The following is a 57,671-nucleotide window of genomic DNA, read 5'->3' as shown; positions in this document are numbered from 1 at the left end:
CAGCGCCACGATCTCACCTGACCGGAGACCCGTAAAGCTGGCGAACCGGACCAGAAGCCCACGCTCCGGATAGCTCGGCCGGCGGTGCTCTCCGCCACCTCGTCTGATCGGCGGGTCGGTGAGTTCATCGGCGAGGGTCATGATCTCGTCAGCGTTCAAGAACACCATTTGTGCGAGTGGCTTCTTGGGTGCCTTAGCTCCCTCGACCGGATTGACCTTGATCGCACCCGACCGACGCGCCAGCTCCAGCACGAGCCGGAGCACATCTCGTATGTTGCGCACCGTGCCTGCGCCCGCCCCATTCGACGTCAGTTCGGCTATCAGCGCGACGACGGTCGGATGGTCGATGCGGTTGACGGGAAAGTCCTCGAAGCGGGGGAGGAGATGGCGACGGAGAATCGATTCGTAGGTCTCGCGTGTCTTTGGCGTCAGGCCAGCGATGGTCGGAACCCACCGACTCGCCCAGTCACCGAACGTCTCCCTTCCGAGCTGAGGGTCCAGCCAATCGCCGCGGGTGATGTCCGCTTCCACCACGTTGGCGAACTTCTGTGCGTCGGCCTTCCGATGGAAGGTACGGGTTCGATCTCTCGTATCCGGATCGCGGTAGCGGACATCCCAGCGGGTCTCGCCACTTGCCGTCTGCCGTCTCCTGATGTTCGCCATGTTCGCTCCTGAGCCAATAGCGGATCCGGTCGTCGGCCGGAGCCACCCAATTGCGACTCTACCGACGATCACCGACATGCGCTCGGGTGCGAGTGCGATCCGAGTTCCTTCGTACCTCGGCGACACGAACCCGGTCTCGGATCCATTGTTCGACATCAGTCCACCGGTAGCGGACGTGCTTGCCCACCCGAAAGCCGACGGGTCCCTCTCCCCGGTACCGCCACGCGTACAGCGTCTTGATCGGGACGTCGAGGAAGGCGGCGAGATCCTCGGCGGTGAGTAGGCGGTCGTTGTCGTTCATGGACAGATCATCGGCGTGAACCCTTTCACCAGGATGTCAGACCGTTGCCATATCGACCATATCCAGGGCCGCCTCGTCGCCCGCCGGTGGTCGTCGGATCGCCGACCTGGAAAGTGCAATTCTCGCGAGTTGGAGGGTTCTTGATGTGCGTAAAAGGGTTACTGGCACTCTGGTGAGAGGGTTGCTGACACTTTGGTGAGAGGGTGCGATGGAATGGTTCGGACATGGCGGCGTCGGTCTCATCGATTCAGAGGGTCTCCGGATCCGGTTGGAGGGCTGTTGACACTCTGGTGAAAGGGTTGTCGCGTTCCCCGGCTGCTGGTGCCCCTTAGGTGGATGAAAAGATGTTCTCTCTAGTTCGCTCCGCCAGTTGCGTTGTCAGACGCGTAGGGTGGGAATGGCTACTGGGAGTGAGGGGTAGCCATTTGAGCCCACGACGCTGGTCAATCGGGTTCGGTGGCCTGACCAGGCCGCCGCTTCTTTTGGGCGTCGCCATCGCGGCGTTGCTGGTTATGAGTGCCTGCACGTCGTCGGGCTCCAGTGAGTCAACGACAACCTCGTCAATCCCACCCGTGACGTCCACACATACGGGCCCACCGTCCACTTCTACGAGTACGTCGACATTGATCGCCGTGACATCGACGCTTCCACTTGCTGAAGATGTGGTTGACGCGTGGAGCGCCTATTGGGATGCGTGGGTGGAGGTGCGGGCCTCGGATGATCTCGATCGGGCGCCTCTTGAGGTGGTCGCTGCCACGGACGTGGTCGATGGTGCTCTTGTCCTTTTCGAGCGTCAGCGCTCTTCGGGGCTTGGTCCAGTTGATACCGAAGTCGTGCTCCACCCAACGGTTACCGACTTCGAACCCGATCGGGCCTCAGTCGAGGATTGTGTGTTGCTTTCGCCGTCGTTGACCGACACGGTTGGTGTCTGGTACCAGGCGGATCTGACTCTGACCGAGCAAGGCTGGGTGGTTGACGCTGTTCGGATTCCGAGTGGTGGTGGCTGTGTACCTGAGGAGATGGCTGACGCTGCGATCGCCGGATACGAAGCCTTCTATGCCGGGTGGAACGAATTCTGGGATCCAGCCAACCCGGACTCCCCACTGGTCGGAGAGGTTCTCATCGAACCACAGAAGGCCCTCATCCTCGAGCTCCTTGTCGATCATCAGGCTCGGAGTGCGGCTCTCAGGGGTCGCCCGGTCTTGCATCCGGAAGTGATTGAGGTTCGGAGTCCGACAGAATTAGTCATCTTGAGCTGCCTAGAGCCCGACTCCGACTACGGCCTCTACGACGTCAATTCGGGAGAACGGCTCGACGACGTGCCGGCAGTTCAGGCCGGTCAGCGCAACCTCGAGTCGGCCGTAATGGTCCTTGAGGGCGGCCTCTGGAAAGTTTCAGACCTACAGGGACAAGTGGATTTCGCATGCGAGTTCGCACCAACAAACCGTGGACTGCCGTCCGTTTGATCGTCGCCATCGCCCTGTTCGGCTCGGCGACGTTGCTGACAGTCGCGCCGGCATCCGCCCACCACTGCTCCGGCGAGGGTGATATCTATCAAGGAGGGGGAGACGTCGTCGCTGAGTGTCACGGGGTAACACCGGGACAACCGGGTGGAGGGACTGTCCATGAGGCCTGGGACATCTACTGCGCGGCTGCCGTCGGTGAGTACCAGGAGGGTGACGAGGTCGAGTTTGACGCGATGGATCAGCTCAGTCCGGGGGATGTGGAGAACCTGGGATTTGATCCGACAGGGGAGTATTGGTGGTGGAACGTCACTTGTTGGCGGGAGGGGGAGCCGGCGCATGCCTTCGAGTTCGCGGTCGAGGTGACCCCGCCTGTCCCGCCCGAAGTCATCCGGGACATCGCTGCTGCTCGTCTGGAGCCGCCGACTCCAGTCCCGGAGACGAGCCCACCTCTTGCACGACAGACGTTTGTTCGTGTCCCGACGTGGCTTTGGCTGGACCAGGCCGCATGGTCGCCTATCGAGGTCTCCACAACGCGGGGGTTGACGACGGTGACGGTTCGGGCGACCCCGATGCATGCCCGGTGGCTGATGGGTGATGGCGGCGCGGTCACTTGTCTGGGTCCGGGTGTGGTGTGGGTGTCGGGTGCGTCCGAGGCTGACACGGACTGTGCGTACACCTACCTGCACAGCTCCTATGGCGAGCCGGAGGGCCGCTTCGAAGCTTCGGTGATGGTGAGGTGGGAGTTCGAGTGGTGGATCAACGACGTCTACCAGGGAGTGTTCGGGTCGGTTGACCTGTCGGCTTCATTCGGGGTTGAGGTTGCCGAGATCCAGGCCGTGGAGACGGGAGGGTGACATGAACAGGAGCACTACGAAAGCATCGACGGGGCGTGTCGACCCGTCGGGTAATGGCCAGCAATCGGAGAGTCCCTTTCGGCTGGAGGCACCCCGCCGAAAGGTGGAGATCCCACAACTGTTGATTGCCGTGTTCATGGTGGCAGTGAGTGCACTGGTGGCGGTGGTTCTGTTCTCCCAGGCCGCGGCTCGAGAACCAGCGCTTGCTCTTGCCCAATCGGTGGAGCGCGGCGAGGCCGTCACGTCTGGCGATCTGATGGTCGTGTACGTGGCGACCGACGATCCGGTCAGCAGCCTTCCGCCGGACGCAGCCGCCGGCCTGGTCGGTTTGACCGCGGTTGCGGACCTCGAACCCGGCACCCTTCTCACTTCGGCGCACTTGGTGTCTCGCAGCCTCCTCGACGCGGGTGAGGGTGTTGTCGGCATGGCGTTGGCACCGGGCGAGTATCCGACGCTGCTGTTGACGCCCGGTGACCGAGTCGATGTCGTGCTCACAAGTCGGACGCCGTCTGAAGAGGGAGTCACCGACATCGAAGCTGTCGCGACATCTGCCGAGGTATTCGACGTTGCGGAGCTGGGGACCCAGGGCGATCGGTTCATCTCACTGCTGTTGCCTGCTGACGATGCAGCCAAGGTTGCCGGCGCGGCTGCCGCCGGCAGGGTTCGGCTCGTGTTGGTTTCGGGAGTCGACCAATGAGCGTGGTGTGCCTGACATCTGCGCATGGATCACCGGGCGTGACCACCACCGCGCTGGCGCTGGCGGCCACCTGGCCATCGCACCGCCGCTGTCTCTTGGTCGAGGCGGACCTGTTCGGAGGGGTGATCGCGGCCCGATACGGTTTGGGCGACACGCCCGGCCTCTCGTCGCTCGCTGCGGATTCGCGACGGGGGTTGGATGACGACGTTGTCTGGCGGCACGCCCAATACCTCCCCGGAGGAGTACCGGTCCTGGTCGGTCCCGCCTCACCCGATGAGGCGCATGTCGTGCTGCGCGACATCGCTGATGCCCTCACCGCTTGGTCAACGGAACAGATTGAGATTGACGTGATCATCGACTGCGGGAGGATTCCACCGGGCCTATCGACGATCGACACCATCGGCGAGGCAGGTGTCGTGATGGTGCTCACTCGCCCAACGCTCGACCAGCTTCGACCGGCGGCGCATCGACTCGGGGCCCTCAACGCATTGGGCATTGATGTCGGTCTGTTGCTGGTGGGCGATAAGCCGTACGGTCCGGCCGAAGTGACCGCCGCGCTCCAGATGCCTGTGGTCGGGATCGTCGCTTGGGATCCCCGAACAGCAGCCGTTCTCACCGGCGCCCGTGGCTCGGTACGCGATCTCCGCCGCTCCCCGCTGGTTCGATCGGTTGCGACTCTGGCCGAACGACTCGCTCCGACGCGCCCGTCCCGACCTGAACCGGGACACAACACCCAGCTGGCATCCCTCGTTCAACCGAAGGAGCAGGTTCAGGAGGCAACGTCGTGAACAGCGACATGGACCTGCGCGGACAGCTCCACGGAGCCGTGGCGGAGAAGCTGTCGGAGCAGCTTCGCTCCCTCGACGGCGACCATCCTCTGAGCCTGGACGACGAGAAGGCGCTAACGCGCTCCCTGATCGCTGCCGAGCTTCGGCGTCTCGCCGAGGACGCCTACCGCAACGGAGAAGCGCCGCTGGACGCCGCGACAGAATCCGAGCTTGCGGATGCTGTCTTTGATCGGGTTCACGGGTTGGGGAGGCTCCAGCCCTACATCGACGACCCGGAGCTGGCGAACATCCACGTCAACGGTCACGACAACGTGTGGCTCGTCTATCGGGACGGCACGAAGATCCACGGTGAACCAGCGGCGGACTCCGATCGCGAGTTGATCGAGATCATCGCAACGGCAGCTCGGAGGATGGGCAGGTCGGAGAAGCGATGGGACCAGGTGTCGTGGGAACTGCACCTCCAACTCCCGGGTGGGGAGCGTCTCCATGCCGTGATGGGCTTGACGGGTCGGCCAGCAATCACGATCCGCCGCCACGACTTCAGCATCTATCGGCTGAAGCACCTCATCGACTTGGGCGTCATCGACGAGGGGTTGGCAGCGTTCCTCGCCGCGGCGGTGCAGGCGAAGCTGAACTTGATCGTTGCGGGCGGCACCAACACGGGCAAGACCACGATGTTGCGGTGCCTGTTGAACGAGATCCCGCCCGATGAACGCGTCGTGACCGTCGAAGACAACCTCGAAATCGGGTTGGATCGGTTCGCAGATCTCCACCCGGACCAGGTCATGTGGGAGCGACGGGGCGCCAACATCGAGGGCCGGGGCGAAGCGACGTTGGCCGACTGTGTGCGGGCGACGCTACGTCAGAACCCCGACCGGGTGATCGTCGGGGAGATCCGCGGTGTCGAGGTCGTTGACATGCTCCGCGCCATGTCCCAGGGCAACGACGGGTCCATGTCGTCTATTCATGCCGACTCATCGAAGGGCGCCATCGTGCGGCTCGGCATGTACACGGCCGAGGCCGGTCTCGATGAGCAGACCTCGAACAAGTGGATCGCCAACGCCGTCGATCTGATCGTCCATCTCGGCTGGGTCGATGGCATGCGTCGGGTCACCAGCATCCGCGAAGTGCTCGATGCCGAGGAACGTCAGATCGCAACCAACGAGGTATACCGACCATCAACCGACGGGAGGGCGACTCCGGCACCCGGGCCGACCATCCGCAACGACACGTTGGACCGTCTCGTCCGTGTCGGCTTCGACCCCTCATATCTGGCCAATGTGGCAGGGTGGTGGTAAGTATGCAGGTCCTGCTAATTGCCGGCGCCGGGGCCGTTGCAGGTTTCGGGCTGTGGCTGGGGATCACCGCAGCTAGGGGAGTCCGCGTCGTACCCGAGGCGCGGCGACTCGTCCCCAACGAAGTGCCGGCGAATCGTGCCGTCGCATGGCTCGCCGTCTCGCTGCTGGTGGGCATCGTCGTGGGGCTAGGGACCGGTTGGCCGGTTGCCGGGATCGGGGCCGCGCTCGGACTACTGGCAGGACCTGCAGCCGTGGGGGGCACAGCCAGGCGTGCAGAGGAAGCAGCGACGGCCGATGCCATTGCCACCTGGGCGGACATGATCCGCGACACCATGGCCGGGGCGTCGGGTCTGGAGGAGTCGCTCATCCAGACCGCAACGGTCGCCCCTATCGCCATCAAACCGCAGCTCCAATCTTTCGCGCTGCGGCTGCGGCATCAGCCACTCGACGCTGCCCTCGATGATCTTGCTCGTGACTTGGACCACTCGTCCGCTGACCTTGTCGTGGCCTCTCTCGCTGCGGCTGCACGGTTGGAGGCCAGGGACCTCGGCCCCCTGCTTGCCCGCCTGGCGGAGGCAATCCGCGGCGATGTTCGCATGCGTAGCCGTATCGAGATTGGCCGGGCACGGATCCGCACGTCTGCCCGGATCGCGGTCGCCACCACTGTCGCCACCGTCGTCTTTCTGTACGTGTTCGCCGGGCACCTCCTTGAGCCGTATGACACCGCGGCCGGGCAGGGTTGGCTCCTCGTGGTGTTGGCCGTGTTCTTCGGTGCAGGGGTGATGCTGCATCACTACAGCCGGCTCGAGACGCCCGAACGATTCAGACTCCGCCACGCACCCGAACTCAAAGGAGCGGAGCGATGACACTGCTGGCAGTCATGGTCGCCGGTGCAGGCGTCGGGCTTGGTGTCGTCCTCGGGTTCCGGGCGCTGTTCCCTCGGCCGATACCTCTCAGCAGAGCCCTCGCGGACCTCGAACGGCCGCGTCGCTCCTTGGCCGAGCTTGCCCCGGCGTCGTCGACTTCCGGCGTGGCCGACCGGATCGGCCAGTGGGTGATCCGGGTCGTCGAGTCCACAGGACTCGCGGATCTCGGCGAGCTCCGGCGTCGCCTCCGGGCGCTCGGCAAACCGATCGAAGCCCATGCCTTCGAAAAGCTGCTCGGTGGGATGGCCGGACTCCTAATCCCGGTCATCTTCGGCCTAGCGGTCGCAGCGGCCGGAGTGTCGGTTTCCCCCGGCGTCATCGTGGCCCTGGCAGTGGGACTGTCGCTGGCCGGATTCATGTACCCGGATCTCGGGCTGTCCGAGCGGATCGAACGCCGCCGCCGCGACTTCCGCCACTCCCTGTCCGCCTACCTGGATCTCGTCACCATCATCCTGGCCGGTGGCGGAGGGCTCGAAACGGCTCTACAGACCTCAGCCGACCTTGGAGATGGGTGGGCCTTCGCCGAGATCCGCGCCGCGCTCCACAGGGCCCGCCTCACCAGTCGAACACCGTGGGAGGTCTTCGACCAACTCGGACAGGAGTTGGGTGTCGACGAACTGCGCGAACTGGCAGCAGCGGCTCACCTGGCAGGCGATCAGGGTGCCCGCATCCGGGCGTCTCTCGCCGCCAAGGCGGACTCCATGCGTGCCAGCCAGACCGCCGCCATCGAGGCCCAAGCCGAAGCTGCCACCGAGAAGATGTTGCTGCCGGTCGTCACGCTGGTCGTCGGCATGATTCTCTTCATCGGATTCGGCGTCGTGCAGGCCATCTCCACCCCCGGGGCAATCCCATGAAACCACTGAAAGGAAACCACCAACCACAACCCGGACAACTCACGAGCGAAGGGAGCACCCATGTCCACGTACATCGACTATGCCCGTCTCCTAATCGAGGTGGGCCTCACCCGGATCGGGGTCCAGGTCCGTGACGAACGAGGCGCCATGTCCACCGAAGCAGCCGTCCTAACGGGTGTGCTGGTCGCCATTGCGGTCGCCGCCGGCCTGATCCTCATCGCCAAGATGACATCCAACGCCGAGGCGATCCCCGACAACGTCGCGCCTCCCGGCAACTAAGGGTTCGCCGATGGCAGCGATGGACTCGGCACGATTCGCACACGAGAAGGGGCTCACGTCCACCGAACTTGCAGTGCTCATGCCCGTCCTAATCGCGCTCGTCCTCATCCCGTTCCAGGTCACGTTGTGGTGGCACGCCGATCAGATCGCCGATGCAGCGGCACGAGAGGCAGTCGACGCCGCCCAGGTCGCCACCGCGACCGAGGAAGACGGGACGCGAGCCGCCGAGTGGTTCCTCGACGCTGCCGGCAACATCACCGACCCGGAGGTAACGGTTACCCGGACCGCCGACACGGTCAGCGTCGAGGTGACGGGGCGAGCACCCCGGCTCGTCCCGGGATTCGATTGGCAGGTCACCGCCCGCGCAGCCGGTCCGATCGAACGATTCATCCGGGAAGACGAGCGGTTCGGGATTACTGAAGGGTTGGTCGGGTTGGACTCAGGGACTGGTGGTCCGTGATGCGGTTATGCGGACCCTTGGGTTGGAGAACTGGGGGCGGGTGGAATGCGCAGGAGCCGAATGATGCGCTCCAAGGTTTGAGGGTCGCCTTTCCAATGGGTCTGGAGTCGCTGATGCCCGGTGGCTTTGATCAGATGTCGGATCACCCAGGCGACGATCAGGGCATCGTCGAGGTAGCCGAGGACAGGAATGAAGTCCGGTACGAGATCGAACGGTATCGCGAGATAGGCGACGACGAGGGCGGGGGCGATCTTGGCCCGGCGCGGCACAAGCGGGTCCCTCATGATGTCGCGGAGCAAGGCGAGGCAAAGGGGAATGAGGCGCGCCAGTTCGATCAGCGCCGTGCGACTCCGTCGAGCCGTCAACGCGGCTGCGGTGACGGCGACGATGAGGACGCCGGCGGTGAGACCGATCCATCCCCACCAGCTCATGAGCCGATCCTAAACATGGGCCCTGAGTCCGGGAGGGTCGAGAACGCGGGCGTATCGCTCCGCGGTCTTGACGGTGACACCGAACAGGTCACTGATCCGTCGGACGTCGCCGCTGGTGGCCAAAGCTTCGTCGAGGATCCGGTCTTGGCGGAGGGCGTCGGGGGAGAAGCCGAGGGCGAGGCCAACCCACCGGCTGCCGACCGGTCCAGTGCCGGTGGCCGTTCTGTGGTGGATGAACAGGTGCGGGTTAGCAGTATGGGGCCACCGGTCGTTGCGATAGTCGAGCCAGACGGCGAGTCGTGTCTTGACCGGCTCGGCGAGCGGAATCGTGCGGTCGGGGAGATGGAGTCGACCGTCACGAAGGTCGGTGAGCGCCAAGTCACGGATCTCTTTGGATCGGATGCCGTGGAAGGCGATGAGGCCGGCAAGCACCGCCCGACCGGGATCGGTAGAAGTGAAGGCTTCCCGTATCTGGTCGGGGTCCAGGGGGAGGGGCTGGTGCCGGTCGATGGTCCCTACATCGATGCGGCTGGTCGGGTTGGTGAAGATCGTCTTGTGGGCTTTGAGGGTGCCGAAGATGGATCGGAGGGCGTACCCGAGGGTGGCTCGAGGGTTTCCGCCGGCCGGGAGAGCCACTTCGACGTCTTGGCGGCTGATCTCTCGGAGGGACTGATGACCCTGGTAGGCCCATGCTTTGAGGGTGGGCAGCGCCCAGGCCAGACGGGTCTTGATGGTGATCGGCGACCGTGGCCGGCTACGGGGCGGTTGGGTGCTCCCGTTGGAGAGGACATCGAACCAGAGTTGGAGCTCGCTGACCATGGCTTCGGGAAGGTCGGCAACCTGTCGAGCGAACCAGGCTTCGATGGCGGGGGTGCGGTCGTCGTGGAGCATCTCCGCCGCGGCGAACAGATCGAGGCATTGGCTGACGGGCAGGCCGCGGGCGGTGAGGGCGGCCACGTCGGTGGCTCTGATCGTGTCAGCGGCAGGGTGGAGTCTGCACAGGGTTCTGATGCCGGCGAGGACTCGTTTGAGGGTGACCTTGCTCCATCCAAAACGAACGGCGCGGTCTCGGGAGATGCTCTCGAGGATTTCCAGCCTCGGATCGGGCTGGTCGAACAGGTCGAGCTGCTGACGGAGGTGATGGGGGGTGGTGGTCGAAGACGAGGAGGTTGGTGGGCTGGCTGGTGCTGCTGGGGCGCGGTTGCGGGCTTGGCGGTGCATGTCGGCGAAGAAGAGCTGCTGTCCGCACCGGTTGGCGGCGACCGGGTCGAGTGGCTGTTGGGGTCGCCGTTGGTTGGCGGCCTGCCGCCAGCAGAGACGGCACAGACGGCGGGAGTCGACAGGACGCCAGCGGCTGCAGATCGTGCATGGACCCGGGATGGGATGCGACTTCCGCCAGTTTCGACAGCCGTAGCACACGCCCTGTTGCTGTCGGGCAACCCCCCAGGCGTGACAGTCCTCACACGATCCGGGCTGTTGCGGTGCGTACTGGTGGCAGCGGGCGCACAACCCGGCCGAGTAATAGTCGTCGACCGATCCGCACCGGCGGCAGGGAGGCTCTGGGAACGACCCTCCGGGCTGACAGGTGAAACAGAACTGGTGGCGTTTGGTGGCGACCGGCTTCACACCACATCCGGTGCATGCTCTAGGTCGGGTCAAGCCGGTGGCTTGGTCCGGTTCCGGCCGGGTCGGATCGGCGTTGTCCCCTGTTCGGCGGTGGCTGCCGTGGTGGGTTTGGTGGCTTCGACCTTGTCCGGTTCGGGGATCAGCAGATCATCCGGACCGCAGTCGAGCACATGGCAGAACACGTCGAGGTCGTCAAGGCGGATGGTGGTGGGTGTTCCCGTCCACAGCGCCGACATCTTCCCTGCGCTGATCTCCAGACCGGCATCTGCTAGTCGGCGTCGCATCTCGGTGGACTTCCAGATGCCCTCCTCGGCGGCCTTCATTCGCAGATTCCAACGCATGATCTCACCTCGTTTCCTCGCCAAACCGGGCAGCTACCCGCTGGTTGGCAGCAGCCCAGGCTTGTTCGATGTGGTTGTCGTGAACATGGATGTATCGGGTGGTGGTGGACAGCCACTCGTGACCCAACAGCTCTTGGATGGCCTTGAGGTCCATGCCTCGCTCATAGAGAGACGAGGCGCAGAAATGACGGAGCCCGTGGGGTGTCAGCCGTCCACTCCAAGCGGGCAACCAACGTCCCACCGCATGAGCCAGTCCGGCTCGCAGCGCCTCGGGTCCTATCCGTCCGCATCGTGTCGTCAGCCGGTCCCGACGTTCGCTCGGGAGGAGAGGAGCGTCGGGGTCGTCCCAGTCGTCACCGAACTGGTGGCGCACATCGGTGAGCCACCACACCAGCAACTCATCAACCGAGTTGATAGCTGGGACCAGCCGGGTCTTCGGGCCCCGACCGTTGCTGCCCTTCCCGAATCGGACATGCAGTTTGCCGTGCTCGCCGAGGTCGGGACGCCAATCGCGGAGGTCGAGCATCACCGTTTCGCCGATCCGAAGCCCGCAGCGACGCCACAACGATGCAGCCAGATAGTCACGGGCGGCGGGCAGGAACTTCCTGGCGTCGGGCAGAACCTCCCGCCAGGCGACGAAAAGCCCCTCCACCTCGTCGCTCGAGGGCGGGACTCGCGGCGAACCCCCGTAGTCGGCTTTGGCCGGCCGGTTGAACTCGTCGATCGGCTGGACCACCACTGTGCCGGTGAGGGCGTGGATGTCGCCCTGGTAGCGGCCGACAACAAAGTCGAAGAAGCGGCCCAGCGTCCAGGCCTTTGCCTGCACCGTCGACTTGGCCTGACCACGGTCTCGCCGCAGCCACACCAGATACCGGTCGGCGTCCGCAGGCGTGGCCGTCCACACCGGTCGGTCGATGAAGCGGATGAACTCGAAGACGATCGTGCGATCCACCGAAACGTGCCGGTCGGTCACACCCGCACCTGCCGCCGCCAGCGAGAACTGGTCGACAAGCTCCTGCTCGAAATCCTCGAACTCCTGAGGCGAGCGCAAGCTACGAGCCGTGCCCAACGACCGAACCACCGCCAACGACATCGCCACCTCACTTCACCCAGACCGACACACCGTCATGAATCCCGAAAAATAGCCGGGAATCCCGAGAGACCGTCGGAGTATCCCTTCCGACTTTTCGCGGGCTCTACACCCGGTAAACACCTCACGCTGGGGGGAGACACGAGATGAGAACTCAAAGCACTTCCTACAGAGCCGGAACGATGACCCGCCTCGACGGACAGCGAGGGGCGGTCTCCACCGAACTGGCGGTACTCGCTCCGCTCCTGATCGGGTTCATGCTCTTCGTGGTGTTCGCCGGGCGTGTCGCCCAGGCCGAAGGCGACGTTGCCAACGCGGCTCACGAGGCCGCTCGTGCGGCTTCCCTCGTTGGCGCACCTCGAGCAGCCGTAGAAGCGGCCACCGAGACCGCCGAAGCCAACATTGCCGAAGGGGCCGTGGCATGTCGGCGTATGGAGGTCATTGTTGACACCTCCGATTTCGACGCCGGGGGACAGGTGACAGTGACGGTCAGCTGCGAGGCCGCATTCGGCGACATCGCCATGCTCGCCGTACCCGGCAGCCGCACCTTCGCCGCAACTGCAGTCGAGATACTCGACACGTTCCGAGCCGACGGTGGGAGCCCACCATGAGCCGGATCCTTGCCGACGAACGGGGAGCGGTGTCCACCTTCCTGGCAGTCATTGCGCTCGCTCTCCTCATGGCGGGCGGCCTCGCCATCGACGGCGGACGGAAGGTCAACGCATTGCGCGAAGCAAGCCACATCGCCGACAACGCCGCCCGCGCCGGCGCCCAAGCCGTTGACCTCGACACGCTCCGCACCACCGGCGACCTACAACTGCTTCCCAGCGAGGCGGCCAACCGTGTCGAGGCATACCTGGCCATCCTCGGATACAGCGCGACGAACGTAATCGTGAACGGTGCGACCGTTACCGTCACTGTCGACATCACCGTCGACCCCGTCCTTCTCCCGACCGGGCCGATGACCGTCAGCGCCACCGAGACCGCCGCAGCCATCACCCAGGAGCCATGATGCGACACGCAACGACCATCCTTCGCGGCATCGGCGCCCTCATCGCCAGCCTGGTGTTCGTCATCGCAGTCCCCGCCGGACTGGTCTCATACGTGGGATGGCCACTACCCACCACCCTCCCCTCCATCGACCGGATCCAAATCGCGCTGCGAGGCGGCATCGACCCTCAAATCCTCATCAACACGCTGGCGGTCATTGTTTGGATCGTCTGGATCCAGATCGTCATCGTCCTTCTCGCGGAAGCCGTAGCGGCCGTTCGAGGCGGGACCGCCCGTCGCCTACCGGTCCTACCGGGACTGCAACCGGCAACCGCCCAACTCGTGGCCGCCATCACCTTGGCAGTCGCCACCCTCGGCCCACTCCGGGTCGCCCCCGCCGCCGCGAGCCCGCTGCCCGACCCAGTCTCTGTGACCCAGACCCACCAGACGTCTTCCTCCCCAGGTCTTGGACCGACAGCCGTCGCCGCGGGGGTGCCGGCACCGCATCGAGGCACCAACTCCGATCTACCGACATACCGAGTTCGGCGACACGACACACTCTGGAGCATCGCCGAGACGACCCTCGACGACGGTCGACGATGGAAAGAAATCCGTGACCTCAACAACGGGCGAACCATGGTTGACGGCCACGACTTCACGAAGGAGACGGACCGGCTCTCACAGGGCTGGCTCATCCTCCTCCCGAACGATGCCTCCACCCCCGACACCGGTCAGGTATCACGAGTGGGGAGCGAAGTGACGGTCGAGGCGGGCGACAACTTCTGGACGATCGCCGAAACCACGCTCGAGACCGCATGGGGACGGGCCCCCACGGGCGACGAAGTATCGAAGTACTGGCGGAGCCTCGTCGAGTCCAACCGAGACCGACTGCGCCCACCGCACGACCCCAACCTCATCTTTCCCGGCCAACAGCTCGAACTGCCCCCAACCCCCACCGACGCGAACATCGAGTCGGCAGCACCTCAGGTCTCGGAACGCACCGAGTCTGCGAACCATGACGAGGTCACGGTCGCGCCAGGTGACACCTTCTGGAGCATCGCCGAAGACACCCTCACCGACGCTTGGGATCGCACGCCCACCACCAGCGAGACAACGAACTACACGAAGCAGCTGATCGAAGCCAACCAGGATCGGCTGGAGCCACCGCACGACCCGAACCTCATCCACCCCGGCCAGGTCTTCCGCCTACCCACGATCCCCGACGACCCCCAAGCACCCGCCCAACCCGAGGACGCGGTTGAGCCTCTCCTCGGGTCGGTGCCCTCACCGGTCCTTCCCGACGAGCCTCCCACCACGGAAACGCCTGGGACCGATCTCCTACCGGCCGTGACGCAGCCGACCCCGACCTCTGAGGTGTCGACATCCTCAACGACGCTCAGCCAACCCGAATCGCCGGAACCGACCGACCGATCCGAACCCGCCGACACCACCGCCGCATCTGACGCCCGTGCCGGGAGTGATCTGCTGCCCATCGCCAGCACCCTCGCCGGCCTCGGCATCCTCGCCGCCGGCCTCGTCGCCCTCCTCCGCCGTCTCCGAGGCGTACAGCTACGTCATCGCCGCCCCGGCACGATCCCCACGCCACCACCCGCCGACACCGTCGAAACCGAGACCGCGATCCGCACTGCGGCCGCACCGGACTCGACCGAGTTCATCGACCTCGCCCTGCGCGCCATGGCCCAAGACGTCATCGACTCACACGCACCAGCCCCCGAGGTAGTCGGTGTCCACCTCACCACCGAGAAGTTGCGGCTGCTGCTGTGGACCCCACATCAGGACCCGCCACCCGAATGGAGCGTCGACGACGACGGACGCAGCTGGACGATCTCCACTAACACGGACATCGCTCGACTACGACACAAGGCCAACGGCGTCGCCGGCCCATACCCGGCTCTCGTCAGCGTCGGTCACCAAGACCAGGCCCAGCTGCTCCTCGACCTCGAATACCTCGGCGCCACCCAGATCACCGGCGACCCCGACGACGTTGCATCCACCTGCTACACCATGGCCACCGAACTCGCCGCCAGCCCAGCAGCCGACGGCATCCAGATCATCTGCGTCGGATTCGGAGCAGACCTTGCCCACATGGAACGCGTGCAAGTCGTCGACCACCTCGGCGACATCCTCCCCACCCTCGACGCCAAAGCCACCGCCATTACCCGGATGGCATCTCCGTCACCACTGCATGGTCGGATCTCCTCACCAGGCGGCGACACCTGGGATCCGATCGTCGTCTTCGACCCGGCAGCCGACCCGACCGACGAGGCAGACCGGCTTCTCACCATCGCCCACGCCGGCCGAGCTGTCGCTGCAGTCGTCGGCTACCCGACGGGGAACCGGTGGCAACTCCACATCGACAACGACACCGTTCGGATCGAGCCCCTCGGCTCCACCTTCGCCCGACGCAACCTCACCCCCACAGAACAGACCGCGGTCGCCAACCTCGTCGCTGCCGCCAAGGACCTCGAAGGGCTCCCTCCCAAACTCACCACTGATCCGCTCCTGCTGAACGAACCGGTCGATATACCGGTGCCACTCGACGAGCCGACCGAAACCGCCGATTCGAAGGTGACCGAGCAGGTCACCACCCGTGCGGTTCCTGAGGTGAAGATGCTGGGCACCCTCCGGGTCGACGGTCTCGATGCCGATCTCCCGCTCCGAAGAGGCACCGAGCTCGTCGCCTACCTCACCTTCCACCGCCACGGTGTCGAAGCCGATGCCCTGATGGAAGCGCTCTGGCCAGAAGAGGCACCCGACTACCGGCGTCTCAACCGCCACACCTCACGCACGCGGACCACCCTCGGCCTAGGCCCCGATGGCGAACACCTGCTGTCCTATGTCAGGGATGGCCGCTACCGGATCAGCCCCCACCTACGCAGCGACATCGAACAATTCACCGACCACATCCGCCAAGCCGACCGAGCAACGGGGGCAGACGAAGCCGACCACCTGCGGTCCGCTCTCCAACTGGTGGAAGGAACCCCGTTCACCGGAGCCGGCAACAGCTACGGGTGGGCTCACACCGACGGGATCATCACCCACACCATCGTCGCCATCGACAACGCCGCCCACCGCCTCGCCGAATACGCCCTGACGCACGGCGATCCCGAGCAGGCAACCTGGGCGGCCCGGAAGGGACTCGTCGCCACAGGAGCCTGCGAGGAGTGCTACCGCAACCTCATGCGTGCCGCCATCGCCGAAGGCAACCAAGTCGCACTCGAAGCCGTCTACACCGAGCTACTCGCCGTGATCGACGCAGACGAAGGCCCCGATGCCGCCACATTCCTCGACCCCAAGACCGTGGAGCTCTACGAGGGGGAGTCCCGAGGCCGACGACGTCAGGCGGGTTGAGATGACGGGCTACACCACTCGCACCGAGAGCGCGATAGGAATGAGACCAGGCTTTGCCGGTTCGGCTCGGGTCACATCCGTCGGTCGTGAGGTGACCATTGCGCGGTTTGTTGTGTGTCAGTCGAGAGGCCTGAGCTATCTGGCGAGCCAGGCTGCCACGTTGGTTTCGTCGACGTCGCTGGCGGCAGTCGGAGCATGAGGTCGACTGCGTCGTCCGCACGAACTCGAGCGTGAAACCGTTGAGGACGCAGAACGTGGTGAGCGGCTGCCATGCCAGCCTATTGCTCCCGTCGGGCGGAGGAAGCTTGCTGTGGGGCGCAGTGAGTCGGTGCGTGGTCCCCGCTCCGATCCTCGCGGCTCGACTGAGTAGGGTAGTATATATATACTAGGATAAATATCGTGGGACGACGCAAAGTAAGCGAGGCGGATTGGTCAAGGGCGGAAAGGCTCGGTCGCGCGCTGCAGGCACTTCGTAAGGGGCACAGCACAACACAGGCACACCTTGCGTCGGAGAGCGGTGTGTCAGTCGACACGATCCGGAAGCTCGAGCGGGGTGGTATCGCCTACCCGGCGCTGTTCATCGTCTCGGCTGTTGTTGACGAGCTTGAGGGGAGTCTCGACGAGCTAGTGGACGCTGTTGAGGAGGCGCCGTGATTGATCGAGTGGCTGCGGCACTGGGGTTTGAAGGAACCGTTCTCCCCGACGTGTGGATCGCGGGCGAGAGGGTGACATTGGTTATCCAGCTCGACGAGGAGGAGATTGCCCGCAGAGGTCGAGAAGGTCTCCGACAACCGCTTACGGACCGGACGGCGCTTCGGGTCATCGGCGAACTTCCGCTTGGTCTGGCGGTGCCATGGGCATCGATAGATCCGGTGTTGGCAGCGCTGCTCGATGGGCTTCCCCCTGGGGTCGTAGAGAGTGATTCCGAGTTTGTGGTGCGGTGGTTTCGACCAGCTGTACAACTTGTGGGCGCAGTGGTCAGTGGCCGCGAGCCTGAGTCCAGTTTGCGAAGCGTCAGTTGGCTGGCTCCCGACGCCCCTCGCGGCATCGGCGTGGCTCGATCATTGTGTGGGAGGAGACTGGTGGATCGAGCTCGGACATTGGGCATCGGAGTAGTGACGACTGAGGGTCGCCATCTTCAAAGCGTGGTGGAACCGAGCCGGAGGTTTCTGGTTCCTTCGGGTCCACGAAGGTGGCGCAATGCCGAGTTGGCCTACGAGTCCTGGCTCATGTTGACGAGATCGCAGCCCATTCCTCGATCGCCAGCGGCACCGGGAGGGCGACGCCCGTGACCTGCTCGACCCATGCATGAGTGTCCACGGCGCGGTTGCACCAATTGCCCCACGTCGCTGTCCGGTCCGACGCGGCCACCAGGGTATTGGTGAGGTCGGCCACCACCGCTGCGTTGTGGAACTCGCCTTCGTCGTAGTAGGCGGGATCGGCGAAGCGCCGGATGTCGGCCCCTTTGCACACGTGACAGCGACAGGTGAGAACGGGGTCCACTCGTTCGAGCTGTTCCAGCTTTGAAGCTTTCCGGAAGCTCAGAAGTTCTGACACCACGATGCTCGGTGTGCGATCGGTGACATTCGGTGAGAACCCCGGCGTGCCCGGTTTTGTCGCATGACGATGGGTGGGCATCGTTCCGATTGACACCCATCGCGCACCGACCGAAAGCGCACCGAGTCCGCCGGCAAGATCCGTCCGGAGCACGGCGCACCCAGGTAGCCCGCGGACCACCTCGGTCAAACCCGCGACTGCACCTTTTCGATCTAGGGGGTCCCCGGGGTTGGTCAAGAGGAGCCCAATCGTGAAGGGGGTGTCGCCAGCCACATCGCGTAGTTCCCGACACCGGCTGACTACCCAAGATCGATAGATGTTGACTGGGACTACCACCTCGGCGTCGATTCCGTGGGCAGATACCTCCGCCGCAAACGTTTTACCCGCCGCGAGTACTTCCGCGACTCGGGTGAACTCGCGTGGGCCGATTCCGTGCGATGGTGCAATGAAGGTTGTGACTCCCTGGGCCTGTTGCTGGCGGATCCACGGGTCGTAGTCGCCGAACAACGATCCCTGGTCCGGGGTAGATGTAGCTTGCTCGTAGCGGGCCGGGTCGAGCACGAGAGTCCCCGCGTACCCGCGTGAGCGAAGAACGGCGGCGGCAGAGGCCCCGCGGTCACCCTTCAGCATGAGCCCGCCGCCGAGTTCCGCAATGCGTGCCAGCAGTGGGGTATCGAGGGTGGCCGAGGGATACGGCAGCGTCCCCTCGGTGATCTTGATGGCGGTTGGGTTAACCATCCTGGACTGTCCAATAGCTTTGTGATCGAGCTGCCATAGAGTACCATACACCTACAAGGTAAATCATATCTTGTTTACCGAACAGGTATACGATATCATGGAGCGGTGAGGTTTGGAGGTCTGGTTTTCGAACTCGAGGCTCGCCAAGCGATGCTCGAATGAGAAGGCACTTGTGACGACTTGGGGCAAGAGGCAAGGTGACCTGATCGCGCTTCGGCTCACGCAGCTCGCGGCCGCGCCAACCCTGGTGGACATGCGGGGTCCTGGCCTTGGCCGCTGCCACGAGTTGACCGGGGATCGGCAAGGCCAGCTGAGCCTTGATCTCGTGCATCCGCAGCGATTGATCATTGAGCCGATCGAGCCGACACCCCGAACACAGGATGGGGGACTCGACTGGGCTGCGGTAATCGGCGTAGTTGTCGTCGAGATCGCAGACACGCATTAGGGAGACATGATGGGCGAACAGCAAGCACGCACTCGGTTTACGCCGGACTACGCGCGCTCGCCTGGGACGACCCTGGCTGCAGCGCTCGATGAACTCGGCTACACGCAGGCAGCGGTCGCTAATCGTGCCGGCATCTCAAGGAAACACCTCAACCAGATCATCAAGGGATCGGCTGCTCTGTCTCCAGATACGGCGCTGCGGCTCGAGAAGGTCACGGGCATATCGGCGGCGATGTGGAACGGGCTTGAAGCTCACTACCGGGAGCACCTCTCCCGCATGCAGGAGGAGTCGGAGTTTGCTGGTGACGTGACGTGGCTCGACGAGCTTCCGGTAGCTGAGCTCATTCGCCGTGGCTGGATCGAGAAGTGCCGAGACAAGGTCGACCAGTTGCGAGAGGTGCTGCGCTTCTTTGGCGTGGCGGACCGCTCCGCTTGGGAAACGGTCTGGCAGAAACCGACCGCGTATCGTCGATCACCAGCGTTCACGAGTCATCCGGGAGCGGTCGCAGCGTGGTTGAGGTATGGAGAGATCCAAGCGCAGGAGATCGAGTGCGCCCCTTTCGACCGATCGCGATTCCGTCAGGCGCTCAGCGAGTTGCGGGCCGCCACTCGCTTGACGCAGCCGCAATGGACCTCTGCCCTCGTGTCTGTCTGCGCAGAAGCCGGCGTCGCAGTCGTCATCGAGCCCGAGGTCCAGGGCGCCAGCATCAACGGTGCCGTTCGGTGGCTCACCCCCGAGAAAGCTCTGATCCAGCTCAGCGGCAGGTACCACCGTGCCGACTTCCTGTGGTTCACCTTCTTCCACGAGGCTGGTCACCTTCTTCTACACGGCAAACGCGAGACGTTCATCGACATGGACGATGGCGACACGGACGACATCGAACGTGCGGCTGAAGCTTTCGCTGCCCGCACCCTGATTCCCGACGAGTACGAGGCCGAGCTGGATGAGCTGAATACCGCAGCGGACATAGTGGCGTTCGCCGATGAGATCGGTATCCATCCAGGGATCGTTGCCGGGCGACTCCAGCGAGAGAGAGACCAGTACAACAAATGGCCGAGTCTCATACAGCGACTGGTGTTTTAGGTGGCTTCGACGCGTTCGGCCCGGCGCTCTTCTGTGTGCTGGTCGAATCAGGCGATGCCTAGCGTTCGTGCTCGGCCCCTCTTGTGTGGCTGCCGCTGAAGGCTCTGCTCGAGGTAGGTGTGAATGAGCTGCTCGTCTCGACCGATGCGAGTCGCGAGGTGTGCAGTGGCCGCATGGCGTATGTCCGCATAGCCAACGGACCGGATCACCTCGGTCGCCGCGTGGATCGCCCGAGCCATGGCCTCGGGTTCCTCGAGGTTGTGGTTGGCGATGATCTGATCGATCAAGTGGTGTTCGATCGGGACAGCGGTGGTGAGTACCTGCATGAGAGCTTGTGTGTCACGTGCGAGAAGCTCCGCTGGATCGAGCCCCGGAGGAAGGTGTGCGACCGAAACCCGTATGGAGTTCTTGGCCTGGTCGAGGACACCTGCACGCTCGACTGCTAATACGCCGGCCTGATCTCCGTCGAAGAGGAGAGTCACGTTGGCGGTTATCCGGCTGAGCGTCTCCAGGTGCTCCGGAGTGAGGGCTGTGCCGGCCGTTGCCACGACGTTGGTGATCCCCGCTTGGTGGGCGGCGATGGCATCGGTGTAGCCCTCAACGACGACTGCGTTGCCGGTCTCGACGATGGGCTGGCGGGCGAGGTGGAAGCCGTAGAGCAAGGACCGCTTCTGGTACAGGTCGGTCTCGGGAGTGTTGAGATACTTAGGCCCGTCTCCGGTGAGGAGCCGTCCGGCGAAGCCTCTTGGTTCACCGTGCTCATCATGGATGGGAAAGATCACTCGATTGCGCATCCGGTCGTAGACGCGCGCGTACCGAGATCGGCCGGCAACGCCGGCCCCGAGGAGTAGGTCATCGCTGAAGCCTTGCTTGCGGAGCGCCGTGGTCAACGCCTGCCATGAGTCGGGTGCATAGCCCAGCTGCCACAGATCGATCGCCTCCGTGTCGATGCCACGGCCGCCGAGACACTCGACTGCCGCCGCCCCGGCTGGCTCGTGGAGTTGGCGTTGGTAAAACGCCGTGGCGGCGTTGACGGCCGCCTCGAGGTCCGATCGGGCGGTAGGCGCTGGTGTCCGCTGTGGAGACTCCCGATCCCGTACTTCCATCCGGGAACCGGACGAAACCGCCTCACGGCCGAGTTGGCGTTCCTGCTCGATCTGGGCGAGCACCTGGCGAGCACAACCGATCACCCGGTTGGCGGTGGCGGCCACCTTGGTGAGGTCGCCTCCGCTCCACGACGCCACATATCCGAGGCTATAGCCAGCACTGTCGATCCCCAAACCGGCACAGACCATGTACGCGACGGACTCGGCCTCAACCTCGACGATGCCCCGACACGAAGGCCGACCGTCGGAGTTCGGCTCGTGCAGCCGGATGTGGGCGAGTTCGTGAACTGCTGTCTTGAACCGCTGGGCGCCGGGCAGGCTGGCACGCACAACCACGTCTCGTCGCTTCCAGTCGGTGATGCCGTTGGCTTCACCGAGCCGCTCGATGTCGGCGACCTGGAGGTCGAAACCGGATTCGGTGATGAGCCCACGAACTTGCTCCCAGTGAGAGGGGAGATCGCCTTCGACGAGCGTGATCGGCACCTCGGGGAGGGGGTCGCCGTCGGTCTGGGCGATGTCGAAGACGTGGACGACTCGGAACCCGACGACCCGGCGCTCTTCCTCCTCTCCGTTGTCGGGTGTGACCTTGCGGATGACCGGGGCAAGGATCTGGAGTCCCCGCTCACCCTTGCGGACGTGGCGGCCGAGTTTCTGCCAAGCCCGATAGCCGGCAACCCGGCTCAGCGTAGACCCGCGAGCGATCGACTGGGCCCAGATCAAGCGGGTGTTGGCGAACGAGTAGTCGTGGAAGCGGGCCGCGACCGACAGCGCCCGCTGCCAATCCTCCGAGGTGACGAGTTCCTGCAGCGAGTCCTGGAGCTGCTGGTGGAGTCGATCCACCGCATCGTCTCCGCTGGTCTTTCGTTCTGCTGTTTCCACGCTTCGATAGTGCAGCCCAACCCTTTCACCAGAGTGTCAGCAACCCTCTCACCAGAGTGTTCGTAGCCCTTTCAAGAACCCTCCAATCGGGTCCGTGCGCCGCCGGCCGACGTTGCTGGCTCGGAATCCGAAGGAACCAGGGCGTTTCTGGATGTGCCGGCGGAGCAGCGCTCAGTTGCCGTTTCTTGGCCGCGGCGGCCCCCAACGCCAGATCCCCGTCATCGACGGAGTGAGATTCGGCAAGATTGTCCTCGTCGGACAGGGCAAATGGCATTCTGCTGAAAGGGTCCTCCTCCACGATTAGCCCTATGAGCCAGATCGAGAAGACGAACCCGATGCCAACCACCGAGTACTCCCAGACCGCCGCCGCCGACACCTCACTGCACCCTGTCAGCCGTCGCCGACTGAACCCCCCTCAGCACCACACGCACCTGCAACAAGTTGCCCGGGCTCTCACGGCGAGCCGTTTTGGAGGGTCCGAATGCTGAGTCTCGCCAAGGCCCGCAAGGACTACTACCTTCGCAAGACGAGCGAGATCTCGCCCCGCGAGGACTACTACCTGCGAGGCGGAAATGCCACCGGTCGCTGGCACGGCACCGGCGCCGCCGAACAAGGCCTGACGGGAACCGTGTCGGCCGAGGGCCTGGTCCGACTGTTCGACGGTCAGCACCCCGCGACGGGGGAGCAGCTCGGGCGGCAGCTTCGCAAGGACGGGGTCGCGGCGTGGGATCTGACGTTCTCGGCGGACAAGTCGGTGTCGCTGCTGTGGGCGTTCGGGGACGATGAGGTCCGCAGGCACGTCGTCGAGGCGTTCGAGGAAGCCACCGCCGAGGCGGTCGCCTACCTGGAGTCGGTCGCTTCCTCGACCCGGGGAGCATCCCGGGTGCCCGTCACCGATCGCGGAGGCAAGCCGATCCTCGATCACGATGGGACGACCCGCTTTCGAGTGGAAACCTGGCCGATTCGGACCACCGGGTACCTGGCCGCGTGGTTCACCGAGTTCACCAGCCGCAGCGACGACCCCCAGCTCCACACCCACGTCGTCGTAGGCAACCGGGTCGAGGGTGTCGACGGCGTCTGGCGGGCCATCGATGGACGACTCTTGTACCGTCACCAACTCGACGCCGGATACCTCCACGAAGCGGAACTGCGCAGTCGGCTCAGCGAACGACTCGGTGTTCGCTGGCAGCCCGTCCGCAACGGGATGGCCGACATCGAAGGCTTCACCCGCGACCAGATCACGGCCTTCTCCCAGCGACGCCAGGAAATCGAGGAGTGGCGGGACTCGCACGGCTTCGCCGACACCCCAGCTGCCAACGAAACCGCCACCCTGGCAACTCGCACACCCAAGCAAGAACACCCGGTCGATGCTCTAATGCCCTCGTGGCTCGATCGCGGCGCCGACGTCGGGCTGACCCCAGCCTCGGTGGCCGCGTTCCTTGAGCAAGGGCGCGAGGTCGAAATGCCTGAGCCCGAACCGGTATTCGATCGTATGGCATCGGCCGAGGGGCTCACCGCCCAGGCATCCACCTTTGGGCGAGCGGACGTGATCGCCGCCGCCGCAGAGGCTTTGCCTGAAGGAGGACGACGAGCCCAGATCGAGGGCCTCGCCGACACCTTCCTGCACCGTGCTGAAGTGATCCCGATCCTCCCGAGTCATTTAGCGACGGACCCACTGGGTGACCTGTCGATCAACCTTGAGCCCGCCGAACTCGACCGACTCCTCGAACTCGTCAACTCGGCGAACGCTCCCATCATGCGACGCGCGAACGGCGACACCTTTCCCGGACTGGTCAACGAACGCCGCTACACCACCGCCGAACTCCTAACCATCGAACAGCGAATCATCGACCGCGCCCAGAACGGAATCGCAGCCCAACGGTGGATTGTCCCTGAGGCGCGTGTCGATGCCGTTCTCGCGACTCAACAGAACCTCACCGATGGGCAGCGGGCGATGGTCCGTCAGTTCGCCAATTCCGGAAACGCTATCGACATCGGCGTTGGAGCGGCCGGGACCGGCAAGACGACCGTCATGGCCACCATCGAGGAACTCGCCACCGAAACTGGAACCCCCGTCATTGGAACGGCGCTGGCCGCCCGAGCCGCCGCCGGATTCGAAACCGCCACCGGCATCCCCTCAGCCACCATCACCCGCTTCCTATGGGAAACCAAAGCATCCGGTGGCCTCCCAACCGGTGCCATCGTTGTCGTCGACGAGGCAGGCATGGTCGGCAGCCGCCACCTCGCCGAGGTCTCCGACCTGGTCGAATCAGCATCCGGGAAACTCATCCTGATCGGCGACCACCGCCAACTCGCCGAGATCGACGCCGGCGGCCTGTTCGCCGCGCTCACGGCTCGCCTCCCCGCCATCGAGCTGACCGAGAACGTCCGACAGGACCAGGAATGGGAGCGAACCGCACTGGCGGAACTCCGCCATGGTTCGATCTCCCGGGCGGTAGCCATGTACGACCGGCGCGGACTGATCAACGTTGCCGCCACCCCCGATGACCCCATCACCCAAGCCGTCGCCGCCTGGCACCGCGACGTCCAAGACACCGGTGGCCCCGCCCAAGTGCTACTCATTGGGCACCGCAACACCACCGTCGACCAGCTCAACCAGCAGGCTCGCGCCCGCATCGCTGAATCCGGATTGCTCCACGGACCGACGGTGAACGCTGGCGACCGCCAGTTCCAGACTGGAGACAGAGCCGTGTGCCTCAAGAACCGCCCCAAGCTGGGTGTGCTCAACGGCGACCTCGCCACCGTCACCGGAATCGACACCGAACGGCGCACGATCACGCTCAGACTCGACCGCAACGACAAGATTGTGACCGTCCCACATTGGTACATCGACGAAGGCAACCTCGACTGGGGCTACGCCCTCACGGGCCACAAGGCCCAAGGCGCAACCGCCCGGCGTGCCCACACGGTCGCTGGGGACGGCGTCGACCGAGAATGGATCTACGTCACCATGAGCCGAGGCCGCGAAGCCAACACGCTCTACCTCACCGATCCAGACCTCAACGAGAGCGAATGCACGCACCTGACCCACCAACACCCCGAGCGGCTGCCCACCCTCATCACGGCCCTAGGCCGGACGGCCACGGAGCCGGCGGCTTCTGACACCGGACGGGGACCCCGGACCCTCACCGACCGACAACTGAACGAGCGCGTGGCGGCCCTGGAAGTACAACTTGATTCCAGACGAGTCACCGAGTCCGTCGAAGGTCGGGACGAACTTCTTGCTGAATACATCGCCCTCCACCAGGAGACACGGGCCCGACATCGAGACCGGCTCGACGCCATCGCGTACGAGCCACCTGGATGGATCGTCGATGTCATCGGCGAGCGGCCCGCCGACCCCGATCGACGCGCAGCGTGGGAGCGGATCGTCGATCGAGTGGTTTACATCCGAACCCATCTTGATGTCCCCGACGATGCCCGCAATCTCTTGGGTCCTCAGCCTCCCAGTTGGGACGTTGTCAGACGAGCATCATGGATGGTCGCCCGCCGGAGCATTGAAGAAGATGTCCGAGAACTGAACGGTTCAAACAGTCGAGGCCTTGACGCAATCGCTCGCTGATCTGATTCGAAGGCGCTCAGTCGCTCGAGGTGATCCGCCTGCGGAAACCCGTCAATTGCTGCCGGGGGGATGTGCTCGGCCTGCCCTCGAGGTTCAAGGGGCGGCGAGGATGTCGAGTACCGCTGCCTCGATGCGCCCCAGCGGATCGCGGTCGTCATAACCGACGATCGTTACCTGGAGGTTCTCCGGTGGTCTCCGAGGGGACGATCGCTTGCCAGCAGACCAGGTGGATGTCATCGGCGATGATCACCGGGAGCGGCTCCACTGGTGGGGCCGGTTCGAGACCCTGCTCCTCTACCGCTTGTGCGATGGCTACCGCTGCTTGGCGGGGATCCTCGGATGAGCGCATCGCCGCCCGGATCACCCGCTGGATGCGATTCCCGTACGGCGCCTCCAGGGTATCAACCAGCCGGTCAACCTCGTCTTGGGTGAGTCCAGCCGGCGGGTAGTCGCGAATCAGCTGGGCGGCGTCCCGCATTGTTTTCGGGACGGACGGTTGCAGGTTGGCCGGGTCGGTCGCAAGCGTCCATTCGTCGAGGATGTGCTGTCGGGCGGCCGCCCAAGCATCGTAGGCGGTCCGGTGGGTGTCGTCGCTGAGCACTCTGTCGCTGTCGACGCCGGCGTGGGCATGGGCGAGACAGGTGAGCGTGTCGGCGACAATGTCCGTTTCGCCGGTGTCTGTCATTTCGACGTACCGGTAGAGAGGTTCGGGGTGGTCGCCGACCCGGGCACAGAACACGAACCCTGGGCTGGCGCCGGCCCGGACCATGCCGCTGCCGGACCCCCACGGGAGAGCCTTGATCAGCCGGGCAGTGTCGGGGTCAGCTAGTCCCTGGCGGAGTTCCTGACGGTACTCCTCGCCCGAGTAGGCGTGTCCACCCTCACCTCCAGTTTCGAACAGGGTGGTTTCCTCCCGGCGAAGCCGTTCGATCTCCTCGCGGGTCTCGGCAAAGACCCGGTCGCTTGTCTCCGAACCGGGCAGCACCTCGCCCTCGACCCCAATGGTGCGTGCCGCTTGGGTGATCTTGTTGTGCAGTCGCTCCTCCAAACCCAGGAGCCCGTCCAACTGCTGGTCGGGGAAGAAACAGCGGACGTACACCCGGTCATGGAGGGAGCCGATCCGGTCGATCCGCCCGTGGCGCTGCACCATCCGCATCGGGTTCCAGGGCAGGTCGAAGTTGATGATGTGGCGGGCTTGCTGCAGGTTGACGCCCTCGGCGAGCACATCGGTGGAGACTAGGACGTCGAAACGGTCCTGGTTCAAGCCCTCCGGTGCTTCGCTGGACACTGGGGCGAACCCAAACAGCACCTCGCTCCTATCGCCCGCGGAACCGGTGATCTGCGCCAGTCGATCCCTGTAAGGTGTCAGGTCGGGTTCGGTGGCGAAGACGTCCTCGAGGTAGTCGGTGATCCACCTGGCGGTATCAGCGAAATAGGAGAACACCAGCACCTTTCGCCGGTTGCGTGCATCCTCCTCGCCGATCTTTTCATCCTCTGCCTGGGTGAGGATCTCCCGCATCTCCTCGACCAAAGCGGTGAGTTTCGGGTCCCGGTCCCAGGTGACCGTCTCCGCCTGGCCGGCGAAGTCGAGCAGTAACTTCCGGTCAGCCTTGACGGCAGCGCGGAGAGTATCGGTGTCGTAGAGATCAGCGTCGTCGAGGTCGCCATGTTCCTCTAGGTATGCGTCCAGTTCGTCGGTGTCGGCCTTCAGCCATTCGGCTAACGCTTCCCCGGTCGCTACCTTCCCGACGCCGAGAAGATCCAAGAAACCATCGTGGCTTCCGGCCATCCGGCGGCAAGTCTTGGCGAAAGCGTGAGCGGACGACTCGAACCGTTTCAACAGCCCTGACCGCAGCAGACCACCAAGTGGGATTTCAGAGGACCGCCTGCGCCGCACCTCGACACCTTGCTCGGTATCGGCATCAAGGAGATCATCGAGGTTCCGCAAGAAACGGGTCGGGCTGTACCGGGCGAGATGCAGGACCGGTTCACCCTGCACCGAGGCGTGATCGTCGCGGCCACAATCGGGTTCATCACAGTCGAGAGCATGAGCGAACCTTTCGAAGAACCCCGGCAGCACGTCATCGAGGTTATAGGTCACCTTGTGCACGACCGGTTTCGGGAACGTGATCTGCACCTGGATGCCGTCGAGGGTGATGGAGTCGTTCGGGTAGTAGCGCTTCACGAAGTGGCGGGTCCGGCGCACTGCCACCGCGTCCAGGACATCGAACAGCCGGTCGGGGGTCAGGTCGTCGGGGTCTTCCGCCATCGCCTGAGCGAAATGGTCTCGAAGGCTCCGGATCCCCGTGTCGGCGAACGCTGCGTCGTTCTTCACGAAGTAGTTGAGCAGGTAGTAAAGGTCCCACAGGCTGTTGTTCACCGGGGTGGCTGTCAACAGGACCAGCTCCTTGGGTGGGGTTCCCCCCAACAGTTTCCGCAGCACCTCGGCACGGAGCGTTTCCGGGTTGCGGTAGGCGTGCGATTCGTCGATCACGACCATCGCATAGTCGTTTAAGCCGAAAGCCAAGCCTGACCCGGCACCTTGGGGATTGAGTCTTGGGTCCTCGGAGAGTTCTTCATAGGACTTGATCTCCACTCCGAGCTGGTGGGTGAGCAGGAACTTCCTCCACATCCCGTCCCGTAGCGCCGCCGGCGCCACCAACAGCACCCGCTGCCTGCGATCGATCACCGCTTCTCGGATCAGCTCCCCGGCGATGAACGATTTGCCCAACCCGACTCCGTCGGCGACCAGCACCCCGGTGTACCGGTCGAGGATCCGCCGGGCACGCCACACACCGTCCCGCTGGAACTCTGTCAGATGGATACCCGTGCCGGCGTCGCGGGCCTCGTCCTCGATCTCCCGACCGTACCGCTCGTACAGCATCCGCAAATAGATCAGGTAAGGGTTGTGGGGTTCGAACCGGGCGTCATAGATTTCGGCGAGGTCGAACGGGACTGCATCCTTCCACAGCTCCTCGTACCACTCCCGCACCTGCTTGACCACGTGCGGCTGATAGTGGCCCAAGTTCAACTCGAGGTTCTTGGCCAACCCGGCGTAAGTGAAGTTCGATGATCCGGCCACAACACCCTCATCATCGGTGGTGACCAGGAACGCCTTCCCGTGCAGGAAGCCCTCCTCGAAACGGCGCACCTCGACCCGGCCCGAACGCAACCACTCGATCAGCCTTTTTGCGCCAGCATCCGCTTCGATCTCAAACCCGAGCAGATCCCGGTCCTGTTCGATCTCCCGCTCATGACCAACCAGAGCGTTGCGGAGACGAGCCCGCTCCGCTCGTTGCGGGGGGGTCTTCGGGTCCAGGTTGCGGATACGCCACTCACGCGCATCCGGCTCCGCCCCCAACAACAACCGCACTTCACCGACCCTCTCCAACTCGTTGGCAATCAGACCGAATCCACCCGAGTTGAAGTAGGCAGTTGCGACCGCCACCTCGAACGGTTTCGCCCACGTCTCCAGCAAGTAGCCGAGATGACTACGCAGCGCATCGGCCACCATCTCATCCGAACGGTTGGTCGCGAACTCGGGCTTTGCTTTGCTCATCGCCATCTCTTGATAAACGACTCGACGAGATCCCTAGGGGGGTGAGCAACGTCACCCTCTTCCGTCCAGACCAGAGCCTTGTGTCCCTCTTCGAGTCCGTATTCGAGGAAGGCAATTGCATCGAGTTCTGCGTAGGCGCTGGTGACGTCGGTGCCTGGATCATGCGCAATGCTTGTCCATTCACCCCAGTCGTGAGCTTCGGTGATGGCGAGACCCGCAGCAATGCCGATGAACCTATCAACACGCTCGCTTCTCCTCAGAAGCGGTACAGGAACCGAATTGAGGATGAAATAGTTGAGGTTGAGCACGATGCGGAGGTGCCCGAACCAGTCACAGACGGACGAATTGAGCATTCCCAGGACATACGCCTGCTCAGTCACCCCACCACGGGGGAAAAGGAGGTAAGGGGCTGCGTTGGTGAGGAGGTGCCGCGGAGGCACGAGCGCCGCCCACATCTTCCTTGGGTTGGAAGCGTGGATGATCGCCCGATATGCAATCCTCGGATTCCGTGCTGGCAGCGACTTGGGATTGGCCGCCCACTCCGGCGCCATTTCCGAGAAAGGTGATCTTTGGTGTCGGGCTAATCGCATCCGTTGCCGCTGGAGATCCTCGGCGATAGCGTTGAAATCGCCGTGGGCAAAAGCGCCAGTCTCCCGCGCGAACCTATGTCTCTCGATGTTTAGGTGGTTGTAGATCTCATCCCCAGCATCGGAGAACCAACGCTCATCGTTGGTTACGTGCAACTCCGTGTGTGGTCGCGCTCGGAAGTCGGGTCTGTCGGGCTGACCGAACGCCGGGTGTTCGAGCAAGGCGCCGAGTAGCTCCACCTCGGCTCTTGACTCCACGGCCGGAACACATATCAAGGGGTCGATAAGCGCCAGACGATCGACCCGGAGGACCCCACCGGGAAGCCGTCTCGCCTCGAGCAATTCATCGACTGATGCGTGAGTGCCTCTTATCGTCAGGTCGCCATCAGCGAACCCCTTGACGAATTCCACCAACGCAATCGGATAGCCCGGATTCACATCAGTGAAGAGCCATTCATTCTGATTCCTGCAGAGGTCGATTGTCGTGTGGGACCGCGGGAGCACCGTCCTGCGCCAAGGTGCTGAGCCCTTCGTCGCGAGAATGCTCTTCGGAAGAACGACCCCAACGAAGCCATCCTCGTGCGACAGTTGCCAGAATCTCCAGGCAAAAGCCTTGTAGAGGTCCGGATCACCTTCCGACATACCGTCATACGGTCCGGCGAGGAGGGCGTGGCGCACAGCGTCGGACTCGGCGAGCTGAGTCTCGTATTCGGCTACCAGATCCGGTCGCTGTGCCCTGTTCAACCTGATCTGGCTCTTCTGGAGGGTCTTCGCCATACCCTTCAGGCCCGGGAAGTGGAGGTTCCAGAACGCCAGTTCCTCCGTCTTGACTTCCTCCCAAGGCGGATTCCCAACAATGCAGTCGAAGCCAGGGCGTCCCCGCGAAAATACCTCCGGAAACGCTATCGGGAAATGTAGCGCTCCGAGTTGGCTGGCTAGGCCCACGGCCTCCTTCAGCTGCGGATGTGCCAGCGTTTCATCTGACACATCCTCGAATCTCGGAATGGCACCGATTCGGACGGCGATGAGCAAATCGAATAGCTTTCGTGCAGGTTCCACAGCCTCCGTTGCCTGGTCATGCGCTGCTCGGGCATCCCGTATCTCGCGGGCAGTGGCATCGCTGATTCGCCCCAGCCGACTTAGGGCGTCCTCTGCACGCTCTAGCCACCCTTCGATCTGGCTGCGTAACAGGGAGGGTGTTCCGGTCCTGCCCGTTTCCGGGACGAGGATGTCGAGCGCCTCGTCGATCGTGCCGATCCCGGTGAGGCTGTTCCCCTGCACGAGGTTGTGATCCAAGAAACTAAGTGGCAGCCCTGGCACGAACGTGTGGATCCACATTCCCAACCGAGCCAACTCGACGGCGATCAGATTGAGGTCCACCCCGTAGATGCACCGTCGGGCCACCTGACGTCTAAGCAGGCTGGCCTGTTCAATCTCGTAGGCGTCGGCCAGGTCAGGACCAAGGTTCTCGAAGGCGGCGGCCCGGATGCGCTCGAGTTCATTGACCACTCCCGGGATCGGATGTTCGGCGAGGAACGAGGAGAGACGTGCTTCGATGTGGTCGACGGCTGCAACCAGGAAGTGCCCGGAACCCATAGCGATGTCGGCGCAGCGGAAATCGAAGAAGGCGTCGGCGGCCTTATGCTCCTCACCGGCGTCAGTGAGTTCACGCAGTCGCTTGAGATGATCGTCGAGGGCAGGCTCTAGGGCGTGCTCGAGGAGATGCTCAACGGCGAAGGGTTTGGTGAAGTAGCTTCCGGTGGCCTTGCGGGCGCCAGATCGGTTGTGCAGGTAGATTTCTCCCTCAACAACCACCACTTCGTCACGGTCCCCGGCAGGTACATACGCGCCATCACTCGCCACCGTCAGGTTGGACGGCGCTACGGAGAGGTTGGACTCCAGCAGACCTTCATAGATGGTTCCGAACTCCCGGACCGAAAGCGACCGGAAGTCGACCGGTCCGTGCACGTCCTCGTCCGTACGGTCCACTAAAAGGGCGAGCAAAGCCGGGCCGATCTCGGCGTTCGTGAGGCTCAACTCGGCGAGACGAGCACCAACCTGGCTGATATCTGGGTCGGAGGAGAACATCCCCCCGTTGTAGGCGGGGACCGCCCAGTCCCGATTGCCCTGATCGACCGCTTTGGAGAGGCTGCGGATCTGGTCCCCCATGTCGGTGGCGGCGGGGTCGAAGTCGGTGTGATCCTGGTTGACCCGGTCCGCCAGACCGGCAGCCAGGGTCTTGAGGGCGTTGCGCTGGTACAGCCCATTCGACCGGTAAGGGAGCAGGTCCTTGTCCTCTGCGTAGGCAACGAACAGCAGCCGGAACAGGATCACCATTGCCAGTTCGTACAGGTCGGCGAGATCCTGCTCGGTGACAGTCGAGCCATTGGCCTTGTGGTGGGCAGCTACCACGCGGGCCAAATGCGGCACCACCTGGTTGTAGACGCGGTCCCGAAGCCGCTCCCCAAGCCCTGAGGCAAACCGTTGGGACTCCTCGAGGATCTGCTCGAAACTCCCCTCGGGGCGGAGAGCATCGGCGCCGAACAGCAACGGCAGGTAGCCGGCCAGGTCATCGGGTAAGAGCGCCAGGTTGGCTTCGATGAACGTCTCCGCCCGGCCTTTGCGACCTACCCCGGTGTGCTTGCGGGCGGCATACACCCGGATCTGGCTGCCCCTGGTCAACACCACATAGGGGAGCGACTCTGCATCGGCCTGGGCGAGGGCGTGAGAGATCGGGCTGGTTCCACCGAACCGCGGGGCGGCACCTTCGGGCGTTTCGTTCTCGTCGAGGAAGATCGCCACGGCGGTCTTGGCGCCGTTGTCCTCTAACCGCAACACCGACGTAGCAGCGCCCAATTGGTCGATGATGAACCCGAGCGACCGGATCAGGTCCTGACCTCGTTTATTCAAAGCCGTCTGACCGGTCTTGGTCATCGCTGCCCAGTCGGGGCGGGTCGGTACCCCATCCTTCAGTTGGTGGGTGGCGAACATCCCAGCGTTGCGGATACCCGCCAGATCCGAGTCCGATTCGGGAAGGACTTCGTGCAGGAACCGGATCGCAGCGTTACGGTTTGGCTCGGCTAGGGCCGACGTCGCGATCCGTTCTGCCTGGCCTGGATCCCGGTCGTCCTGGACCGGTGGGTTGTCACCGGTCGGCCCACACATCGCGGCTCGCAGCCCGTGCGCCCCTTGATAGAGGACGATCAGCAGCAGGGGAGCGGCGCGGTTGTCCTTGCGACGTTTCCAGAGTTGACGGACATCGCTCACATTGGGGCGGGTGGGCGCGGTGGCCACGGCGACTTCGAGCGGGTGGGCGCCTTTGCCAAGGAACAGGTCGCACGCTTGGAATGATCCGCGGCCTACTTCGGGGAGCTGCCAGGGGATAGGCCCCGGCTGATCGATCAGGAAACTGCCAGTATTACGCATACGATCGACGCTTGAGCCTGTGACGTGCCATCGCAACGAACCTTAGTGTCGCTGGGCCACGATTCCTGGCCGGCTTCTACCGAACTTGTACCGGACGGGGTACTACTCGATGCCATTTCGCGGGCCGCGGTGGCACGCCTCGAGCCGTCGTTCATCGGACCGTGCATCCCGCTATGAGAATGCTTGTGACCGCAGCGCTCGATCCTCGTACCACGGCCTGAGCCTGACTCGCACGGGGTGGAAGTTGCCGTAGACGAGGACTCCGGTTCCGGTGTCTGCACGTCGGAGTTCGGACGCGGGGGCGAGGGGTCGGTGGCGGACCGACTTGGTGATGCTTTCTCGTCCGTCGGGGCTGCGGCTTCGGGTCTCTTCGACTGCGGCCTCGTCGCCGATGAGGCGGCTGAAGTAGTCGAGGGTGGGCGTGTCGGATACGCCGGCGAGGACGACTTTGGCGCGGTGGTTGTTGATGACGGTCTGGGCGAAGGTGCCGTAGCGGGCCTGGATCTGGGCGAAGTCCTGCCAGACCGTGACTAGTTGGATGCCAACGCCGCGGGCGGTGGAGGCGATTTGGGCGAGGTCGGGGAGGGGGGCGATGTTGGCGGCTTCGTCGATCACAAGAAGGAGTGGCTTGGTGGGCCGGTCGGCTGGTCGGTTGGCCCGGTCGTAGATGCGGGCGACGGTCTGTTCGATGAGTGCGGTGAAGAGGGGGCGGAGTCGGGCTTGCTCGTGGAGGGGTCCGCAGATGTAGAGGGTGTGGTTGCCGCCGTCGAGGAGCCGGTCGGGGTCGATGGCTGGCTGGCGGGTGGTGGTCGCGAGCACGCCGGGGTCGGCGAAGGCGGCGAGAACGGTTTCGGCGGTTGTGTACGCCGAGGAGCGGGTGCGGTCTTCTCGACCGATGGAAGCGGCGAACGCTTGGATAGCATCGAGCTCCTGGGCTTGTTGGAGGGCGCGGAGGGGTTCTTCTTCGTCTTGAAGGTCGACCCAACGCATGACGTCGGTCATGGCCGCTCCGGATTGGGCGGCGGCAAACAGGAGCGGGGCAAGGAGTTTTTGGGCGACGGCGTACCAGAAGTCGGAGTCTTGGAGTCCGCCTCGTTCTCCTGCTCGGGCGGTGGAGGCGAGCCAGGCGGCCATACGGAGAGCCCCCTGCCAGTCTGATGCGCTGTGCAGTGGTGACCATCCGGCGGAGGGTTCGGCGGTGGAGCCGACGGGGTCGAAGACGTAGGTGTCGCCGATCGTGCGGCGGTGGTTGATGGTGTGTTCGAGGAGGTCGCCTTTGACGGAGGTGGCGATGACGGGTCCGTCCCATTCGAGGAGGGCGGGGATGGCGAATCCGGTGGTCTTTCCGGTGCCGGCCGGGCCGATGACGGCGACGGAGTGTTGGGCTTCGGTGGCGATGAGTCTTCGCTGGACGGTGCCGAGTGTGAGACGTCCCGGGTGGGGGCGGCGGACGAGGAGGGGTTTGAGGTCTCGGGGTTTGGCCCATCGGGCTGACTCGCCATCTGACGAGTTCCGATGCCGGTCGTGCCAGCGGTAGCCGATCGCACCGACGGCAATCAGAACCGCCACGAGGAAGATGAGCGTGCCGTAGTAGGGGAGGGGCCCCGGGAGAACGTGTGCAGCCGCAGGTGGCCAAGCTTCGCTAGGAATGGCCGGACTGGCGACGAGTTTCCAGAGGATCAGTGGGCTCTCGGAGAGGGGAACTTGCGGCCAGGTGCCGGTCCAGAGGCGGGCGGCGACCTGGCCGGCGGCCCACACCATCAGGCAGGCGGCCACCAGGGCGCCGGTGACGATGGTGAGGACCTTCTCACCGTCAGGACTGTTCGCTGCCGGGTGGGTCATCGTTCGATGCCCCGTTGCCGTGCCGTCCGGTGTCGATGGTTGGGTTCGGTGATGAGGGTGCGCAGGAGTGGGGCTTGGCAGGCACCACACCGGCAGGCTCGCGGGGTGGGTTGGGTCCATCCGTCGGGCCAGTAGGGGATGGTGGTGGCACACGGAGTGCAGAGGGCGTGGCTGCCGAGCAGTGGGATGAGGGTGTAGTCACCGTCGACGGGGATCCGGCTGTTGCACAGGTCGCAGATCCACAGGCTGTTGTCGTCGGGGACGCTGGTGATGATGACCACCCCGAGTCGTTCCATCTCGGCCCGGAGACCGGCTTCGGCGGCGACTCTGCGCCGGTAGGCCTCGCGGTGTGCGGCGGGCCGGACGACGAACCGCAGGTCGTCACGGCACGACTCACACAACCCCTGCGTGGTGAGGCTAGTTTCGGAGTCGCAGCTCACACATGCGTCGGTCACCTTTCCATCCCCTGCGCGACGGTTCGTTGCCGGTGTGGCCGGTTGACGATCTCGGCGAAGAGGAGGAGTCCCGCTACTCGATCGTCGGCATCGAGTTGGTCCCATTGGTCGAGGACTGTCTGGGCGAACCCACCGAGGGGATGTGAGTTGTCGTTGAGGACGTGGGCGATGCTCCTTCGCTCTTCTTCGTCGAGTTGGAGGGAAACATCGGAGTGGCAATCGTCGGAGTTGGTCAGGGCGGCGAAGGCTGCTCCAATCCGCCGCTTGTTAAGAATTTCGGTCGGGTCGACCGGCTGAGGTTGGACGGGTGGCATGTGGTTGTTCCTTTCAGTGCGTGCAGCCGCTGGTGGGTGCGGTGGCGGGGTTGAGCCCGATCCCGTTCCACCAGGCCTCGAGCGGCTGTTGAGGGCAGAGCAGGGCACCGTCGGGGTTGCGGATCTGGAAGTGGAGGTGTGGGGCTTCGGAGTTGCCGGTGTTGCCCGACGTCATGATCAGCTGTCCGGCTGTCACCTCGGCTCCGGGCTCGACGTTGACTTGGGTGCCGTGGCAGTAGGTGTAGCGGTGGTTGTCGAGACCGGTGATGGTGACACCCCGCCCGCACTTGCAGGTGTGGCATGGCTCGTAGACGTTGCTGACGGTGCCGGGGTGGGCGGCGTAGACGGGGGTGCCTTCGGGTACGCCGAGGTCGGAGGCGGGGTAGTCGTGGTGACTCCTGCGTATCTGGTCGACCGTGACCGATTCGACTGGGAGGGGGAAGGCGTATAGCCCGTCGGCGGTGATGGCACCTTGGGCGAACTGGAACGACCGGTAATAGTCGATCCACCCGGAGACGGTGGCGACGTACTCGGCCGAGTTGTTGTAGCCGTGTATCGCCGCTTCGAGGTCGGTGGGGTTGGTGTAGTCGCCGGGCGCGGTGAGACAGAGGTGGGCGACGGAGCCGAGGGCGGCGTCGAACACGTTCTGCGGGTCGGCCGTGCCGTCCTTGTTGGCGTCCTGTCCGAAGGCACGCCACGATCCGGGGAGGAATTGTGCAGGCCCGACCGCCCGGTCCCAAATCGGGTCGCCGTCGAGGAGGCCACCGTCGGAGTCGGGGACGATGGCGGTGCCGGGCTGTGAGCCGTCAAGGGTGATCCCATAGAGGGGCGGGGTCACTTGCCCGTCGGAGCCGACGCTACGTCCACCAGTGGTGGCGTGGCCGGATTCGACCACCCAGATGCCGGCGATGATCGGCCAATCCACCACACAGCCGGCGGCGATGCTCGGTGCGTTTGTTTCGGCGGCGACGTAGGCGGAGAACACCACCGGCGGGATGCCGAGCGCTCCGCTAGCGGCGGCCGCAGGGCTGTGGGCGACCACCGCCGCGACCCCAAGCATCACAATGAGGAGGACGAGGCCGAGTGGTGCGGTCACCATCCCGACGGTGACGACGACCCGCCAGAGCACCGAACCGCTTCTCTGCTCGGCGAGCTTCTTCTTGGCGACATGGGCGGCGGCGCGGGCGACGAGATGCCAGCTCACGCCGAGGTCCTCCGCGGAACCTGCTGCCAGGCTGCCGCCGTCAGGGCGGGCACCGCTTGGGGTTTCTTGCGGGGCAAGGCGGGAAGGTCGGTCGTGGCCTCGCGGACGGTGTGGGTGACGCCGAGTCCGGTGAGCCCTCCCGCCTGGTAGGGGCGAATCCAGGCCGCCCCGTGGGAGCCTCCGACCTGGCCGCCTTCGAGGCGACCGAGCGTGGAATCGGCGAACCGGGAGGCGATGTCGAGGAGTTGACGGCGGCCGATCGTCATCACGGCCATGAAGAAGATCACCAGCAGGAACCGTGTCCACATGCCGCCCGCCACGCCGAGGAGCCCATTGAGGCCGGTGATTAGCAGGGCGAGGAAGACACCCATCACGATCACGAGAGCAACCACCCGCACGAGGGCGGCCACCCAATGCCAGAGGAGGCTGCGCCCCGCACCGGGGAACAGCCCGGCGTAGAGAGCGACGGGGAGGAGGGCGATCAGGAACAGGGCCAGGCCCTTAGCGACCACCAGGGTGAAGGCGGTGACCACGAACAGGGCGAGGGCCGCTGCAGCGACGACCAGGTAGAGCAAAGCTCCGACGAGGCGCCCGACCGTGGCGTCGGCGTTGAACCCGGCCTCAGCGTCGCATCCAGCAGCTTGCATCAGCTGTCGGGGGGTGTCGTCGAAGCCGTGAGGTCCGGAAACCAACGCCTGGTTGCGGGCGTCCGCACATGAACTCGTTTGGAGTGGCTTTCCCCAGTTGATGGTGTCGTAGGGGTCACGAACGAACCCGGCCATCAACGCCCCGCTCACCCCATCGGACACATTGGCATCTCGGTCGGTGTCGGCGGCGAGCGAGACAATCTCGGCCGAGATCCCACCGGCAGTTCGCATCGCGCCAGTTACCGCTCCCCCGAAGCCGGGTCCGGTAGTGACGTGGACGAGCACGGCGAACACGATCAGGGTGAGGGCGAACTCCCCGGCCCCGGCACCGACCTTTCCCCGCAGGAACTGCCAACCCATGTAGAGGGCGGAGACGACCAGTCCCAGGTGCGACAGTCGCATCGGCCCCAGCACCCGACCATCCAACAGGTCGGCGACAGCGGTGGCGGCGTCGGTTAGCGCTCCTTCGATGACGAACCCGGTGGCGGCCTCAAGCAACCAGATGGCGAGGGCGACCAGCATCTTGGCGATCGAGAAGACCAGGTCGGTGGCCGTGCCGATCGTCACGCACCCGATGTCGCCGATGAACCCGTCGTTGTCGCAGCCGATGTCGTAACGGCCGATCCCGACAATCCCCTGACTGTCGTCGGTCGGGTAGTCGGTGGGCGGATACAACTCCTCACCCAACTCGACGCCGGGGGTAGGTTCACCGGTCTGGGCGTGGGCCGGGGGCGCCCAGACCACTGCCGTGATGGCGAGGACAGCGAGGAGCCATGCGACGATCCACCCCCACCCGTCCAAAGCCGGCGCCTGGCGACGGCGCTCCGCCGTGTCTTGGTGATGGCTCACGGTGCCGTCCCGCCGGCGACGAGCCCCGAATCGTGATCGTGGCTGAGGGAGGGCCACGGTCCAACCGCCACCCGGCTGGCGCCGGGGGTCGTGGAAAAGGCGTTGGCAACGTCGGGGTCGTCGGGTACAGCGATGCGGACCAGCCCAAGACGCCCAGAGGGGTCCCGCATGAGACACTCGCCGGTACCGAGCGATGCGATCGTCTCGACGTTGTCGTCCCGGCCGTCCGAACCGAGGAAGCGGAGAGCGTCGGCAGCGGTCCCGGGGGACTGGCGGAACACGACCCGGTAACCCAACAGCGTGTCGACGTCCTCGGTGCCGCTTTCGGCGGTGAGGTCGGTGGCGAGTTGGCTGAACGCCCACACCGCGGCGAAGTGCTTGCGGCCGTCACGGATCAGGTCCATCACCAGCCCGTGACCCTGAGCACTCGCAGTCAAGGCGTGAGCCTCGTCCAACAGCAGAGCCGCAAACCGGCGGACGTCTCGGAACAGTACCCGGCGGGAGAAGGCGGCGACCAAGTACAAGATGGCCTGGCCGAGGAGTTCCTCAGGGAGCTGATCGTCCCGCGACACCCCGCGGCGGGGGAGGCGCAGACCGGGGATGTGGAAGCACACGTAGTCACCGTCGAGGTCGACAGCCGGTCCCGGGTCCCCGAACACCAACCGGCCGTAGGAGATCTCGGAGAGGGCCCGCAACTTGTCAGCCACCTCACCACCCGGTCCGTCGGATGCTTCGAGGTCGTCGATCACATCACGCAGTCGGGCGGGTTGACCGGTCTGTGCGGCCCGTTCCAAGGTGTGTTGGGCGGCCCGGTAGCAATGAGTGCCGGCGGTCGAGCCTGGTGGGGTGGCGGTGAGGAGGGTGATGAACCCGACCCCGTAACGGAGTCGCAGTTCGTCGGTGTCGAACACCCGGAACGGGTCCAGACCCACGGCCGCATCGGCCGAGATCTCCACCACATGGACGGTGCCCCCCATCACCTCGGCGAGCCGACCGTATTCGCCCTGCTCGGTACGGTCGATAGCGACCACCTGGCCGCCCATCGCCACCGTGTTGTAGGCGAGAGTCTTGGCAAGGAAGCTCTTGCCGGCTCCGAGTTCACCGATGGCAGCAAGCGACCCGGACCGGTTGAGATCTCGGGGGCCATGGGCAGGATCCAGGAAGACGGGACGGGGAAGAAGCCCGTCGAGGGAGAAACCGAGGAGCATGCCGCCGGGGTCGCCGACACCCGAGCCGGCGAACGGCATCGCCGAAGCGAGACCGTCGGGCAACAGGTCCTGGGCGTACTCCCGTACCACCGGCAAGACTGGTGCTCCGGGGAGCATGGCGGTGAAACACGCCAGCTGGGCGCCGGTGGGCCGATAGAAGTTGAACTCGGCCGCCCGGAACCCGGATTCGAACACGGCCACCCGCCGCTCCACCTCCGACAGGTTCCGATGGGCGACGGCGACGATGGTGGTCGCCCGCAGCGCCGGGAGCGCCGGATTCGATTCGAGCCGGGCCCGATGCTCGTCGACCGCATCGGTGGCGGCGGTGAGGGTGGTGGCCGGGCCGGCCGGGTCGCCACCCGGTTCGGCGAGTTGGCCGACCAGGTTCCGCTTCGCCCGCAATGCTCGGCGGCGGGCCGCCTGATTGTCGATTCTCTCAATGCGGACGGCCCAGTCGAGGGGGAAGGGGAGCTGATCGTCCAGATGCCACAGCCACTCCCCGGACCCATACGGGAACGTCCAGGCCGCTGGGATTTCAGCCAGACAGGAGAAGGCTTGATAGCCGGTCCCGTAGTCGGGATGTTCGACGGTGAGGTACCGCCAATGCGACAGCCGATCCGGATCGGTCCGGCGGCCACCCTCGAAGTAGACGGCATCACGATCCAACCTGACCACCGACGGATGATCCGCGCTGTTGTCATTCGGGAGGGGCGGGTCGAGGAGGCCCCGCAGCACCGCTCGCTGGTAGAGCCAGTGCACCTGGCCGGCGTCGAGCGGCCGGAGACGGAGATGCTGTGACAGCTGATCCGCCAGAGAACCCGCCTGCGAAATCGCCACTGCAACTCGACCACGCCCCACGACCTGTGGAGGTATCCCAAATGCACAGCCGAGCTCTGATGCCGCCGCCCGGAGCCGATCCACCATGCGGCGCCTGCCGCTCGTGTCGGGGAGTTGAACGGCAAGAAACCAGCGGCGCTCATACACCGACTCCGAGGCCAGCCGACTCGCCGTGCGACGCGCCGTGCCCGCCCAGCCAGGCGCAGCGTCTTCGCCACGGATCCGCTGTTCAAGCTCATCGCGGGAGAGGTTGCGGCCGATCGACAGGATCAGCGAATGGGTCGGGAGACCGAGGAGAGCGGCGGTGGTGCGAGCACGCACCTCCCGGGCATCACGAACCGACCGATGCGGATATGGGAACGATTCCACCTCGAAGCACGCCCACACGGCCCCATCGGCGCCCCACACCAGATGACCGGTGACGCCCCGCACCGGAAGCGGATTACCCATCCGCCCGCCTCCCCAGACCCAACGGGGCGGGCACCATCACGACGCCGACTTGGTTGCCGCGGGTCGGTCGTGCCAGCGTGACGGGCGTCCCATTGCGGACTCCGTGTCTGCACCCAGGCGACAGAATCACCATGGCCAGTCCGGCAGCGACCAGGAACGGGGAGCGACCCTCGATCCTCCAATGCCTCACCGCCCACCCCGACCCGGCAATCAACAACGTGAACACGGCCAGGTTCCCGACCGCCCCGAGGTGCGCCCACACAGGTCGGGTCGCCAACAGCAGCCCGCTCATCCCAGCGACCGCCCCCAACTGCGAAGCCGAAAGAGCCCACGGGAGCCGCCAACCGGCAACGTGGCCGATAATCACCGGGTGACGGAGAGCCTGGGTGTACGAGTGATAGACGTCGAAGTCCATCGCCGCCACCTACAGCGACCCGTCGATCGTCACGACGACTGTGTGAGCGGGCGGGGCGAGGGCGCCGACGTCCTCAGCCACCTTGTTCTGTAGCCAGTCGGTGGCGTTGATAGCGAACAGGACAATGGCGGCCAGGATGATCACCCCGATCACCGCCGACACGGTCCGCTTCACCAGCCACGACCACAAGATCATGCCGATAGCGACCAACACCGCCGCCCCGATCGCCAGATTGGTCAAGTTCCCAACCACGGTCTCTGCTGTCTCAATCATTTGTTCCTTCCTCTCACTGGATTCGTTCAACTGCCTTCTTGGAGCGTTGCCAGGGGTGGTGCCGGCAAGAGCTCAGATACCTCCCACCGCCCGTCCCGCTGTTCGACTACGAGGGCGTATTCGAGAATCTGGGCCCGGCCGGCGATATCAGTCGCCCGAACAACCACCGCCACCTCGGACAGGCCGCCCGACGCTTCGGCCATCCCGGCCTCGAGGATCTCGACACTCAAAAATGGCGCTGGCTGGATCGGAACGATGGGCGAGGACGGGGAGGTGTACCGGGCCAGCTCGCCATCCCCGGCTAGGAAGGCAGCCAGGAAGCGCGACAGCATCTCCTCCAGACCTGGTGTCGCATCGAGTCCGTCAAGGCGATCAATCAGCAGGTCCGGGACAGTGACGCGGGCGGGTGCCGGAATCAATGTGGGTAAGCCGGTGACTGCCCACCCAGTTGGCGTCTCGGCCACACCAACCGAGTAGAAACGGGTGCCTGCCGGAACCCACACGGGCTGCCCGTCGGCATCGCTTCCGGCGCCAACAACCTCCGCAGCCACCCTCACCGCGTAGTAGCCAGGGGAGACCTCCGAGGCGCCGAGGCTCGTCGTCCTCGTCGCCGACCACGATCCGCTCTCAACTCCATCCAACGAAACGTTGTCCAGGAAGGGACCGAGCGAATCGGTTGAATTCTCTCCGGCACCGAGGTAGGCGGCGATGAAGAGCTCGGCGAAACCCTCAGCTCCAGCGGTGTCGGGAGCCGGCTCCGCTTCAGCCCGCCCATCCACGACGTCGATTCGCTTGCTGAGTGACGACACCTGCGCTGCAACGAGGAGGGCTGCGACCGGACCCGACAGCACTAGCAGCCATAGGGCGAAATACAGGATTCGGATGGTCAGCGCCGGGGTGAAGCTTCGCCGAGAGTGCCGGTCTCCGGTGTACACCTCGTTACCTTGGGTAGTCATCGGATCCCTCTCGACCGATCGGTCACACGGCGTCGTCGGATGTGTTGGGAAGCCATCTGACGGCGCAACGCCTCGACTCGGGCGTCCTCGGCTCGCCAGTAGCCGTCCTCGAAGAAGCCCACCACCCGGCCGGCCAGTTCACGGGACGGCAGCATCCCGCCAGTACTCAGGAGATCGTCGAGCAGATCACACCAGATGCCCCAGCCGGCTCGGATCTGACCGTCCAGCTCGACCTCGGTCAGCGCGCGGGCGTCACCGTCCGGCGGGGTGACGCTTCGTCCGAGTTTCCGGTCGGGTTGCTGTGAAAGAGCTTGCATGTTTCCTCCATTCGGTCGGTGGTCGGGGTCGGACTTCATGGCCTATCGCTGGCATAAGGGGCGGGCGAAGGAGCGGGACGCGACACACTCTCGGTCTTGATGTGGTCATCGAGCCAGGGTCAGGGCTTGGCGAACGCGACACTCGGCACGCAGTCGCCGCTGTCGCAGCGTCTGGGGATCGACGTTGTCAGCGGCGGCCAGTTCATCGACCGAAACCCCGGCGACCCGGGTCATCACTACAAGGCGAGCCGCATCCTCCCGAACCCGCCCCCGCTGTCGAACCCACTCGACGAGTTGCTCAACCTCCTGCTCTTCGGACGGGCCGTCGGTGCTCTCCTCGCCAACATCGAGGTGCCTGTAGTCGTCGACGAACACCACCGGTTCCGACCGAGTACGGACCGCTGCGCGCAGGACTCGGCGCCTCGTGTTCACGTAGATCCGAAAACTCGGTGGCGTTCCTGCCGGCTCGGTAGCGCACCAGGAGATGGCGTCCAACGCCGTCGCCACGACCCGGGCAGCTCGTTCTTCGACATCCCAGCCGCGGATTCCGTTGATAAGGCTCTTCAAACCCGGAAGTACCACCTGGAGCGCGACTCGTTTGGCCAGTCCGTCGTCGGTGGCTCGTACGAGAAGAGCGGCCAGGATCTCATCCCTCTCGGCCCAACCCTGAGCATCTCGCCTCTGAGCGGCGGCGACGAGCTGGTCACCGTCATCGAACGACAGCCGGTCATCGTCGATTTCCCATGCCCCAAGTCGATCTCGCAACCAGCGCGAGTGGGACAGGATCCGCCACTCCGCATCAAGCCGACGAATCAGTTCAGTGTCCGCCGCTCTCGCTGGGGGTCTCGGCCCCACAGGCCGCTCCTCTCGTGCACTTCACGAGAGCTAGATTCCGCGCCGACCCTGTCAGCAGAGTGTCAGCAGCCCTGTCAACTGAGTGACACCGCAGGATGAAGGTCATTGATCGGATAGCCCGGCAATCGCCGCGCAATCACCCTTCCGGGGCAGGTAGCTTGGGGCTGGATGAGCGAACTTACGACCCTCGCGGACGATCAGCTGTGTTCCTTGTCGATCGATCGGTTGGGTCTGGTGGTGTTGGCGCATCTAGAGGAGACTGGCGAGTGGCACTCGGGCAACTTTGTCAAGGGTGCTGCACAACGTGGCGTCAGCGTGCCAGCCCAGCGTTGCCTTGTGGAAGCGGTCAACTGGCTCGTCGCCAAGGGGTTGATTGCCCGCGGCACTCCGGGTCAGTCGGGGAGCGAGGCAGTATTCGTCACGCGACTCGGTCAGTCCGTTCTCGAAGAAGGTCTCCGTCGTGTCAACGCAGCAGAGCGGCTCCACGAGGACTTGCACCACCTGTTGACAAAAGTTCGATCACAGTTCCTTCTGGGGGAGTACGAGCTCGCAGCCTTCGCTGCCATGCGCGAGGTGGAGATCCGGGTCCGGGAGCTGGCCGACGCGGACTCGGCGCTCATCGGCGTGAAGTTGATGCGCGAAGCCTTCAAGAACGATGGTGGTCCACTCAGCGACCCCAATCTGGATCCGGGGGAACGGGTTGGTGTTATGGAGTTGTTCGCTGGAGCTATTGGTACGTTCAAGAACCCGCCGAGCCATCGCCAAGTCGACTACACCGACCCGATCGAGGCTTCCGAGGTCGTGTTCCTCGCTGACCTGCTCATGCGGCTACTCGATCGTGCGGAATCGAGGTTGGCGTTGGGAGTTGCAGAGACTCCGGAGTAGTGCCAATACAACTGGCCCGAGCTACCCGATAGCGCGGAGACTTGCAGGAGCCAGGTCGACGTACCATCTTGCAGGGTCGTTCTTCGGTTTCTTCGGCCAGCGGTGTGCGGCCGGGAGCAGTCTGCTGCTCAAGGTTTTGACCCATCCGGATACCTTGTCACGCTCGCCCTGGAAGTCTTCATCGTGGCCATAGTCCAAGAGCTCTGAGTATCTCTTGAACAGGAACGCGAAAAGGTCGGCGACCTGCACGAGTCCTACGTGATGTGATTGGGCATAGAAAGCCGTATCAATGATTTGGTCAAGGGCCTCGTTCTTCGCAGAACGGTCGTAGTAGGTGTCGGACCACGCTGGCGGTTCGTAGAGCAGCTGAGCTAGGGCGTCCGTCTTCTGCTTGTTCTCATCAAAGACGAGAAAAGTGCTGCCCTTGTTCTTCTTCTTGCCCTGGTGCGCTCGCTGAACTTGGAGGGCGACGTGAAGCGCAGCGGCGCCCCAACGGTCTAGGCCTTGATCGTGGAGGGGTGATCCCTCGAATCGGGTGTAGTCCAGCGCAGCCAATGCGATGTCATGTTTCCTTTCGCAGAGCCAATCGCAGAAGTCGCCGATCGCCTGGTGCCGGAGTTGTCCATCGACCCCATCCCAGCGCCTTTTCCCCCGATAGAGCTCGGTCGACTTCAACTCCCGAATCGTCCCATCCGGCAGGCCTTCCAAACGCTCGTAGATCGCGCGGAACTCGGATCGAGTCCTGTGAATGCGAGCTGCGTCGGCGATGATCCCGACCATCACGACGGCCGGGCTCTTGCCATCTGTGCCGGTCTCATCGACGTAGCAGAGCTTCACGTTCGTCCTTCTCGTTGGATCGTGAGCCGAGGGAGTTGGCTCGAATGCAACGCGCAACAGTCATCTTGGCAGGCCTCGCGATCGTCGTCAGTCTTGTGGTAGCTGCCTGACAGATCAGGCAGGTGGGCGCTATCGGGCTGGTCGGCGCCGATGGACGCGACCTGAGCGTCAGGCGCTCGAGATTGAACGGGCTCGCGCAATGCGAGCAGAAGGTCACCCAAGCCTGTCAGTCGGGCGCGAGCCACCCTGTCTGAAGACCCCCAATCCCTTCATCTCCGGCGATGGATCACGCGCGGCGATCGAGCCAACGCTCGATCGAGTCGACACGATCGTCGACGAGGCGAAGTGCTCTGACTTTCAGAGGCAAGTCAGAACCGTGGCTGGCGCGGAGATGGTCGGCGGCGGAGTGGGCTCCAACGAGGGGCGTGCGTTTGTTGCCTTCGGCTTCAGCTGCTTCGTAGGGACAGTGCGGGTTCGACGGGTGATCGAGGTGCAGCAACTCGTGAGTGCTCAGGAGGTATTGGAGTGGTCCAGGGTCGCCCATGCCGGCGGGACCGACACTGAGACTGATGTACTGGGCCAAGAGGCTCGCCGCAGCGTTAATCGACACCATGGCGACGTTCTGACCGGCTGGTTGATTCGGGTGGCCGGCTCGACCAGCGATGTAGTCAGGATCGTCGAGCAGGCCGTCCATGTCGAGGGCGACCTGGGCGGCGTCGAGTTGTCGATTGCAGAGGAGGCACGGCCGTCCTGGGGCGACAACGTGGGATCGCCAGGTCGCGTTGCGAAGTGTTCCGCTTGGCATGGTGTCAACGGCGACGCCGCCATCGACCACAGGGATGAGGTCGCTGTAGGCGATGCCGTTGAGGACGGCTCGAGGCCATGGCCGGTCGACGCAGCAAAAGATGACGTCGTGGTCGAGTGCTACCGCGAGGCCTTCGGGTTCACAGATGCTCAGGTTCGAGATCTCAATTCGGGCGTTCGCGGCGGTGGAGTTGCGGCGTGCCTCCCGCCCCACAACGTGAGTCTTGGCGCGGCGGAGCGCTACGTCGCGTCGCGTCGCACCGATCAGCCGGTCGAGGTTGTGTTCCTTCACGATGTCGAAATCCATAACGGTGATCGAGGTCAGCCCGGACGCGGCGAGTCGAACGGCAACGTCGAGGCCGACACTCCCAACGCCTACGACCAGAACCCTTCGACGTGCCAGATCCGCCTGCACCTCTTCGCCCCAGCAACTGACGGTCCTCCGGTGCTGTCCTGTGGTACGAGGAGCGGGAACGGCACGGTCATTCCATGAGATGTCGAGTGTGGCACCGATGACCCGAACGTTGTGAGCGGGGCTGGCGGCGATGTCTCGTCCGACGCCGGTGTCCCAGTGGCGTGCAGACCATGTCCGGTCGCGGCCGGCGAGGGTCATTCCGACGAGGGGCAGTCCGGTGAGTTCACGGGCCAGGTTGGCGTACGAGCTTTCGGCGTCGCGGTCGGGGCCGCTCATCGACTGCCATCGGGTGGCGCCAGGGTGGCTGTGTAACACGACGATGCCACCTTGAGTACGTGCTGCGATCTCGGTTGCTCGCAGCACGTACTCGCCGGTGAAGGTGACGTTGCCGTGAACGTCTCGTTCGCCGGGCTGAGGGAGGATGACATCTCGCAGGATCGCCGTCGCACGGTTGCGGCCTGAAGAGGCTCGGTAGGTAGCTAGGCAGAGGTCCTCCTGGCCATCGTCACGGAGCAAGTGTTCGCATAGACGGGCGTGGGTCGCTCCGGTCAAGGCGACGGAGGTGGCGCGGGTCATCCTGTGGCTGCCCCGATGACCCCGCGAACGTGGCCGACCCAACCTACGCCGGGGTCGGGGTCTTGACCCCAGCGTGTGATCTGACGGCTATGCATGGTCCATCCCGAACGAGGAGAGGGCCGGCTGTTGGTGTGGGCGAACTCGACGGGTGCTGGGAGGTGGATCCAATGGGGAGGTACCAGCGGCCACCTGGAGAGCTCCTCGATTGCGACACCCGTGAGGACCGTGGCACCGATGTGGGCTCCGTCGACGGGTTCGATCTTGTAGATGACCAGTTGGCCATCGGCCACGGGGTCGAGACCCAATCTGGTCACCCGTTCGATGAAGTCGTCGACCCCGTCGCTCATCATCTAGGCCACGTCGGCGCGTTCACGGATGGACACGAAACGAGCGCTCGGCCGGATCTTGACGATCTCGTCGTCTGAGTAACGGCGGGTTCCGGGGCTGGAGCCCCGCACCTCTCCGAGATCGAACAGGCTCGGGTCGAGGCCAGCGAGCCGGAGCAAGTCCGCCGCGGGCTGGCGGCGGTCACAGGTGCTGTATGGCTGGCCGTCGATGCTAAATCGCACCTCATGGTTCATCTCTGACACGGTGGTGTCGTTCATGGCGATACTCCTTCTCGTCGTCTGTTCTCTTGAGCGGGCGGCTCACTGTGTACGTCGCGGCCAGACACCAAAAAGAAAGTTGATCGAATCGCTTTCTTTTTCGAGTCGGGTCGCGACAGTTAGACCAGCAGATGATGAATCCACCGCCCTCACCCACTACCGCGGCATCCGCTCGAAGACGACCTGGAGCGCCTTGAGCTGATCGTCGACGTCATGTGGGCACAGATCCACAGGGTGATTCGTCGGAACGCGCCACGGCGCCGACGAACTGGATCCGGCGTCGCCCGAGTGATTGGCGATCCGGTTGCTGAACTCCAGATTCAGGGCGGGCACAGCACTGAGGACATCCTCAGCGAGTGCCTCAAGGCGCTGCTCACTAAACCGCCGGAGCAGGTCACTGAGAGCTGGGAGGCGGTGGCGTTCGGAATCGCGACGAACAAGACCAAGGGTGCCCTACGCGACGGGCAGGCGTGGCTGCGCGCCACAAGGCACCGGCCCAAGCTCACGATGGTGTCCGGCGATAATCCCGGACCAGAGGGCGCGGACGGAACACTGGGTCGTTCCCTCTTTGAAGGGATTGCGGCGACAGGGCCGGACCTCGAAGAGCAGTTCTTTGCCACCGCTCAACAGCTCGAACTCATCAAGCTCGCGCATGAGCTTCTTGACGATCGAGACCGAACCATCTTCCTCGGGCTACACACCGGCGAGCGAAGCAGGGACTCGCTCGCCAACGAGTTCGACCTCTCGCCACCGGGCGTGACCTACGTCTACCGGCGCATCGCCCAACGGCTGTATGACCATCCGAGATTCCAACGATTCACACAAGGAGGCAACCGATGACGCACGACTTCGATCCGGTCGACGAGGTCCTCGACGCATACCTCGATTTCCTCGAGCACGGCGGCGACGAGCCATCCCTCGACCATCTCACCGCCACCCAGCGGGCAGAAGCGGAGCGGCTCATCGCGTCCCTGAAAGCCGGGCGAGGAATCGATCCCCAAGCCTCACGCCCGTCGATCGCTGCACTCCTCGCTCACGAACCGGCGCGGATGCCAGCCGGCGACATCGCTGACGTCGTCGGCCGGCTTGAGGCGGACCTTCACGATGAACTCAACGAGGGCTGCGACGTCGTCCCGGACATCGCAGCCCGCGCGTCCGGAATTGACAGTGACCTGATCATCACCTGCCGGGGTCACCGGCTTCGCGGCATGCTTGAGCCGGCCGACTCCGAGCTCAATGAACTGACCCCTCGACGTATTTCAGCGGCGGCCGCCATATTCGGCGCGTTCGGCGAGACCGCCGGAATACTGCTCATGACCAAACCGCCCATGGTCGGCGTGATCATCGAGCGTTCCGACCTCGAAGCCGCTTTCGAGGTCCCCAGCGGCCAGTCCCGACCACCCCGGATCGCACGGCCCATCGCGGCGGCTGCCGTAGCGTGCGCCGCCTTCATCAACGAACTCGCCCCTTCATTCACAGCTCTGGACGCTGACTTGATCCGGTCATTCGACGTCGGCAGTGATGCAATCGATGTTCCTGCGATCGTGAGGTCGTCTGTGCTTGCTGTCGCTGCCCAGGGCGCTCGCGCTCAAATCACCGAGAAGCGAATGGCCTGGTCAGATCTCGGTGACACGGAGACGACAGGGCTGGCGAGGTTGATCTCCGATCTCGAATCAGGCGTCGCGAGCCCCGAAGATCTGCCAGAACGACTCGGTGAGATCGTTGGAGCGCTCGCAGCATGATTCGCCATGTTCGCCTTCGAAACTGGAGGTCGTACGACTCCCTGGACGTCGACTTCGCGCCGGGGACAACCTTCGTGGTAGCCCCCAACGGCGTTGGAAAGACGTCGCTCGTGCACGCCCTCGCGTGGGCCCTATTCGGCGAACACGCCCGGAGCATCTCTCCGAAGGACTGTATCCGAGCCGGCACCGAACAGGCCACCGTCGAGATTTCGATGACATTGCGCGACGGATCGACCCTCGCGATTGAACGAAACATCAAACGCCGGGGCTCACCAACATCTACCTATCGCCTCAACGAGGAAGAACTGGATCCAGGAGCTGCCCAGGATCTTGTCGAAAGCGAGTTCGGCATTGACCTGCCGACGGCTGCACGGCTTTCTGTCATGCTCGGCGGTGGACATGTCGCCTCAGACCGAGCCCTCGATATCGAGACGCATCTTCACCAGGCCTTCGGGGTCACGAACCTACTCCGAGCATCGGAGCTGGCCGACGGGGCACTCAAGGACGCTCAAAAGGCAACCAAGGGACTCCGGGCGAGTGACAAGCAGCGCGTTGCCGATAGAGCAACCGTGGAGGCCGACATCGCGAGGCTCCAAGGCGATGTCGTCGGCGCCGAAGCTACCGGTACCCGCCTCGAAGCAGGGCTGGCTGTCGCTGATCAGGCTCGTCAACTAGCGGCCGAGTGGGCCCGATTCCGCACCGTGGCCAACATGTTTCAGGATGCGCTTGTTGACATCGCCAAGGAGGTCAGGGAAGTCCTTGCAGACGAACAGGTGCCGTCAGATGCTGATCGAGTCGTCCTCCAGGAGATGCTTGCGCAGGCCCGCGTCACCATCACGGACCGAACGGAAGAAACCATTGGGAAACTGGATCACGCCCGAGCCGCGACCATCGCCGCCGAGCACGGACTTGAGCTCCTCGAGGGTGACCACACCACCTGCCCCACATGTCTGAGACCGATCGATCGAGACGCCGTTGCCGTTGCCCGCGCAGCCCATTACGAGCTCGCTGAAAGAGCACACCGCGAAGAATCCGAGCTGTCCCGTGCCGCAGCCACGGCGACTGCGCAACTCGAACGGATCAACTCGCTTGTGGCGCGGCTCGAAGTCCTGAGCCAGCCGCAGGGCCCGCAGTCCGACGAGCACCAAGACCCCGAGTTCGCCGAGCGGGTGTACCGCGAAGCGCTCGATGCCCTCAACAGCCACAACGCGACCCTGGGTGGGCTTCGTTCCCAGATCGACGCCCTCAGGCAGCAACTCGACGCGGACAACGAAGTACAGCAGGCTCAACGCCGACTCACCGAGGCGTTTCGTCGCGAAGGTGTCGCGGCTGCCGCGGCTGCTGCTCTTCGAACCGCTACCGAACAGCTCACGTCGACAAGGATCGAGCCGATTGCCAGGGAAGTGCAGTGGCGCTGGAAGCAGCTGTTCAACGACGGCGGGCTTCAGCTTCGACCGGATGGCGCTGTTACCCGTTTCGTCGCTGGCGAAGAGCTCGGATGGGACAGCCTCAGTGGCGGCGAACGGATTTGGGCGCGGCTCATCACGCACCTGCTGGTAATTGAGTGCTCCACCACATTGCCATTCGTCTGGTTCGACGAACCCCTTGAACACCTCGACCCCAAACTGCGACGCACCGTGGCGGGGTATCTCGCTGACGCATCTGCTGCGCATGCGCCGGAGCAGATAATCGTCACTACCTACGAGCACGCATTGGCCAGTCAGCTGGCCAATGATCATCCGCAAGCCCACATCCTGCACATCAGGCGATCGTGATGATCGCGGTACCTGCTCGCGTGGGGTGTACATCTCGGCGGGGCACGTTCTCCATCGCGCGTCCATCGCGCGAGAGGGTGGGATGGGACGGTCAAGAACGCGGAATGACCCGGACCAGAAGCGCCGTCTGAGCAGGCGCTTCGCGCGTTTCCGCAGGTCAGCGAACACCCCGGACTCGGGCTCATAACCCGAAGGTCGGAGGTTCAAATCCTGTTCCGGCTACGAATGGGCTCTGGTCAGAGCGGTAGCTGACCGGGGCCTCGTTGCTTCGTTGTATCGGTTCTGCTGGTCTTCTACCGGTGGTCAATCGGACGGTTGTCTCGACGGGACCGCGTCCGGTCCGGGTATCCGCCGCTGTACGGTCTCGCTCCTCTTCTATTGGTCTTCCATCCGGGCGTCAGGCCAGCGAATCGCGGCCTTCTCCAACCAGCCGATGATGTTGAAGAAAAGGATCCCGCCGAGGGATGATAGGGCGATCCCGGCGAACATCAGTCGGGTGTCAATCCGATAGGCAGCTTGCACAATGACGTATCCGATTCCGCGATCCGATCCGGTGAACTCGGCAACAATTGCTCCTATGACCGACAAGGTGGCGGCAACCCGCAACCCGGCGAATACGTAGGGCAACGAACTAGGTATGCGCAGTCGCCAGAAGATAGAGGAACGCCGAGCTGAGAGAACGCTCATCAGTTCGAGGGCTTCGCCGCTCACCGAGCGAAGACCTCGGGTCGTGTTGACCAGCACGGGGAAGAAGCAGATGATGGCGGCAATCACAACCTTCGGGACCAGGGTGAATCCGAACCAGATTGTTAGTAGTGGAGCGATCGCCACGATTGGGACCGTCTGCAGCACGATCGCCCACGGGAAGGCAGCTCGTTCCACGATCGGCACATGCACGAAGATGACGGCGGCCAGGAAGGCCGCCGAGCTGCCTGCGAGGAATCCCAGTACCGCCTCGAGCATGGTCCAGCCAAGATCGGTGGTGAGGGAGCGGCCCTCGGCGATCAGCTCTGTCAGGATCTCGGTGGGGCTGGGAAGGATGTAGGCGGGCACTTCGAATGCCCGGACGATGACCTCCCAGACGACGAGCGCTGCAAAGAACAATAGGGCCGCCGGTATCACCGTGCGCCACTTCGGGCGTCCCTTCCGCATCGGCGACTCTGTGGTCATGTGACCGTCCCTTCGGTTGTGTCAGGGTCTTCCTCGAGGAGGCTGCGCAGCTCGCCGGTAAGGGAGGCGAAGTCGGGTTCGTACCGGATTTCGAGGGGCCTGGGTCGACCGAAAGGCACGGCCGCGATCCTGCTGATCCGGCCAGGTCGAGCGCTGAGCACAACCACCCGATCGGCGAGGTAGATGGCCTCTTGGATGCTGTGGGTCACGAACAACACCGTTGTCCCCGAGTTGCTCCAAACCTCGACAAGCTGGAGATTGAGGCGGTCTCGGGTGAACTCGTCGAGTGCGCCGAACGGTTCGTCCATGAGCAAGGTCGATGGTTGGTAGATCAATGCGCGGGCGAGGGCTACTCGTTGTCTCATCCCTCCCGACATCTGCCCGGGGTAGTGACCCTCGAATCCCGCCAGTCCCAGCTGGGCGAGAAGGCGCCGAGCCAGCTCGTCCATGTTTGAGCCGTGGGCAGGGTTGCGGTCGCCGAGAATCCGATCGGGAAGCAGCACGTTGCCGAGTGCTCGCAACCACGGAAACAGCACTGGGCTCTGAAACACGAAACCAAATTCGACATCTCGCCGTGCTTGATCGGGGGTTTTGCCGCGCACCGACACCGTGCCTTCGGTGGGTTCGAGCAGGCCCGCCACTATCCGGAGGAGGGTCGACTTGCCACATCCTGACGGACCAACGATGGCGGTGAACTCGCCGTCGGGGATTTGGAGCGTGATGTCGCGCAGCGCACGGACGGGCTGCTCTCCGCCGAAGCGCATCCCGATCCCATCGAAAGCGATTCCTCGCTCGATGCCCTGCTCTGCCACGGTTAGGTTCTCACAGCCTGGTATCTTCGGATACCCTCGAGGGCGACATCGATGGCGTTGTCCCATCCTTGAATGAGGCGATGGTTGGCGGTCTCGTAGTCGATGTCGTCGGGGTCCGTGTAGTTGTACGACACCGCGCACACCATCGCAGCCGCTAGCCCGCGTAGGTGCGCAACCGTGAAGATCGCGGAACTCTCCATCTCGATGTTGGTGATGTTGTGTCGCATCAGGTTCTCGATGAATGCGGGAGTTTCGGTATAGAAAGCGTCGCTCGACGCGTTGATGCCCACGTGGTAGTCGAACCCGCGTTGGTCGCTCAACTCCGATGCTGCCTCGATGAGCGCATGCACGAGGTAGTGATCGGCAACGGCCGGAAAGCCGGGGTCGACGTAGGCGGCGCTGGTGCCGTCGAGGCGCATCGATCCGGTGTTGATGAGGAGATCGCCGGTGCGGATTCCGGGAGCCAGCGCTGCGCTGCTGCCAACCCGGACGAAATGGGTCGCACCGACGTTGGCCAGTTCTTCGACGGCGATCGCCGCGGATGGACATCCGATCCCGGTGGAGGTGCTGGTGACCGGTATGCCGTGGTAGCTGCCCGTGACGGTCCGGTATTCGCGGTGGTGCGCTATCTCTTTGGGGTCGTCGATGTGGCCGGCGATGCGGAGCACACGGTCTGGATCGCCGGGGAGGAGGACGTATTCGGCGACGTCGCCGGGGCCGACCCGGAGGTGGTACTGCACCTTGCCTGGGGTGTTGGCGTTCTTGTCGAAGACCATGAGGGTGGGTCCTTTCACCAGCGGGGAGGAGGGTGGTCCGTATGAACCGGGCCACCCTCCTGCCTGGCAATCAAGAGGAGAAGCAGGCGTCCGTGTAGACCGAGGTCAAGTCGATATCCACGGTCAACCCACCGTACTCCCCCAGGACGTCCTCGGCGGTCTGCCATCGATCCAGGGTCATCGAACCGATGCCGTTGGCTATGGCATCGGGGGTCCGCACGTCGTCTTCGATGGCGGCCAGGCTCTTGAGTTCTTTGTCACGGTCGAGGTTGTCGGGATCGACGGCGACGACAATGTCGGCGGCTTCCTCCGGGTTGTCGAGTGCGTATTCCCAACCGCGGGCGATGGCCCGTACCATCGCACACACCGTGTCCGGATTGGCGTCCCGATACTCCTTGGTGGTGAACAGCGCATTCGCCGACGTTTCGACCCCGTAGTCGTAGGGGACGAAGACGGTGGTTTCGAAGCCCTGTTGTTCGGCCAGCATCGGCTCGTTAGTCGAGAAAACGGTGATGAGATCGATGGTGCCCTCGAACAACGGCGTTAGGTCGAATCCGACTGCCACCTGTCTGAGGGAATCGGGGTCGATGCCGTTCTTGACCAGCATCGCCTGTGTCAGCTGCCAGGGTCCACCTTCCTGAAAGCCGATGGTCTTGCCTTCGAGATCGGCGAGTGATTCAAATCCGGAGTCGGCGAGGGCCATGATCGCGCCTGGATGCTTCTGTAGGAAGGTGGCCACCGTGATCAGCGGGATGCCTTCGGCATTGGCGAAGAGCAGCGAGTTGGTGTCGTGCAACCCGAACGTGTCGCTTCCGGCAGCAACCAGCGTGATGCTGTTGATGTCGAATCCGCCCGGATTGATGGTGACGTCGAGGCCCTCTTCGGCGAAGAAGCCCTTTTCGAGCGCCACGTAGTCTCCTGCAAACTGGGCGCTGGGGAACCAAGGAAGCCGCAGCGATACGGCAACCGGTTCGGCCGCTGCAGCAGTCGTGTCGGCCGGTGCCGCCTCGGTGGTCGTTGTGGCGGCGTCGCCGGCGCATGCTGCGACCAGCAACGTCAGGGTAACGAGGGTGGCCAGCCAACGGACGATGTTGCCTTTCTGTGTCATGAGCGTTTCCTTTCCTGTGCCGGGGAGGTGTCCCCGGTCTGCCCTTCTGAAACCTGGCCGGTCGGGTGGCATCCGCACGAGGCCCGGGGAACGAGCGACGTTGCGACTGCGGTAGGTGGCTGTGTGCAGCCGTCGTCGATTGCCTGCCGCAGAACTCGTACCGCCTCGTGAGCGAGGACATCGGCGGGCAGACGGATGCTCGCCAGAGCCGGCGCGGCGAGCGCCGAGAAGGGAATCTCGCCGTAGCCCATCACCGCCACATCGCCAGGTGTCCGGAGTCCGAGACTGTCGATGGCGCTGATCGCGCCGAGGGCGAGGATGTCGCCGGCGCAGAAGATGGCGGTGGGCGGCTCAGGGTGCTGGAGGAGACGGTGGGCGGCTTTGGCCCCAGCTCCAAGCGAGAACTCTGCTGCGTGCTCGATCAGACGGGCGTCTGTGGCGATCCCGGCCTCACTCAACGCGCGGTGGTAGCCGCTCCCTAATCGCTTGGTGGCACTCCACGTCTCGGGTGGAGCCAGGTACCCGATCCGTTCATGGCCGTGCTCAATGAAATGGTTTGTCGCCACCGAGCCGTCACCTTCGCGGTCGACGGTGATCGTGGACCCTATGCCGACGTCGGCACAATCGACGAACACGAATGGTCTGAGAGCCTCCGCCGACTTGAAGACGTCAAGCGTGCTCAGATCGCCCGGTGTTTCGAAGTGAGTGACGATGACGCCGTCAACGTTCCGGCTGAACAGTTGATCTAGGTAGCGGGCGACCACCACCGAGTCGTAATGGCGAGTGTGGCAGATGACGGGCAACCACCCCTCGACCGTTGCCGCTTCGATGATCGATTCGAGATAATCGGCGTAGTAGTCGCTGAAGGATGGAACGAGCACGCCGATGGTGAAGGTTGGATGGTGCCCGCCACGGGCCATCGCACGATCACGATCGTATCCCAACACCACCGTCCCGGAGCCCCGTTTGGTGAGTACGAGCCCATCGTCGCGCAGCTGCTGATACGCCGCGCGGACCGTATGGAAGTTGACGCCCACATGTCTGGCGACGTCGACAATCGTGGGCAGGTGAGAGCCGGCGCGGATTGTTCCGGTGGCGATTAGCCAGGTGAACTGGCGGGCTACCTGCGTGGCGAGCGGAACCCGGCTCTCTCGGTCGACATTGATCCGGGGCGTTATCTCCGACGGATCCTCGTAACCCGCTACTTGCACACGGCAACCTTACCAGAAGTTCTAGATATCTAACAAAATAGATATATCGACCTATCCTGGCGAGGTAGCAGCGGCATGCTCTCGCGGTTCTGATGTACACCACCATCCGGCAGGCTCCGAGGTTGTTCCGTATTGTCTGGTCCTTGTCGTTACGCAGGTAAGGGCCTCTCGGACCTTCTACCACTGGGATCTCGGTCTCGATTGTGTCTGGCCACTTCACGTGGTAGCTGTGCAGGCGTCTGTTGATGTCGTTGATCGCGTCCTTTTTTCGACGCGATGACCAAGCCTCACCCGGATTGCACAGAGCGGTGATGTCGCCTTGGTTGTCCTTGCCGGTACGGGTGACTCCTCGACGAGCCATTGATTCACATCCTTCCTCGTCTGTCGGGGCATGCCGTTGCTTCTATTCGCCGGTTGCTCGAGAACTCGTAATGTTCCCGTCGGGGGTCGTGCCGATCCACAGGACGAGGACGCAACGGCGTCGCCGTAGGCAAGACCCATCACGACTGCGCCAAACGCCTGGAACGTCCCGTTCTCCAACGACGCCTACATCCGATCTGACGTGTGTTTTGCCCGGTCGACCGCGTACCGTTCCATCGGCTTCCGGTGGAAAGCGGTCTGGTCGGCTCTAGCCCGACATCAGCAGTCAGCCACATCGGCGAGAGCCTGGCCTTTCCAGGTGTCTGTTTCGGTTCTCAACATCGTTCCCGTCGTCCCGGCGACAACTCGAAGTGCCAACTCGCGCCCGTCACCGGTGATCAAGTGGTAGGTGTGTTGGCCTGTCTGGATGTCGACGATGATGTCGGAGACGTGACGTGGTGACCACCATTCATCAGGATTGCAGACGGCTATGACAGTGACCACGCTCATTGAAACTCCCCAGACCTGCTCACTGAAATTCCCCACCTCCTGAGAGGGAATACCCACTGTTGGG

52 protein-coding genes (1 of these 52 running past the window's edge) are annotated in these 57,671 nt (G+C 64.1%); 20 read left to right on the top strand and 32 right to left on the bottom strand.

Translation table 11 applies throughout. From position 1 onward, the window contains the following. Both P1T08_08985 and P1T08_08980 read right to left on the bottom strand, forming a co-directional pair. Positions 1–663 carry the 5' portion of a tyrosine-type recombinase/integrase gene (locus tag P1T08_08985; GenBank protein MDF1596219.1) on the bottom strand. 504 nt of this gene lie to the left of the window's left edge, so 663 of the gene's 1,167 nt are visible here — the first part of the coding sequence; it begins with the start codon at positions 661–663; the stop codon falls past the left edge of the window. 58 nt (positions 664–721) lie between these two features. Next, positions 722–964 (bottom strand): helix-turn-helix domain-containing protein, encoded by a 243-nt coding sequence (locus tag P1T08_08980; protein MDF1596218.1) that lies wholly within the window; start codon positions 962–964, stop codon positions 722–724. 632 nt (positions 965–1,596) lie between these two features. Here P1T08_08980 and P1T08_08975 point away from each other — a divergent pair. The 9 genes from P1T08_08975 to P1T08_08935 are packed head-to-tail and all read left to right on the top strand — an operon-like array spanning position 1,597 to position 8,586. Beyond that, positions 1,597–2,430 (top strand): hypothetical protein, encoded by an 834-nt coding sequence (locus P1T08_08975; GenBank protein ID MDF1596217.1) that lies wholly within the window; start codon positions 1,597–1,599, stop codon positions 2,428–2,430. After that, positions 2,388–3,284 carry a hypothetical protein gene (locus P1T08_08970; protein ID MDF1596216.1) on the top strand — a complete coding sequence of 299 codons (897 nt, stop codon included), beginning with the start codon at positions 2,388–2,390 and terminating at the stop codon, positions 3,282–3,284. Before P1T08_08975 ends, P1T08_08970 begins: the two co-directional genes overlap by 43 nt. Before the next feature lies 1 nt (position 3,285). Beyond that, entirely contained in the window at positions 3,286–3,981 is a 696-nt protein-coding gene (locus P1T08_08965) for an SAF domain-containing protein (protein MDF1596215.1), read from the top strand. Continuing rightward, the gene (locus P1T08_08960) at positions 3,978–4,769 is read left to right on the top strand and encodes a carbon monoxide dehydrogenase maturation protein (protein MDF1596214.1); all 792 of its coding nucleotides are present in this window, start codon (positions 3,978–3,980) and stop codon (positions 4,767–4,769) included. Before P1T08_08965 ends, P1T08_08960 begins: the two co-directional genes overlap by 4 nt. Next, positions 4,766–6,067 carry an ATPase, T2SS/T4P/T4SS family gene (locus tag P1T08_08955; GenBank protein MDF1596213.1) on the top strand — a complete coding sequence of 434 codons (1,302 nt, stop codon included), beginning with the start codon at positions 4,766–4,768 and terminating at the stop codon, positions 6,065–6,067. Before P1T08_08960 ends, P1T08_08955 begins: the two co-directional genes overlap by 4 nt. 2 nt (positions 6,068–6,069) lie before the next feature. Further along, positions 6,070–6,933, top strand: a complete 864-nt coding sequence (locus P1T08_08950; protein ID MDF1596212.1) for a hypothetical protein — start codon at positions 6,070–6,072, stop codon at positions 6,931–6,933. Continuing rightward, a complete protein-coding gene (locus P1T08_08945) occupies positions 6,930–7,847 on the top strand; it encodes a type II secretion system F family protein (GenBank protein MDF1596211.1) in 918 nt (305 codons plus the stop codon). The genes P1T08_08950 and P1T08_08945 overlap by 4 nt, the downstream gene beginning before the upstream one ends. A 60-nt stretch (positions 7,848–7,907) precedes the next feature. Continuing rightward, positions 7,908–8,126 carry a hypothetical protein gene (locus tag P1T08_08940; GenBank protein ID MDF1596210.1) on the top strand — a complete coding sequence of 73 codons (219 nt, stop codon included), beginning with the start codon at positions 7,908–7,910 and terminating at the stop codon, positions 8,124–8,126. Between the two features lie 10 nt (positions 8,127–8,136). Beyond that, a complete protein-coding gene (locus P1T08_08935) occupies positions 8,137–8,586 on the top strand; it encodes a TadE/TadG family type IV pilus assembly protein (GenBank protein MDF1596209.1) in 450 nt (149 codons plus the stop codon). A gap of 5 nt (positions 8,587–8,591) precedes the next feature. Here P1T08_08935 and P1T08_08930 read toward each other — a convergent pair whose 3' ends face one another. The 4 genes from P1T08_08930 to P1T08_08915 form a co-directional block, all read right to left on the bottom strand. After that, positions 8,592–9,017, bottom strand: a complete 426-nt coding sequence (locus tag P1T08_08930) for a DUF1232 domain-containing protein (protein ID MDF1596208.1) — start codon at positions 9,015–9,017, stop codon at positions 8,592–8,594. A gap of 9 nt (positions 9,018–9,026) precedes the next feature. Next, positions 9,027–10,238, bottom strand: coding sequence for a hypothetical protein (locus P1T08_08925; protein MDF1596207.1), 1,212 nt, complete (start codon positions 10,236–10,238; stop codon positions 9,027–9,029). A 434-nt stretch (positions 10,239–10,672) separates the two neighbouring features. After that, positions 10,673–10,984 (bottom strand): helix-turn-helix transcriptional regulator, encoded by a 312-nt coding sequence (locus P1T08_08920; GenBank protein ID MDF1596206.1) that lies wholly within the window; start codon positions 10,982–10,984, stop codon positions 10,673–10,675. A 4-nt stretch (positions 10,985–10,988) separates the two neighbouring features. Then, the gene (locus P1T08_08915; GenBank protein MDF1596205.1) at positions 10,989–12,077 is read right to left on the bottom strand and encodes a tyrosine-type recombinase/integrase; all 1,089 of its coding nucleotides are present in this window, start codon (positions 12,075–12,077) and stop codon (positions 10,989–10,991) included. A 143-nt stretch (positions 12,078–12,220) separates the two neighbouring features. Between P1T08_08915 and P1T08_08910 the strand changes: the two genes are divergently transcribed. From P1T08_08910 to P1T08_08895, 4 genes are all read left to right on the top strand, one after another. After that, positions 12,221–12,685, top strand: coding sequence for a TadE/TadG family type IV pilus assembly protein (locus P1T08_08910; GenBank protein ID MDF1596204.1), 465 nt, complete (start codon positions 12,221–12,223; stop codon positions 12,683–12,685). Next, positions 12,682–13,086: a pilus assembly protein TadG-related protein gene (locus P1T08_08905; protein MDF1596203.1), complete on the top strand. Its 405-nt coding sequence runs from the start codon at positions 12,682–12,684 to the stop codon at positions 13,084–13,086. Before P1T08_08910 ends, P1T08_08905 begins: the two co-directional genes overlap by 4 nt. Further along, entirely contained in the window at positions 13,083–16,436 is a 3,354-nt protein-coding gene (locus P1T08_08900; GenBank protein ID MDF1596202.1) for a LysM peptidoglycan-binding domain-containing protein, read from the top strand. Before P1T08_08905 ends, P1T08_08900 begins: the two co-directional genes overlap by 4 nt. Positions 16,437–16,835: 399 nt before the next feature. After that, positions 16,836–17,090 carry a helix-turn-helix transcriptional regulator gene (locus P1T08_08895; GenBank protein ID MDF1596201.1) on the top strand — a complete coding sequence of 85 codons (255 nt, stop codon included), beginning with the start codon at positions 16,836–16,838 and terminating at the stop codon, positions 17,088–17,090. A gap of 573 nt (positions 17,091–17,663) precedes the next feature. Here P1T08_08895 and P1T08_08890 read toward each other — a convergent pair. Then, positions 17,664–18,731 (bottom strand): hypothetical protein, encoded by a 1,068-nt coding sequence (locus P1T08_08890; protein ID MDF1596200.1) that lies wholly within the window; start codon positions 18,729–18,731, stop codon positions 17,664–17,666. 172 nt (positions 18,732–18,903) lie between these two features. Between P1T08_08890 and P1T08_08885 the strand changes: the two genes are divergently transcribed. Continuing rightward, positions 18,904–19,176 (top strand): killer suppression protein, encoded by a 273-nt coding sequence (locus tag P1T08_08885; GenBank protein MDF1596199.1) that lies wholly within the window; start codon positions 18,904–18,906, stop codon positions 19,174–19,176. 6 nt (positions 19,177–19,182) lie between these two features. Next, positions 19,183–20,259, top strand: a complete 1,077-nt coding sequence (locus P1T08_08880) for a HigA family addiction module antitoxin (protein MDF1596198.1) — start codon at positions 19,183–19,185, stop codon at positions 20,257–20,259. 47 nt (positions 20,260–20,306) lie between these two features. Here the strand turns inward: P1T08_08880 and P1T08_08875 are convergent, their stop codons facing one another. Both P1T08_08875 and P1T08_08870 read right to left on the bottom strand, forming a co-directional pair. Then, entirely contained in the window at positions 20,307–22,244 is a 1,938-nt protein-coding gene (locus tag P1T08_08875; protein MDF1596197.1) for an ArdC-like ssDNA-binding domain-containing protein, read from the bottom strand. Positions 22,245–22,269: 25 nt separating this feature from the next. Further along, positions 22,270–22,620, bottom strand: coding sequence for a hypothetical protein (locus P1T08_08870; protein MDF1596196.1), 351 nt, complete (start codon positions 22,618–22,620; stop codon positions 22,270–22,272). 105 nt (positions 22,621–22,725) lie between these two features. On the opposite strand from P1T08_08870, the gene mobF reads away from it, so the two are divergent. Continuing rightward, positions 22,726–25,827 (top strand): MobF family relaxase, encoded by a 3,102-nt coding sequence (mobF, locus tag P1T08_08865; protein ID MDF1596195.1) that lies wholly within the window; start codon positions 22,726–22,728, stop codon positions 25,825–25,827. Positions 25,828–25,981: 154 nt separating this feature from the next. Here the strand turns inward: mobF and P1T08_08860 are convergent, their stop codons facing one another. The 13 genes from P1T08_08860 to P1T08_08800 all read right to left on the bottom strand — a co-directional run bounded on the left by P1T08_08860 (position 25,982) and on the right by P1T08_08800 (position 44,021). Further along, positions 25,982–29,386 carry a helicase-related protein gene (locus P1T08_08860; GenBank protein ID MDF1596194.1) on the bottom strand — a complete coding sequence of 1,135 codons (3,405 nt, stop codon included), beginning with the start codon at positions 29,384–29,386 and terminating at the stop codon, positions 25,982–25,984. Beyond that, a complete protein-coding gene (locus P1T08_08855) occupies positions 29,383–33,399 on the bottom strand; it encodes a hypothetical protein (GenBank protein ID MDF1596193.1) in 4,017 nt (1,338 codons plus the stop codon). Before P1T08_08855 ends, P1T08_08860 begins: the two co-directional genes overlap by 4 nt. Positions 33,400–33,570: 171 nt before the next feature. Further along, entirely contained in the window at positions 33,571–35,241 is a 1,671-nt protein-coding gene (locus P1T08_08850) for a type IV secretory system conjugative DNA transfer family protein (protein ID MDF1596192.1), read from the bottom strand. Next, the gene (locus P1T08_08845; GenBank protein ID MDF1596191.1) at positions 35,238–35,696 is read right to left on the bottom strand and encodes a hypothetical protein; all 459 of its coding nucleotides are present in this window, start codon (positions 35,694–35,696) and stop codon (positions 35,238–35,240) included. The genes P1T08_08850 and P1T08_08845 overlap by 4 nt, the downstream gene beginning before the upstream one ends. Beyond that, positions 35,693–36,010 carry a hypothetical protein gene (locus P1T08_08840; protein ID MDF1596190.1) on the bottom strand — a complete coding sequence of 106 codons (318 nt, stop codon included), beginning with the start codon at positions 36,008–36,010 and terminating at the stop codon, positions 35,693–35,695. Before P1T08_08840 ends, P1T08_08845 begins: the two co-directional genes overlap by 4 nt. A 13-nt stretch (positions 36,011–36,023) precedes the next feature. Further along, positions 36,024–37,214 (bottom strand): peptidoglycan DD-metalloendopeptidase family protein, encoded by a 1,191-nt coding sequence (locus P1T08_08835; GenBank protein ID MDF1596189.1) that lies wholly within the window; start codon positions 37,212–37,214, stop codon positions 36,024–36,026. Then, positions 37,211–38,710 (bottom strand): hypothetical protein, encoded by a 1,500-nt coding sequence (locus P1T08_08830; GenBank protein MDF1596188.1) that lies wholly within the window; start codon positions 38,708–38,710, stop codon positions 37,211–37,213. The genes P1T08_08835 and P1T08_08830 overlap by 4 nt, the downstream gene beginning before the upstream one ends. Next, positions 38,707–41,205, bottom strand: coding sequence for an ATP-binding protein (locus tag P1T08_08825; GenBank protein MDF1596187.1), 2,499 nt, complete (start codon positions 41,203–41,205; stop codon positions 38,707–38,709). The genes P1T08_08830 and P1T08_08825 overlap by 4 nt, the downstream gene beginning before the upstream one ends. Then, entirely contained in the window at positions 41,198–41,620 is a 423-nt protein-coding gene (locus P1T08_08820; protein MDF1596186.1) for a hypothetical protein, read from the bottom strand. The genes P1T08_08825 and P1T08_08820 overlap by 8 nt, the downstream gene beginning before the upstream one ends. Positions 41,621–41,629: 9 nt before the next feature. Further along, entirely contained in the window at positions 41,630–41,893 is a 264-nt protein-coding gene (locus P1T08_08815) for a hypothetical protein (protein MDF1596185.1), read from the bottom strand. Positions 41,894–41,919: 26 nt separating this feature from the next. After that, a complete protein-coding gene (locus tag P1T08_08810; GenBank protein ID MDF1596184.1) occupies positions 41,920–42,849 on the bottom strand; it encodes a conjugal transfer protein in 930 nt (309 codons plus the stop codon). Then, a complete protein-coding gene (locus P1T08_08805) occupies positions 42,846–43,166 on the bottom strand; it encodes a hypothetical protein (GenBank protein ID MDF1596183.1) in 321 nt (106 codons plus the stop codon). The genes P1T08_08810 and P1T08_08805 overlap by 4 nt, the downstream gene beginning before the upstream one ends. Positions 43,167–43,271: 105 nt before the next feature. Continuing rightward, positions 43,272–44,021, bottom strand: a complete 750-nt coding sequence (locus P1T08_08800; GenBank protein ID MDF1596182.1) for a hypothetical protein — start codon at positions 44,019–44,021, stop codon at positions 43,272–43,274. A gap of 168 nt (positions 44,022–44,189) precedes the next feature. Between P1T08_08800 and P1T08_08795 the strand changes: the two genes are divergently transcribed. Continuing rightward, positions 44,190–44,906 (top strand): TIGR02391 family protein, encoded by a 717-nt coding sequence (locus P1T08_08795; protein MDF1596181.1) that lies wholly within the window; start codon positions 44,190–44,192, stop codon positions 44,904–44,906. Between the two features lie 21 nt (positions 44,907–44,927). Here P1T08_08795 and P1T08_08790 read toward each other — a convergent pair whose 3' ends face one another. From P1T08_08790 to P1T08_08775, 4 genes are all read right to left on the bottom strand, one after another. After that, on the bottom strand, positions 44,928–45,743 hold the full coding sequence (locus P1T08_08790) for a DUF3800 domain-containing protein (protein MDF1596180.1): 816 nt from the start codon (positions 45,741–45,743) through the stop codon (positions 44,928–44,930). A 286-nt stretch (positions 45,744–46,029) separates the two neighbouring features. Next, positions 46,030–47,538, bottom strand: coding sequence for a ThiF family adenylyltransferase (locus tag P1T08_08785; GenBank protein MDF1596179.1), 1,509 nt, complete (start codon positions 47,536–47,538; stop codon positions 46,030–46,032). After that, the gene (locus tag P1T08_08780; protein MDF1596178.1) at positions 47,535–47,888 is read right to left on the bottom strand and encodes a hypothetical protein; all 354 of its coding nucleotides are present in this window, start codon (positions 47,886–47,888) and stop codon (positions 47,535–47,537) included. Before P1T08_08780 ends, P1T08_08785 begins: the two co-directional genes overlap by 4 nt. After that, positions 47,889–48,143: a hypothetical protein gene (locus P1T08_08775; protein ID MDF1596177.1), complete on the bottom strand. Its 255-nt coding sequence runs from the start codon at positions 48,141–48,143 to the stop codon at positions 47,889–47,891. It abuts the gene before it with no gap. A gap of 288 nt (positions 48,144–48,431) precedes the next feature. Between P1T08_08775 and P1T08_08770 the strand changes: the two genes are divergently transcribed. The 3 genes from P1T08_08770 to P1T08_08760 are packed head-to-tail and all read left to right on the top strand — an operon-like array spanning position 48,432 to position 51,660. Next, complete coding sequence (locus tag P1T08_08770) at positions 48,432–48,983, top strand: hypothetical protein (GenBank protein ID MDF1596176.1); 552 nt, start codon at positions 48,432–48,434, stop codon at positions 48,981–48,983. Beyond that, entirely contained in the window at positions 48,980–49,885 is a 906-nt protein-coding gene (locus P1T08_08765) for a hypothetical protein (protein ID MDF1596175.1), read from the top strand. Before P1T08_08770 ends, P1T08_08765 begins: the two co-directional genes overlap by 4 nt. Next, complete coding sequence (locus P1T08_08760; protein MDF1596174.1) at positions 49,882–51,660, top strand: AAA family ATPase; 1,779 nt, start codon at positions 49,882–49,884, stop codon at positions 51,658–51,660. Before P1T08_08765 ends, P1T08_08760 begins: the two co-directional genes overlap by 4 nt. 375 nt (positions 51,661–52,035) lie before the next feature. On the opposite strand, the gene P1T08_08755 is transcribed toward P1T08_08760, so the two are convergent. The 6 genes from P1T08_08755 to P1T08_08730 all read right to left on the bottom strand — a co-directional run bounded on the left by P1T08_08755 (position 52,036) and on the right by P1T08_08730 (position 57,607). Next, positions 52,036–52,830, bottom strand: coding sequence for an ABC transporter permease (locus tag P1T08_08755; protein ID MDF1596173.1), 795 nt, complete (start codon positions 52,828–52,830; stop codon positions 52,036–52,038). After that, positions 52,827–53,642, bottom strand: coding sequence for an ABC transporter ATP-binding protein (locus tag P1T08_08750; GenBank protein MDF1596172.1), 816 nt, complete (start codon positions 53,640–53,642; stop codon positions 52,827–52,829). Before P1T08_08750 ends, P1T08_08755 begins: the two co-directional genes overlap by 4 nt. A 2-nt stretch (positions 53,643–53,644) precedes the next feature. Continuing rightward, entirely contained in the window at positions 53,645–54,436 is a 792-nt protein-coding gene (locus tag P1T08_08745) for a nucleoside phosphorylase (protein ID MDF1596171.1), read from the bottom strand. A 52-nt stretch (positions 54,437–54,488) separates the two neighbouring features. Next, positions 54,489–55,526: an ABC transporter substrate-binding protein gene (locus P1T08_08740; protein MDF1596170.1), complete on the bottom strand. Its 1,038-nt coding sequence runs from the start codon at positions 55,524–55,526 to the stop codon at positions 54,489–54,491. Continuing rightward, the gene (locus P1T08_08735) at positions 55,523–56,737 is read right to left on the bottom strand and encodes a substrate-binding domain-containing protein (protein ID MDF1596169.1); all 1,215 of its coding nucleotides are present in this window, start codon (positions 56,735–56,737) and stop codon (positions 55,523–55,525) included. Before P1T08_08735 ends, P1T08_08740 begins: the two co-directional genes overlap by 4 nt. A gap of 639 nt (positions 56,738–57,376) precedes the next feature. Further along, the gene (locus P1T08_08730; GenBank protein MDF1596168.1) at positions 57,377–57,607 is read right to left on the bottom strand and encodes a DUF3892 domain-containing protein; all 231 of its coding nucleotides are present in this window, start codon (positions 57,605–57,607) and stop codon (positions 57,377–57,379) included. Between the last annotated feature and the right edge of the window lie 64 nt (positions 57,608–57,671).

It is taken from the genome of Acidimicrobiia bacterium (genome assembly GCA_029210695.1).
Lineage (GTDB): Bacteria > Actinomycetota > Acidimicrobiia > Spongiisociales > JAHEDJ01 > JAHEDJ01.
The sequence above is the reverse complement of the archived record's forward strand: the minus strand, read 5'-3'. Positions and strand labels throughout refer to the sequence as shown.

Bases quoted from the DNA above. Each gene is read 5' to 3' on its own strand.
- P1T08_08785 (MDF1596179.1), bottom strand. From the start codon at position 47,538: ATGACCCGCGCCACCTCCGTCGCCTTGACCGGAGCGACCCACGCCCGT.
- P1T08_08920 (MDF1596206.1), bottom strand. From the start codon at position 10,984: ATGCGTTGGAATCTGCGAATGAAGGCCGCCGAGGAGGGCATCTGGAAG.
- P1T08_08740 (MDF1596170.1), bottom strand. From the start codon at position 55,526: ATGACACAGAAAGGCAACATCGTCCGTTGGCTGGCCACCCTCGTTACC.
- P1T08_08775 (MDF1596177.1), bottom strand. From the start codon at position 48,143: ATGAACGACACCACCGTGTCAGAGATGAACCATGAGGTGCGATTTAGC.
- P1T08_08855 (MDF1596193.1), bottom strand. From the start codon at position 33,399: ATGCGTAATACTGGCAGTTTCCTGATCGATCAGCCGGGGCCTATCCCC.
- P1T08_08850 (MDF1596192.1), bottom strand. From the start codon at position 35,241: ATGACCCACCCGGCAGCGAACAGTCCTGACGGTGAGAAGGTCCTCACC.
- P1T08_08880 (MDF1596198.1), top strand. From the start codon at position 19,183: ATGATGGGCGAACAGCAAGCACGCACTCGGTTTACGCCGGACTACGCG.
- P1T08_08755 (MDF1596173.1), bottom strand. From the start codon at position 52,830: ATGACCACAGAGTCGCCGATGCGGAAGGGACGCCCGAAGTGGCGCACG.
- P1T08_08805 (MDF1596183.1), bottom strand. From the start codon at position 43,166: ATGCAAGCTCTTTCACAGCAACCCGACCGGAAACTCGGACGAAGCGTC.
- P1T08_08765 (MDF1596175.1), top strand. From the start codon at position 48,980: ATGACGCACGACTTCGATCCGGTCGACGAGGTCCTCGACGCATACCTC.
- P1T08_08825 (MDF1596187.1), bottom strand. From the start codon at position 41,205: ATGGGTAATCCGCTTCCGGTGCGGGGCGTCACCGGTCATCTGGTGTGG.
- P1T08_08940 (MDF1596210.1), top strand. From the start codon at position 7,908: ATGTCCACGTACATCGACTATGCCCGTCTCCTAATCGAGGTGGGCCTC.
- P1T08_08795 (MDF1596181.1), top strand. From the start codon at position 44,190: ATGAGCGAACTTACGACCCTCGCGGACGATCAGCTGTGTTCCTTGTCG.
- P1T08_08945 (MDF1596211.1), top strand. From the start codon at position 6,930: ATGACACTGCTGGCAGTCATGGTCGCCGGTGCAGGCGTCGGGCTTGGT.
- mobF (MDF1596195.1), top strand. From the start codon at position 22,726: ATGCTGAGTCTCGCCAAGGCCCGCAAGGACTACTACCTTCGCAAGACG.
- P1T08_08915 (MDF1596205.1), bottom strand. From the start codon at position 12,077: ATGTCGTTGGCGGTGGTTCGGTCGTTGGGCACGGCTCGTAGCTTGCGC.
- P1T08_08860 (MDF1596194.1), bottom strand. From the start codon at position 29,386: ATGAGCAAAGCAAAGCCCGAGTTCGCGACCAACCGTTCGGATGAGATG.
- P1T08_08840 (MDF1596190.1), bottom strand. From the start codon at position 36,010: ATGCCACCCGTCCAACCTCAGCCGGTCGACCCGACCGAAATTCTTAAC.
- P1T08_08810 (MDF1596184.1), bottom strand. From the start codon at position 42,849: ATGACTACCCAAGGTAACGAGGTGTACACCGGAGACCGGCACTCTCGG.
- P1T08_08820 (MDF1596186.1), bottom strand. From the start codon at position 41,620: ATGGACTTCGACGTCTATCACTCGTACACCCAGGCTCTCCGTCACCCG.
- P1T08_08930 (MDF1596208.1), bottom strand. From the start codon at position 9,017: ATGAGCTGGTGGGGATGGATCGGTCTCACCGCCGGCGTCCTCATCGTC.
- P1T08_08890 (MDF1596200.1), bottom strand. From the start codon at position 18,731: ATGGTTAACCCAACCGCCATCAAGATCACCGAGGGGACGCTGCCGTAT.
- P1T08_08980 (MDF1596218.1), bottom strand. From the start codon at position 964: ATGAACGACAACGACCGCCTACTCACCGCCGAGGATCTCGCCGCCTTC.
- P1T08_08950 (MDF1596212.1), top strand. From the start codon at position 6,070: ATGCAGGTCCTGCTAATTGCCGGCGCCGGGGCCGTTGCAGGTTTCGGG.
- P1T08_08780 (MDF1596178.1), bottom strand. From the start codon at position 47,888: ATGATGAGCGACGGGGTCGACGACTTCATCGAACGGGTGACCAGATTG.
- P1T08_08730 (MDF1596168.1), bottom strand. From the start codon at position 57,607: ATGAGCGTGGTCACTGTCATAGCCGTCTGCAATCCTGATGAATGGTGG.
- P1T08_08935 (MDF1596209.1), top strand. From the start codon at position 8,137: ATGGCAGCGATGGACTCGGCACGATTCGCACACGAGAAGGGGCTCACG.
- P1T08_08910 (MDF1596204.1), top strand. From the start codon at position 12,221: ATGAGAACTCAAAGCACTTCCTACAGAGCCGGAACGATGACCCGCCTC.
- P1T08_08960 (MDF1596214.1), top strand. From the start codon at position 3,978: ATGAGCGTGGTGTGCCTGACATCTGCGCATGGATCACCGGGCGTGACC.
- P1T08_08760 (MDF1596174.1), top strand. From the start codon at position 49,882: ATGATTCGCCATGTTCGCCTTCGAAACTGGAGGTCGTACGACTCCCTG.
- P1T08_08970 (MDF1596216.1), top strand. From the start codon at position 2,388: ATGCGAGTTCGCACCAACAAACCGTGGACTGCCGTCCGTTTGATCGTC.
- P1T08_08965 (MDF1596215.1), top strand. From the start codon at position 3,286: ATGAACAGGAGCACTACGAAAGCATCGACGGGGCGTGTCGACCCGTCG.
- P1T08_08900 (MDF1596202.1), top strand. From the start codon at position 13,083: ATGATGCGACACGCAACGACCATCCTTCGCGGCATCGGCGCCCTCATC.
- P1T08_08815 (MDF1596185.1), bottom strand. From the start codon at position 41,893: ATGATTGAGACAGCAGAGACCGTGGTTGGGAACTTGACCAATCTGGCG.
- P1T08_08905 (MDF1596203.1), top strand. From the start codon at position 12,682: ATGAGCCGGATCCTTGCCGACGAACGGGGAGCGGTGTCCACCTTCCTG.
- P1T08_08925 (MDF1596207.1), bottom strand. From the start codon at position 10,238: ATGCACCGCCAAGCCCGCAACCGCGCCCCAGCAGCACCAGCCAGCCCA.